The following is a 56,704-nucleotide window of genomic DNA, read 5'->3' on the forward strand; positions in this document are numbered from 1 at the left end:
GATTGCTTCACAGAGTGGAAGTGATCCAACTAAACGAAGACAGCTACAGAATCAAATACAGGAGCTCTATTTTCGGAGAAAAAAGTGTTCAATCTTAATGAGCAAAAAGTGTTCAAAACTACTTGACGGTTACATCAGCTCCCCTTCTGTTGTATACATATAATATCCATGCCCATCAAATTTCCGTTTCCCGTTAAGTAACTTTCCCACATGAATGTCATAAAGACTCATCGGATCACTCCCTTTCAGTGTTACTGATAATGACAGTATAATACATGAACTAACACGCTGGAAAAGGCATCGTAAATACACGAAAATGGTCAGCACTCCGGTCCGCCTGGCAAAGTGATCCGTCCAAAGCAGGCTCTCCGAGGAGCAAGATGCGCGCCTACCATTTGCTTGAAGCTAATCACGGACACGAATCGAGTACTTCATTTCGACACATAAACAAAAGCCTCCTGATCAATGATCAAGAGGCTGAAGTTTTACAAACCCGTATATAGGGAGATGTATAAATCAATTTCTTTTCTCAGCCAACTACTGTAATCTTGGACTTTGTAAACCTGCCATTCCTCTAGACTGCTCGGATTTTGTACACCAACGAAAGCATCACTCGGGTATTTGGGATCTACATAAATGACAATATCCTTCCTAGGAAATTCATTCACGCCTTCATCGGGGATATATGGGGGTCCTCCCCGCTTGGTAAGCCAGCGTATATAAATCTTTTGCACTCACAACAATCCCCATGCTTTCGGAGGGTTTTGTGAACGAAAAAATGTCATGTTCTCTTTGTACAACAAGTTTTTCAACGGTAATTTTTTGTTCTTCCCCAATCTGCCTCAGTTGGGTTGGGGCAACAGTCACAGCATCAATGGATGTAATCGTTGTCCCTGACCATCCAAGTGTCATGGCTATAGCAAGTGGAAGTATGAACGCTATTTTTTCAAAACAAAACACCCTCCATGCGAACTAATTAATGCCTTATGAGCAAGAGTTTTCCTTTTTGCTTTTTCCTATTCATTTCTTTGTTGTTCTTGTTCAAGTATTCGGACAATCGTGTCCAGCTTTTGGTTTCTTTCCTGATCCATTTGTTTTTTGGCGTTCATATACGCCAACACTTTAACAAGGAAATAGATCACGAAAATAAAAAGCGATAATGGAACCAGAAAAAAGATCAACTGCCAAAGCAAAGTTCCCCATTCTAAGGCAACTGAACCGAATTCCAACATAGTGATTCCTCCGCTTTCATTCGTTAGTTATATGCATTCAAGCCAAAACCCACTGAACACATTTTGCATTCAGTGGGTTACATGATGGGTGTTCGCCAGATTATTTTACTTTCACTTTAATCTCTACTTCTTCACCCTTATATTTTGCGGTAATGACAGCATTCCCCTTCTTCTTGCCTGTGACAACGCCGTCCTTCACTTTAGCGACCGAGGATTTGGAGGTGCTCCATTTCACATCGGAGCCAGATACTTTTTTGCCATTGTAAGTAACTTTGATGGTTTCCTTTTTCCCTACTTTGATGGAGATGTTGTCGTCATCGACTGACAGTTTATCGTTGGAATCTGATACGGTGATCTCAATCTTGACCTTCTCATTTTTGTACTCAGCTGTGATCGTTGCTGTCCCGGCTGCCTTTGCTGTCACAACACCGTTTTTAACCGTAGCGATAGACGACTTGGACGTACTCCATTCGGCTTTGGAACCGGTCAGCTTCGAACCGTCGTATTTCAGACTGATGGTTTCGGTATCTCCCTTATCCATGCTAATCTTGGTTTTGGTTGCTACCAGTTTGTCTTTCGACTCTTCATTTACCGTGACTTCAATTTTTACGGTTTCTCCCTTGTACTTTGCGGTAATTGTCGCGGTTCCCTTGCCCTTCGCAGTCAGTTCTCCATTGGATACGGTCACTACGGAAGACTTCGAGGTGCTCCAATCCGCTTTGGAGCCTGAAAGAGTCGAGCCATCGTATTTCAGGCGGATGGTCTGCTTATCGCCCTTGACCATCGTTACCTTTGTTTCGGTGGCGACTAGCTTATCTTTCGACTCTTCATTTACCGTGACCTGAATTTTTACGGTTTCACCTTTATATTCGGCAGTAATTGTCGCGGTTCCTTTGCCCTTGGCCGTCAACACTCCATTGGATACCGTAACTACGGACGACTTGGAGGTGCTCCAGTCCGCTTTGGAGCCCGTCAACTTTGAACCGTCGTATTTCAAGTTAATCGTTGCCGTATCTCCCTTAACCATCGTTACTTTGGTTTCGGCGGCTTCCAGCTTGTTCTTCGTATCTTCATTTACCGTGACCTGAATCTTTACGGTTTCACCTTTGTACTTGGCGGTGATCGTCGCGGTTCCTTTGGCCTTGGCAGTCAACACTCCATTGGATACGGTCACTACAGACGACTTGGAGGTGCTCCAGTCCGCTTTGGAGCCAGTCAATTTTGAACCGTCGTATTTCAAGTTAATGGTTGCCGTATCTCCCTCGACCATCGTTACTTTGGTTTCGGTCGCTACCAATTTTTCCTTCTCTTCTTTAACGGTTACGTCGATCGTAACGGTTTTTCCGCTGTATTTAGCCGTTATGGTTGCTTTTCCTTCTCCTTTTGCCGTAATCGTCCCATTCTTCACTGTCGCCACAGACGATTTGGATGTTGTCCACGTCGCTTTGGATGCTGTTAAGGAAGAGCCGCCATAAGTGAGCGTTACCTTCTTCGTATCGCCTTTTTCCAAACTTACTTTGCTAATACTCGCCTTTAACGTGCTTGACGCCTGTACGGCCGCGATCCGATCCAATTCTTGGGCTTGGGCCGTCACGGGAAACGAGATATGAAAACTACTTACTAACAGTGCTGTCAAGATGCAACTTGACACAAGCTTTCCGGTTTTACGCAGCATGATAATCCTCCTATGTATCCTCTTACTTTATTTGACGAATTGAATTGGAAAATGTCACGCAAGAATGAAAAAAATAACACGATTTCTTTGAAATTTATTTGAGGAAAAACCATTGACAATCATGGTTTTCTCGTTCCAACCTCGCTGTCAGACATAAAAAAATGCCTTCCAGACAGGCTGGAAGGCGAAAGTTGTTGCTTGGAGGAGTTTCATCGCGTCGAGTACAATACATCATACGTCGCACGTGAGCGCCTTGCTGTAGACGTATCCCCATTCCCCAGCATATCTTGCGCCCGTTTTTTCCACGTTCCGTACGCTTGCGAAACCATTCTCAATCAAAAAGCGTACTCGATATGGTCGATCTTCGTCGCCACCCCGTCCACTTTTCCCAATGGACACGTAATGGCGATGACATCGAAGCGAAAGGATGGAAACGACTCCGTCTGCCGCTGCAGATAAGCCAGGGCAAGCTCGCGCAGCTTTTGTCTCTTTTTCCAGGTGATGGACTCTTGAGCCGTCCCATATGCATCCGCAGTGCGTGTGCGCACTTCCACAAAAACAAGTGTCCGTCCATCCAAGGCTATGACATCAATCTCGCCGTGCCTGGTCCGCACGTTTCGTTCCCGAATGACATACCCTTTGTCCTGTAAATACAGACAGGCCAAATCTTCGCCTTGTTGTCCGAGGACGCGCCTGCGCATGCTCATCGCTTGTTATTTCCTCCCCTTGTCCAGGCGATAGACGAAAGCAAGCACCTCCGCCACTACCTGATAAAGCTCCGGTGGAATTTGCTGGTTCAAGTCAAGCTTGCCCAACACCTCTACCAGCGATGGGTCCTCCTGTACCGGTATCTGATGATCCTGGGCTACCTTCAGGATATTTTCCGCTACGTAGCCGGATCCCTTGGCTACAACTTTCGGAGCCTCCATCGTTCCCGCCTGGTACTTGAGCGCTACAGCCTGCTTGCGCTTGTTTTGATTGGGTGGCGTCTCCTGATTCATACGCGCAGGTCCACCCCTTTGTAGTCGCTCATCATGGCGCTCTTTGCTGCTGATGTTTTCTGATTCTGCTTGGGAACAGACTGCACGCGCATGGAGGAAAGCTGATACCCCACCTCGTGGAGCTGATCCGTAAAGCCGCCTTTCATCGCATGCGCCAACGCTTCGATGCCAGGTGTATCGTTAAAAATCTGCAAACTGATGATTTTATTGACGATATTGACGTCGATCATCGTGGTTCCCAAGGCTTGCAGGTCGAGATGGAAAAAGAGGCGGCAATTTTCGGCATCCAGCTGTCCGGCTCCTTTTTTCTTCGATTCGATCTGTACGTAGGCCGTCTCGTCCCCTTGCTCCGTTCGCAGCGGAATTTGCATCACGATCTGTGACAGGGAGTGATTCGCAGGTTGCGTTAACATAAGCTGTTGCCCCGTAACCTGCTGCAGCAATTGATCGGCTGCCTCGCGTAAAGCTGTGGGGATCGCCTGTGCATGGTTCTGCGTCAGCTGCAAAAGCATGGCCTTGACGCTCTCCATCTGCTTATGCGCCCCTGCCTCCCAGGAGCTGCCCGCAATCATTTGTCCCATCAGATCACGTTCATGTGTAATGCCCAATTGCTGAAAAAGCTGCAGAATCGGGTGATTTCTGGCGGTAGACGGCTGACTCTGCGCCAGCGCTTGCTGTGGTTGGTTGCCAGTATCCAAAACAACCTGCTGTGGAGCGGCTTTCAGCTCAGCCGTTACAGGTGTGCCTTGTCCCGGCTGAGGGATCACAGTTCCCGAAGAGGGTGCTGTCGTCGTCATTGTCGGAGCGGGCCCCTTGCCCTCTAGCGGAGATCCTGCCATCTGCTGTGTTGGGGGAGCCGCATTCGCTTGACGAGCGTCGGTGATGACCTCACGAGCAACAGGCCCTTTTCCCTGATCTCCCGCAAGCATCTGGTTGGGAGTGATTGGAGAAGAGGGCTGGCTGGATGAGGGTAATTGCGCAGTTGCAGCCGCTTGTGGTCCTGTTGCCGCTGATGCCGTCGTTGCAGGCTGCTGAACCATTGCTTGCGTGTTTTGTCCTGCTGCGTTTTGGCGGTTCCCGGAAGATTGCGATGAGGCAGACTGCTCATCGGCTTCCATTCCAACGCCCAGCAGTACAGGCATTGCCGCCAGCTTGTCCCGCAATTGACCTACCAGTTGGCGTACGTCTCCGATTGGGGGTGGCATCGTTTGACCAGTCGTTTGCCCTCCTGGCCCTGCTGGTGTCGGATTCCCCGGTATGGCGGAGCCAGTCGTACGAGCCGAGTCTCCATTCGCCTCGAGAAAACGGGCTGCCTGCTGCATAAAGCTCTGCATGGCTTGACTTACAGGACGATCGGAGAAAAAAGCCTTCAATCCTGCAACCGTCTCTGCTGTCAGCGGCAGATTACGCTTTAAGGCGGTCATGAATGCCTGGATCGTCGCATTATCCATCCCCAGCTTCCGCGCGACTCCCATAAAAGCCTGCACCGTTTCTTTGCTGACAGGCTGATTTGCGTTCAGCAAGGCCTGGACAATGGCGCGGCTCTCCTTTGATTCCGGCAAGCCGAGCGAGCGCATCAGACCTTCCAGGCTGGCGCCTCCTTTGGCGTTGCCTTCCAATGGGGTATCCAACACCTTCAAAGTGACAACATCAGAGGAGGGCTGTACCTGCAGCCATGCTTTCTGACCGGGTTCCAAATTGGCCTCCATTTTTGCCTGTACCTGGATGGGACCGATCTGGACCAACGACATTTGATTCGGGTAATGCTTGATGACCGTGCCTTTGAAAACCTGGCCTGGGACAAGCTCTATAGGCTTGGCTGCAGCTACAGGTGCGCGCTGTGTCATCGATTGCAGCAACTGCGAGGGGGAATACATCATCAATCTCCTCCTTCACGACTGTGAAACAAAGGGTGCTACGCCTGCTCCTTGACACCCGTAAACGTCATTCTGTGAATCGGCGTAGGTCCATAACGCTGAATCGCAGCCAGGTGCTCGGCTGTTCCGTACCCTGCGTTTTTGTCAAACCCGTATTCCGGATATTGGCTTGCATACTCTGTCATCATGCTGTCTCTCGTGACTTTCGCTACGATGGAAGCCGCTGCGATCGAGACGCTTTTGGCATCTCCGCCAATAATGGGAAGTTGCTCGCAAGCCAGTCCCGGCAGCCGAACAGCGTCCAGCAGACAGACATCCGGGGCAAGCCCTGCATTTTTGATGGCGAGATGCATCGCTTCTTTGGTCGCTTCCAGAATGTTGATGGCATCGATGCGTGCAGCATCCACGATTCCAATTCCGACAGCCAGCGCATCCCGCATGATCACCTCGCAAAAGGCCTCACGCGTCGCCGCTGGTACTTTTTTGGAATCGTTCAGTCCCGGCAAATAAAAATCCGACGGGAGGCAGACAGCACTCGCTACGACTGGACCTGCCAAGGGGCCTCGTCCTACCTCATCGACGCCAAACACATGGACATGTCCTTTTTCCCGCATGGCTCGCTCGTATTGCGTCATTTCCGTCCACATGGCAGCCAGCTTTTCCCGGCGGGCTACAGCGGCCTCAACCTGTCGGACGAGATCCTGGACGCCTTTGCGCGGGTCGGCTTTCATCCATTCTAGAAAATCTTTCGGTACTTCGTCCAATTTTTCGATTTTTTCCCGTATTTCCTTTATCGACAACTCCGCCAGTTCCATTCACTCATTTCTCCCTATGTAAAAAACCGCCTACCGTTCACGATAGGCAGTTTCCTCGTATATGCATGACTCATTCTGGAAAAGCGACCGGTTTGCCAATTGGTTCATCCATTTCCCAATCGATAGGCCGTTCGAGCGTCACCCGTCCCAGCTTGCCGGAGCGCAGCTCACGCAAGAAAATTTCTCCTGCCTTGTCGTAGTCGATCTCTCCGCCGGAGATGAGACAGCCGCGTTTTTTGCCAATTTCCTCCAGCATTGCGACCTTGTCTGCCGGAAGCGCCTTTAGTTTGAAGCGCTCCACGAGGCGTTCCGGATAGTAATGCATCATATAGGCAATCACGAACAGCGCTATTTCCGTAAAGTCGATCAACTCGTCCTTGATCGCGCCACTTGCGGCAAGGCGAAGCCCCACCATCTGATCTTCGAATTTTGGCCACAAAATCCCCGGCGTATCCAACAGCTCCAGCGTATCGCCCATCTTTACCCATTGCTGCGCTTTGGTTACAGCAGGACGATCCCCTGTTTGCGCTACGGCGCGCTTTGACAAACGATTGATCAGAGAGGATTTTCCGACATTGGGGATTCCGAGTATCATGATTCGGATCGCACGTGCCTGCATGCCTTTTTCCGCGCGTTTTGCCAGCATATCCGAAGCCAGCTCACGACACAGATCCGGCAGCTTGTTTACGCCTTTTCCGCTTAAAGCGTCAATCGGCAGGGTACGGATGCCGAGACCGCGAAAATAGCCCATCCATTCCTCTGTGGCTTTTTCATCTGCCAGATCGGCTTTGTTCAACAGGATCAACCGCGGTTTTTCACTGACAATCTCATCAATCATGGGATTGCGGCTGGACAGCGGGAGACGCGCATCCAGCAATTCGATCACGACGTCGATCAGCGCCAGCTTTTCCGTTACTTGACGGCGCGCTTTTGCCATATGTCCAGGAAACCATTGGATGGTCATGATGGATCACCTACCTTGAATACCCTGATTTTTATCGAGTAAACCGGGTTTGACTAATCGGCCAGAAGGTAAATTCCGCACGTCCAACTACTGAACTGACCTCGATCGGACCGATTACCCGGCTATCCTCACTGTTCAATCGGTTGTCACCCATGACAAACAGATGTCCTTGTGGTACCTCAACAGGCGGAAAATCATACGTAAAATGAAGCTCCCCCTGCTCTTTTGCCCGCTCTTCTTTTCGTTCGAGATAAGGTTCTTCGACAACCTTGCCGTTTACCATAAGCTGATCGTCTTTCACCTCGACACGATCACCGGCTACAGCGATCACCCGTTTGATGTAGTCCCGGGTTGCGTCAGCATGAAACACGACGATCTCGCCTGGTTTCGGTTCCCGCATAAAGTAGATCGCTTTGTTCACAACTAGCTTTTCATGATTATGTAAGGTAGTTTCCATCGATTCTCCCTGCACGATAAACGGAGCGAACAGGAAGGTGCGAATCAGCAGGGCGAGGAGTACCGCAATGACCAGCGCCTTGATCCATTCCCATGATTCACGTTTTTTGGCCTGGCTGACACCAGCTTCTTCATGCATGTTATACCCCTCCTCACGAAAGGCATGTATGGGCTATACACTTTCATTCATCATCGCGGCAGCGAGTGAAATCCTTCTGAAAGTAGAAAAAAAGGCCTGGCTAGCAGGCCAGTGCCTTTTTCTATGGGTGAACAAACGCTTATCGACGAATTTCCTTAATGCGAGCTGCCTTACCCACACGGTCACGCAGGTAGTACAGTTTCGCACGGCGTACTTTACCATGACGCACGATCTCGATCTTGTCGATTTTCGGCGTATGCACCGGGAACGTACGCTCAACGCCTACGCCGTAAGAAATCTTACGAACAGTAAATGTCTCGCTGATACCAGTACCACGACGGCGAATAACAACACCTTCGAACAACTGGATACGTTCGCGCTGACCCTCGATAACTTTTACGTGTACACGTACGGTGTCACCAGGTCGGAACGCAGGAATGTCCTGTTTCAATTGCTCTTTTTCCAATTCACGGATCACTTGGTTCATTTGAATTCCCTCCTTCCGATCAGACGTTCTTACTCGCCTATTCAATCGTTCAGTTCAAAAACTGAGTTACGAGTAGCGGACCGCCTTAGTCAGCGGGCAAAATTGCCACAAGAAATATAGTACCATATGGAAGTGCATTGCACAAGGCGATTCTCACGGTTTGTCCGCCATTTTTTTCTCTTCCTTGATTTCTTGCAGCCATTTTTTCATCTCTGGCGTCAATTCCAGCTTGTCCAAAAGATCAGGCCTGCGTTCATACGTGCGCCGCAGCGATTCCCGCAGACGCCACTTGTCGATATTGGCGTGGTGGCCGGACAAGAGAATATCCGGCACCTTCCAGCCGCGAAATTCCGCCGGCCTGGTGTAGTGCGGATACTCCAGCAATCCAGTGGAAAAGGAGTCCTCCACCGCAGACGTCTGATTCCCCAACGCGCCCGGCTGCAGACGCACCACACTGTCGGCAATTACCATCGCGCCCAGCTCTCCGCCAGTCAGAACGTAATCACCGATCGAGATCTCATCTGTCACAAGATGCTCGCGAATGCGTTCATCGTAGCCTTCGTAATGGCCGCAGATCAGGATCAGATGCTCTTCTTTGGCGAGTTCCTCCGCCAGCTTTTGATTGTACGGCACGCCCTGCGGACACAGGAGGATCACACGCGGCTTGCTGTCCGTCGTCACAGCTTCTACAGCACGAAAGAGCGGCTCCGGCTTCAACACCATGCCACCGCCGCCGCCATAAGGCGTATCGTCCACGGTTCCGTGCTTGCTTTCCGAGTAATTGCGGAAGTTGATCACTTCGAACTGGACGATGCCTTTTTCCTGCGCCTTGCCCAGAATGCTGCTCGACAAAACGCCGGGAAACATCTCCGGAAACAGTGTGAGGATATCAATACGCAAGATGACCCCTCCTCACAGCAAGCCTTCCATCAGATGGCAGACGACACGCTTGTTCGCAATATCGACTTCCTTGATGCAATCATCGATGTAAGGCAGCAAGACCTCTCCGCGATTGCCTTTGACCACCCAGACGTCATTGGCCCCTGTCTGGAGGACCTCAGTGATGGTCCCAAGCTCTTCTCCCTCATCCGTGACCACTTCACAGCCGATCAGTTCGTGAATGTAGAACTCATCCTCTTCCAGCTCCATCAGGTCGGATTCCGGCACCTTCAATTCGCCACCCTTGTACTTCTCGATGTCATTAATGTGACCGTATCCCTGGAAGCTGATGATCTCGAAATCCTTATGGGCACGCCGCGAAGCAACCTTGAGCTTCAATGGCTGGTCGAGCAAAGAATGAAACAGATACAGCTCGCTTCCTTTGCGAAAGCGTTCATCGGGAAAATCGCTGGTCGAGATCACACGCACTTCTCCGCGCAAGCCATGCGTGTTCACCAGCTTCCCTACTGTAAAAAAACGCTCCTGGGTCAAATGATACCCTCCTCTATAGGTGGCTGAGCAAGTTCATCAACTCCGTTGCCGGATTTCATGCACTCGCCCGTCTTTTATCAGGATTTCCGTTCCAGCCATGATATCATCCCATACGTCTCCCACCTGGATGGTGACGGGGCTTTGCACGGTCTGATAATCCAGTTCGCTGCCAATGGGCAATTTCTCTGCTTGCAGGAGCTGGTACTGGAGGTTCTCCAGCTTCTCCTGCCGTTGCCGTTCCTCGCGGGCGATTTTTTCTTGCGCCAGCGAATAGCGTTCCGCCGATTTTTTCTTCGCATCGGCAAGAATTTTCTTCGCCTGGAATTGCCATCGCTGCCATTCGTCCTTTTGCTGCTGAATCTGCCTTTGGTACTGATCGACCAAAACAGCCCTAGCCGCCTCTGTCATGATGATTTTCACCTGGACAGAGCGATAAATCGTAAGCATGCTTGCCACTTCCTTTCGACGCAAGAAAGATCGATCCGCTTTATCATCGAAAAAAAAGACTGGGAAGCTCCCAGCCTTTTCTCAGACAATCTCAACCGTGACGCGCTTGTCCGTATCGACGGAAGCAGCCATCACGACGGTGCGCAGGGCCTTGGCAATACGTCCCTGTTTGCCGATAATTTTCCCCATATCATCAGGATGTACCGACAACTCATACACGAGCGTACGCTCTTTGTCCACTGCATTCACACGAACCTCATGCGGATGATCGACGAGAGCCTTTGCGATCGTTTCGACCAGTGCTTTCATCATCAGACCTCCAGATGATCGGCTTATTTGCCGTATTTGGTTTCGTGTACTTTTGCCATTACGCCTTCTTTGGAGAGCAGGTTGCGAACTGTGTCAGTCGGAGCTGCACCGTTCAGGATCCATTGTACCGCTTTTTCGGTATCAATGTTCACTACTGCCGGTTGAGCAACCGGGTTGTAGTACCCAATCTCTTCAATGAAACGGCCATCGCGAGGGGAACGAGAATCAGCTACTACCACACGGTAGAAAGGAGCTCTCTTGGAACCCATGCGTTTCAGACGGATTTTTACTGCCATGTTGTTTCACCTCCTGTATGGATCAACGCAATACTCAATTGCGTTGGTGCTGCTATATCTGAACCATCGCGCCTCTGACCGCAGTCAGCGGCGCGAAGAGATCATGCAAGTTACTTGAATGGGGGCTTGAAATTGAACGGGAAGTTCATGCCTCCTGGATTGCCGCCCTTGCCTTTGCCCATGAACGGAAGTCCCATGCCGCCTTTTTTCTTGGACTTCTTCATCATCTTCTCAGCGGTGCCGGAGAACTGCTTCATCATTTTCTTCATATCATCGAATTGCTTGATGAACCGGTTCACTTCCTGAATGCTGGTGCCGCTTCCTGCCGCAATGCGCTTGCGTCGGCTGGCGTTGAGCAGATCAGGGTTGGCTCGCTCCGCTTTCGTCATGGATTTGGCGATCGCTTCTACGCGGGCAATTTGCTTTTCGTCCACGTTCATTTTGCCCTTCATCTTGTTCATTCCAGGCAGCATGCCGAGAATGTCCTCAAAAGGTCCCATATTGCGAAGCTGCTGCATGGAGTCAAGGAACATGTCAAAGGTGAACTCACCTTGACGCATCTGACGCTCCATGTCGCGCGCCTTCTCTTCATCGACGTTGGCTTGCGCCTTTTCGATCAGGCTGAGCACATCGCCCATGCCGAGAATCCGGGATGCCATGCGATCCGGGTGGAACGCTTCGAGCGCGTCCATTTTCTCGCCCATCGCAGCGAACTTGATCGGCTTGCCTGTGACGGCCTTGACGGAGAGTGCCGCACCGCCGCGCGTGTCGCCATCCAGCTTGGTCAGAACGACACCTGTCAGCTCCAGCTGGCTATTGAAGCTCTCTGCCACATTGACCGCATCTTGACCGGTCATGGCATCGACGACGAGCAAAATCTCATCGGGCTTGGCTACCTCGCGAACCTGTTTCAGCTCTTCCATCAGCGCTTCGTCGATGTGCAGGCGACCTGCCGTATCGATCAGGACCACGTCGAGGTTGTTTGCTTTGGCATGCTCGATAGCTTGCCGTGCAATCTCTACGGGACTAACCTGATCACCGAGTGCGAAGACGGGGATGTTCAGTTGTTCACCCAAAACCTGCAATTGCTTGATCGCTGCCGGACGGTAAATATCGCCTGCTACCATCAACGGCTTACGGTTTTGTTTGGTCAGATACTTGGCGAGCTTCCCTGTCGTAGTCGTCTTACCCGCACCCTGCAAACCTGCCATCATGATGACAGTAGGGGGACGGTGAGACATCGTCAGTTGGGCTACATTGCCGCCCATCAGCTCAACCAGCTCTTCGTTGACGATCTTGATGACCATCTGGCCAGGCGTCAGGCTTTTCATGACTTCCTGCCCGACTGCGCGTTCCTTGACGCGAGCCACGAAGTCTTTTACCACTTTAAAGTTTACGTCTGCTTCCAACAGGGCCAGGCGAACTTCACGCATCGCTTCATTGACGATCGTCTCGTCAATCTTGCCTCTGCCTCGCAGCTTGTCAAACGCGTTCTGCAGCCGATTGGCCAAGCTCTCAAACGCCATGCGAGCCCTCCTAATCCATCTCTGACAGTTGGTGGAGCAAAGTGTTCAGTTCCTCTCTTGCCGCCTTGTCCGCCAACCCCTGGACCAGCTCATTCATGCGGTTCAGCACGTTCATGCGCTGTTCATGCTTCCAAGCGAGTCGCAGCTTCTCATCGTATTCGAAAAGTTGCTTTTCAGCCCGCTTGATATGGTCATAAACGGCTTGACGGCTCACCTCATGCATTTCGGCAATTTCGCCGAGCGACAAATCATCCAGATAGTACAATTCCAGATATTCGCGCTGCTTTCCTTTCAGCAAGGGAGCGTAAAAGTCAAACAAGAGATTGACTTGATTGGTCTTCTCGAGCATCGTAACCAATCCTTTGCTATGAGGTACTCGACTCCAATCTGTAAAGACATTTTCTTTACAGCACGTAGTTTATAGTACCCAATTCCCCACCTAGTGTCAAGCATTTTTATTGACATATGAATTTCTCTTCATCGAGTCAACGGATTCAAGCTATCCTTGGGTGTTTTCCGCTTCAGTCTCTTGTTGAATCAAGCCTGCAAACAAGGCGTGGACGAACTGTTCCGGATCAAACGGCTGCAGGTCATCCATTTTCTCGCCGAGCCCTACGTACTTCACCGGAATGTTCAATTCGTTGCGAATGGCGATCACGATGCCGCCTTTTGCCGTCCCGTCCAGCTTGGTCAGCACAATTCCGGTCACGCCAGCCGATTCTCCAAACGTCTTCGCCTGGGATAGCGCATTTTGTCCCGTGGTCGCATCCAGTACGAGCAACACTTCATGCGGCGCGCCAGGAAGCTCCCGGGCGAGCACGCGGTGAACCTTCGCCAGCTCCTCCATCAGATTGACCTTGTTTTGCAGGCGGCCTGCCGTATCACACAGCAAGACATCCACATTGCGCGACTTCGCCGCCTGGACCGCGTCGTAGATCACGGCGGCGGGATCAGAGCCTTGCTGTTGCTTGATCACTTCCACACCGACGCGATCCCCCCAGACTTCCAACTGCTCAATAGCTGCAGCACGGAAGGTGTCGCCTGCTGCCAGCAGCACTTTTTTCCCTTGCTGTTTGAACATATGCGCCATCTTCCCGATGGTGGTCGTTTTGCCGACGCCGTTTACCCCTACGAACAAGATGACGTTCAGGCGCCCATCCTCTACATTCAATGCAGTGTCCGCTGCCTCGTCGTTTTTCAGCAGGGCGACCAGCTTTTCCGAAAGTATCGGCTGCAGGTCAATCGCATTCTCAATCTTGTGTTTGCGCACTTCTCCGCGAAGATCGTCGATCAGCTCCATCACCGTATTGACGCCGACATCGGAGGTGATCAGGATTTCTTCCAGCTCGTCAAAAAAGTCATCGTCAATCTTTTTATAGCGGCGGACGAGGTCCTCTACCTTTTCTACCAGCAAATCTCTGGTTTTGGCGAGTCCATCGGTAAACTTCTGGGTAACCTCTTCCGACTTTTGCACAATCGCGTCGCGAAGGCGTTTGAAAAAGCTCATCTTCATCTTCCTTTAATTGGTAAATTTGCACAGATCTTACGAAGCGGACTCGATGAACTTGCTGCTCTCCTCCAGTTTAACGGAAACCAGCTTGGAGACGCCACCCTCCTGCATCGTAATGCCGTACAGCACATCTGCGCTCTCCATCGTTCCTTTGCGGTGGGTCACGCAGATAAACTGTGTCTGGCTGCTGAATTGGTGCATGTACTCGGCGAAGCGGTTGACGTTGGCTTCGTCCAAAGCGGCTTCTACCTCGTCCAACACGCAGAAAGGAACGGGCTTGACCCGCAGTATCGCAAATAGCAACGCCATGGCGGTCAGGGCACGCTCCCCGCCGGACAGCAGGGCGAGATTTTGCAGCTTTTTGCCTGGCGGCTGGGCGACAATATCGATCCCTGTCTCCAGCAGATTCTCCGGGTTGGAGAGCAACAGATCAGCCCGGCCTCCACCGAACAATGCGACAAAAACATCGCGGAACTGCTCCTGGATGGCATCGAAGGTCTCCTTAAATCGTCTGGACATCTCCGTATCCATTTCCAAAATGACCTGATAAAGCATGTCCTTGGCTTCGTTCAAATCCGCTTCCTGCGTGCTTAAAAACTGCTGCCGCTCATACAAGCGCTCGTATTCTTCAATCGCGCCCAGATTCACCGTACCCAGAGCCGCAATCTCTTTTTTCAGGCGGTTGACGATTTGCGTCTCTTCCGCGATCTCACCGCGCGGCGGATACTTCATCTTCGCCAGATCGTAGCTCATTTCGTATTCTTCCGAGAGTTTGTTCAACAGGTGGTCCAATTCTACCTCGCTGCGGTTTACCTTGACTTCTTCCTGATGCAGCTTGTCTTCCAGGGACTTGACCGCTTTGCGGATCTCTTTGACTTCCTGCTCCAACTGCTCCTGCCGATGGAAAAGAGTAGCCCGCTCGTTGCGCCGCTCCTGGATCAGTCCTGCTACCCGGTCTTTATCCTGGCGAAGCTCGGCGATGGTCTCATCCAGCTTGCTTCCCGAGGATTCATTGGTCTCTTCCAGCTCGTCCAGCGAGGCAAGTGTGGCATTCTGCTCGTCCCATTCTTTTTGCAGGGAGATTTTCTGCTCCAGCAGCCGTTCTGTCTGCTCCTGGCGGGATTGGTACTCCTGTCTCACCTGCGCATCCAATACCTTCAGGCTGGTGATCTTCTGGTTGATCTCTTCCTTGGATTCGAGCTGCTCCTGACGCTTGGCTTCCGCTGCGGCAATCTGCTCCGTGAGTTCTTTTTCCTCTGCCACAAGCTTCGCCAGCTTTTCCTCCGTAGCCTGCTGTTTGACAAGCGCTTCCTCGCGCTCGCGCTGATAGCCGTCGATTTCCTGCTCGACCAGCTTGGCCCTCTCCCCAATGGATTTTCCTTCTGATTCCACTTGCTGCAGCAGTCCCTTGACTTCCTGCTCCTTCAAACGCAGCGCTTCTCCCTGGCTGCGAAGCGACTCCTGCTCCTGCTCCCTTAGCCGCTGTTGCTGTGCCAGTTGTTCCATAAGGCTAGTATGCCCAGAAATTGCCTGATCGATCTGCCCCATTTGCGCTTCCAGCTCTTCCACCTGGCGATTGCGCCCGAGCAAATTGGTCGTATTCTTCTTCAGCGCCCCACCCGTCATGGAACCGCCTGCGTTGACGATATCCCCTTCGAGGGTCACAACCCGATAGCGATAGCCCAAGGTGCGTGCGACCTGGTTCGCCTGCTCCAGCGTTTGGGTGACGATGACATTGCCCAGCAGCGATTCAAAAATCGGACGATACGTTGCTTCGAAGCTGACCAGCTCGCTCGCGATGCCGACGACCCCGGCTTCTTTCTCCAGGCGGCGCTTGTCCTCTGCCTGTATACTGCGTGAACGGATGACATCAAGCGGAAGGAAGGTAGCCCGTCCGGCATTGTGCTGCTTCAGGTACGCGATCGCTGCTCGTCCCGCCGCTTCATTTTCCACAACGACATTCTGCAGCGCGCCGCCGAGTGCCACTTCCACTGCGGTTTCCACCTGCTGCGGCACGACGACTAGCTCAGCCACGGCACCGTGAATCCCGGAAAAGCCGCGTTCACGAGCTTTCAGGATTTCTTTGACACCTTGCTGAAAACCCGCGAACTCCGATTGCATCTCGCGCAGCAAATCCAGACGGGACTTGGCGGATTCCCGCTTCTGCTCCAACTGGCGCAGCTCTTTGCGAGCCTGCTCGGATGCAGTCTGTCCCTCGCGCACCTGGTCCATCAGTTTCTTGTATTTCTCAAGCGTATCCTGGATCGCCTGATCGATTTCACGCAGCTGCTCTTGCAGTTCATTGCGCTTTTCTTGCCGCTGCTGTTCTTCTTGCTCCAGCCGTTCCTTTTCGACGCGTTGCCGGTCCATGCGGGCTTGGCTGGTCTGCACAAGCTGCTGCTGATGGCGAATGTCGTTGCGCAGGTTGGCCATTTCATTGAGCTTTTCAAAATAATCGCTTTTCAGCCTCTCCACATCGTCCGTCAAGGATTGGACCATGGCGTAAAACTGGTCCTCTGCCTCCTTCAGCGCGGAACGGGCGTCACTCATTTTCTGCTTGGCTTCCTCCGCACGCTTTGTTTCTTCGGCGAGTTCCATCTCCAGAGCATGCTGTTTTTCCGTGATCCGGTGCATGTGCTCCATCGTCTGCTGGCGGTTGGCACTCAGATTGCGCATCCGCTCGCGCAGAACCTCGCGCTGTCCCTCTACCTTCTCCGCCTCTTCACTGACGGTCAGCAGCACTTGCTGAAGCTCTTCAATCGACTGATCGATCTGCGACACGTGAAAACGGGCTTGCTCCAGATCGGCCTCCTGCTTCGAGGCTTGAGAAGTCTGTCCCACAAGCTGCTCTTGCAATTCCTGTACGCGCGCCGAAGCTTCCTCCCATTTTTGGTGGGCCGCTTCGATCTGCTGGACGTACAGCGCCACCTCGTGTTCGACCAGCTCGCTATGCAATTCCTGATACGTGCGGGCTGTCCTTGCCTGTTCCTGCAACGGACCGATCTGCTCGGTGATTTCACTTACGATGTCGTGAATACGGACCAGGTTCTGCTCCGTGTCCGCCAGTTTTTTCTCGGCCTCGCGCTTGCGGGTTTTGTATTTGACAATCCCAGCTGCCTCTTCAAAGATCCCTCTGCGGTCCTCGGATTTGGTGCTGAGAATCTCCTCGATCTTTCCTTGCCCGATGATCGAATACGCTTCTTTTCCCAACCCCGTATCCATGAACAGTTCCATGATGTCCTTCAAGCGGCAGGCGCGGTTGTTTATGTAATATTCACTATCCCCGGAACGATAGACCCGGCGCGTCACGGATACTTCCGAATACTCCACATCGAGCGAACGGTCTGTATTGTCCAAGGTTAAGGTAACTTCTGCAAAATTGACCGGCTTGCGTGTATCACTGCCGGCAAATATGATATCTTCCATTTTCGCCCCGCGCAGGGATTTGGCGCTCTGTTCGCCAAGCACCCAGCGAATCGAATCGGACACATTGCTTTTCCCGCTCCCGTTTGGGCCAACTACAGCCGTAACACCAGGAACGAATTCCAGCTCTGTCCGATCGGCAAAGGATTTGAACCCTGCCAATTCCAGGCGTTTCAAATACATACGGATGGTCCTCCTTCTATCGCAAAAAAGCTGGCCCCTTCTCATTGGCACGATCCTACTCGTGCAGAAGGGTTCAGGGGATCTCGAATGTTCTTCCGTGAGCATAGAGCCGCATCCCTAAAAGAAAGCCCCTGTATGAACAGGAGCTTCTTTCACGAAGAAAGCATTCTCTATCAGTTTATCATAGAGGGAGGCAACACGCAGTAGTTTCCCAGTGGTTTGTCGTGAATTATTCGGGTTTGAAGCAAAAAGCCGTACTCCCCCTTTTCAGAGATCATACGACTTTTTGCATCCCTATTTCGCGCCCAGCTTGATCAAAGCACGAGCGGCGGCTTGCTGTTCGGCTTCTTTTTTGGAGCGGCCTGTTCCAACGCCCAGTGATCGGCTATTCAGCAGAACCTCCGAGACAAATTCGCGGTTGTGAGCCGGACCTTTTTCTTCGACGATTCGGTACTGAATATCTCCCAGATTGTCTTGTTGGACAAATTCCTGCAATTGGCTCTTGAAGTCTGTAACCTGGGCGAACTCCCCCTTATCTACACGGGGATACACGTATTTTTCCATGAAGGCAAAAACAGCGTCCAATCCTTGATCCAGATACAGGGCTCCGATAAACGCCTCAAACACATCCGCCAACAGAGCCGGACGCTGCCTTCCTCCTGTAAGCTCTTCCCCTTTTCCCAGCAGAACGAGATCACCAAACTGGAGCAGTTCGGCAAACTTGACCAATGACGGTTCACAGACAATCGCTGCACGGAGTTTCGTCATTTCCCCTTCGCTCATCTTGGGGAATGTCTTGTAAAGAAACTGGGAAACAGTCAATTCAAGCACGGCATCGCCCAAAAACTCCAGCCGCTCATTATCCTGTATCCGTTTGCCACGTTGCTCGTTCACGTAGGAAGAATGGGTGAATGCCTGCCGCAAAACGCTCTCATCATGAAAACGAACGCCTATTTTTTCTTGCAGCCGTGCAAAATTCATCACCCTCACCACCAATTCAGGAGACTTCCTACTTTTTCGCTCAGTAGGACTCATTTAGGCCTCGTATCTTTTTAAGATAATGGTTGCATTGTGCCCGCCAAATCCGAATGTATTCGTCAAAGCGACTTGAACCTCGGACTTGCGTGCCTGGTTGGGAACATAATCGAGATCACATTCAGGATCAGGGTTCTCCAGGTTAATGGTTGGCGGCAGAATCTGATCGCGCAACGCAAAGGCGGAAGCAATCGTCTCAATTCCACCCGTCGCGCCCAGCAGATGGCCAGTCATCGATTTGGTCGAGCTGACGGCCAGCTTGTAGGCATGTTCACCGAAAACGGATTTGATGGCTTGTGTCTCGGCGACATCCCCCGCGTCTGTGGAGGTGCCGTGCGCGTTGATGTAATCGACCTCTTCTGGTGCGATTCCCGCATCTTGCAAGGCGTTCGTCATGCAGCGGGCGGCTCCTTCGCCTCCCGGAGACGGAGCGGTAATATGAAAAGCGTCGGCGCTCATTCCGTATCCAATCACTTCCGCGAGAATCGTGGCTCCGCGCTTTTTCGCGAATTCCAGCTCCTCGAGAATGACGACGCCTGCGCCCTCTCCCATGACAAAACCATCCCGGTCCTTGTCAAAGGGACGGCTTGCTTTTTCTGGCTCTTCATTGCGCGTGGACATGGCTTTCGCGGAGCAGAAGCCGGCAAATGCCATTGGACGAATCGTCGCCTCCGCACCGCCTGCAATCATCGCATCCGCTTGGCCAAGCTGAATCAGACGGAACGCATCGCCGATCGCATTGGTTCCTGTAGCACAAGCCGTAATCGCACTGGAGGTAGGTCCCTTCGCACCGTATTGGATCGATACCGCTCCAGACGCCATGTTGGCGATCAGCATCGGAATGAAGAAAGGACTCACTCTTCGCGGACCTTTATCCAACAATACCTTGTGCTGCTCTTCCCACGTGGTCAATCCGCCAATTCCCGACCCGATGTATACACCCACTCGTTCCGCATTTTCTGCCGTAATTTCCAGCTTGGCGTCTTCCACAGCCATCTTGGCAGCCGCGAGTCCAAACTGAACGAATCGGTCTGTACGTCGGATCTCCTTTTTATCCATATACTGTTCTGGATCAAAATCTGTCACTTCACCCGCGATCTTGGTCGGGTAATCCGATGTGTCGAAGGAGGTTACAGGCTTGATTCCCGATTTGCCCTCGATCAGATTGTTCCAGAATGTTTCCTTGTCATTCCCCACCGGAGAAATGACGCCAACGCCGGTAATCACCACTCTGCGCTTCATTACGATCACCTCTATGAAAGTCAGCCCTTGGGCTATCTTCTTTATGATTATCTATTTTCAACATGTCCGCATAAGCCCGCAGACAAAATAAATCGTTCATGAAACAGCGTCAATGAAGGAGAAGTCCCGCATGCAAACGGGACTTCCAACTGATGGATCTACTTGTGAGATTCTATGTATTTAACAACCTCACCAACAGTAGTGATCTTTTCAGCATCTTCGTCAGAAATCTCCAAATCGAACTCGTCTTCCAATTCCATCACGAGTTCTACTACATCCAGGGAGTCAGCGCCCAGATCTTCTTTGAAAGAAGCTTCCAAAGTAATTTTGGACTCATCTACACCCAGACGATCGACGATGATTTTCTTCACGCGCTCCAATGTATCTGCCATTAACCTTCACCCCCTCTCCCGTATTATAGTGGATGAGCATGTAAAAAACCAGTTTTGAGAAAGCTGGATTACATATACATGCCGCCGTCTACATGCAAGGTTTGACCTGTCATGTAATTGGCTGCGTCAGAAGCCAGGAATACCACGACATTCGCAATATCATCCGTCTGTCCGAGACGTCCCAGAGGGATTTGGCCGATAAGACCAGCCTTTACATCTTCTGGCAAGACAGCTGTCATCTCGGTGTCGATAAAGCCAGGAGCAACCGCATTGACCGTGATGCCGCGTGTCGCCAGTTCTTTCGCTGCCGTCTTGGTCAAGCCGATGACACCGGCCTTCGCCGCTACATAGTTGGCTTGGCCCGGGTTGCCCAATACTCCGACGACGGACGTGATATTAATAATCTTGCCGGAGCGCTGCTTCATCATCGGACGGGTAGCGGCCTTCAGGCAATTGAAAACACCTTTGAGATTGGTGTCGATCACCGCATCCCACTCTTCCTCTTTCATGCGCATGAGCAGGTTGTCACGCGTGATCCCTGCGTTGTTGACGAGAATGTCGAGACTGCCGAAGTGCTCCAATGCCGTCTTGAACATCTCATTGACTTCTTCGCTGTCGGACACGTTGGCACGAACCATGATTGCATCACGTCCCAATGCCTTTACCTGAGCGACGGTTTCGCTCGCCGCCCCTTCGCTTCCTGCGTAGTTGACGACGATGTTGGCGCCAGCTTCAGCCAGCTTCAGCGCGATCGCCCGGCCAATCCCGCGCGATGCCCCTGTCACCAATGCCGTTTTCCCTGTTAGCATACCTTCCCTCCGTTCAATAGCTCTGTCAAGGATTCTCCATCTTGAACCGATAAAATTGTCGTCTCAGCAGGCGCGATTTTCTTGATCAGCCCCGAGAGAACTTTTCCTGGTCCGATCTCGACAAAAGTCGTAACCCCCTGCTCCACCATCCATTGCACGGAATCTTCCCAAAGCACAGGAGCCGAAACTTGCTTGACCAAACTGTCTACAATCAAAGCCGCCTCAGATACTGGGCGTGCTGTTACGTTTGCCACAACTGGCACCTTCGCGTCCGCGACCGTGACGCCAGCCAGAACGCCATGCAGTTTGTCAGCCGCAGGACTCATCAGGCTCGAGTGGAAAGGACCGCTCACATTGAGAGGCAACACCCGTTTGGCACCGGCAGCCTTCGCCTTTTCCCCCGCTTGCTTGACGCCCTCGGCAGACCCGGAGATGACGATTTGTCCCGGCGAGTTGAGGTTTGCCAATTGTACAGGGTGACCTGCTGCCGTCACTTCCTCACAGACAGCATGCAGCTCGGCGCGATCCAGGTTTAATACCGCCGCCATCGCACCTTCTCCTGTGGGTACCGCTTCCTCCATAAATTGCCCGCGGGCACGAACGGTTTTTACCGCATCTGCAAAAGAGAGCGCGCCTGCTGCAACCAATGCCGAATATTCACCCAAGCTGTGTCCAGCCACATAATCTGGAGTAAAATCGGGACGCTGCTCCCGAAACGCAGCCAGAACCGCAATGCTCGCTGTCAAGATTGCAGGCTGTGTATTGGCTGTCAATTTCAGCTCTTCTTCTGGTCCTTGAAAGCAAAGCCCGGACAAGGAAAAACCGAGCGCTTCATCCGCCTGCTGGAAAATGGAGCGGGCCGCTTCTGACTGTTCTGACAGAGCCTGCCCCATCCCCACAAACTGCGATCCCTGTCCCGGGAACACGAACGCTACTTTTCCCATTACTCGACGCTCCCTTCTGCTGGGGTTGTGCACCATTTCAAGAGAGTCGCTCCCCAAGTCAAGCCTCCGCCAAATCCGACGAGGATCAGATTGTCGCCTTCTTTTACTCGACCTTCTGCAATCGCTTCATCCAGCGCTACCGGGATGGACGCGGAGGACATGTTGCCGTAGCGGTCAAGGTTGATCGCTACTTTTTCTTCCGACAACCCAAATCGCTGAACAGCGGAATCGATAATGCGCTTGTTCGCCTGATGAGGCACCAGCAGGTCGATTTCATCCCGTGCTACACCTGCTTTGGAGAGAACCGCTTCCGTCGCGGAATTCATCACACGAACCGCAAATTTGAATACTTCGCCGCCCGCCATGGAGAGGTAATGCAGATTGTTCTCCACAGATTCATTGGAAGCAGGGATGCGCGAACCGCCTGCTGGCAGGCAGAGCAAGGAACCGCCGGAACCATCTGCTCCGAGCTCGAACGATTGGAAGCCATAGCCGTCTTTTACCTGACCGAGAACGGCTGCTCCAGCCCCGTCGCCAAACAGGACGCATGTATTGCGATCCTTGTAGTTCGTAATTTTCGAGAGTGTTTCTACACCGACGACGAGTACGTATTTGTGCAAGCCATTGGCGATAAATTGAGTGGCTGTCGTAATGCCGTACAAAAATCCGGTACACGCCGCAGACAGGTCCATCGCTGCTGCCTTCGTCGCACCCAGTTTTTCTTGCAAGAGGCAGGCCGTGGACGGGAAGCTCATATCTGGAGTGACTGTCGCCACGATGATCATGTCCAGCTGCTCTGCGCTGATGTTTGCTTTTTCCAAAGCGCGTTTGGCCGCCTCATAGGCCAAGTCAGAGGAGGCTTGCTCGGGAGAACAGATCCGCCGCTCGCGAATTCCGGTGCGCGATACGATCCATTCATCCGAAGTATCCACCATTTTCTCCAAATCAAAATTGGACAACACCCGCTCCGGGGTATACGAACCAGTACCCAATATGCCAACAGAACGCAAACCCTTCATCTGCCTCACTCGCTTTCTTCCGTGCTTGATTTTAGTGCTTGCTGAATCACGACGTTTACATCCTTTTGGACATAACGCGCCGCAACCAAGATCGCGTTTTTGATCGCTTTTTCGCCCGAAGAACCATGCGCTTTGATCACAGGACTTCCCAATCCGAGCAACGGCGCGCCGCCGTATTCTGCGTAATCCATTCTCTTTTTAAATCGGAGCAATCCCGGCTTGAGAATGGCCGCACCTATTTTATTTATCAGGCTGGAAGTAAACTCCTGCTTCAATTCAGAAAAGATTGTGGTGGCCGCACCTTCCAGCGATTTGAGCAGCACATTGCCGACAAAGCCGTCGCAAACCAGGACGTCGCAAGCCCCATCCATGACATCCCTTGCCTCCACGTTGCCGACAAAATGCAAGTCCGCTGCTTTCAGAAGAGGATAGACGTGCTTGGTCAAATCATTGCCTTTTCCCTCTTCTGTACCTACGTTCAACAAACCGACAGTCGGGCGCTCAAAGCCGAGCACTTTTTCTGCATACAAGCTGCCCATGACCGCATACTGCAGCAGGTGTGAGGGTTTGGCGTCCATATTGGCACCCACGTCCAATGTCAGCGTCACCCTCCCTTTGCGGTTGGGAATATATGCAGCGAGTGCCGGGCGTTCAATGCCCTCCATCCGCTTGGCGTACAACAATCCTGCCGTCATCAAGGCGCCTGTGTTCCCAGCCGAGATGGCAGCATCTACTTTCCGTTCGCTCGCGAGGTTCATTGCGACGACCATCGAAGCATCCTTTTTCCTGCGAACGGCTCGCACCGGTTCTTCATCCGCCCCGATTACCTCTGAAGCATGGACGATCTCCAGGTTAGCTGGCAGCTGATCCGGCACATGACTTCGAATCGCCTGCTCATCTCCCACCAGGACTACGGTAATGTCCGGATTTTCTTTCGTGACGGCCAAGGCCCCCAAAACATTGCTGCGAGGTGCCAGGTCTCCGCCCATTGCATCTAGTGCAATTCGCAATCGTGTCCCCTCCTCTTCTGTCCTACCCTGCTGAAGTGACATCCGTCATCCCCACTACGCGGAACGTGGCGGTAAATACCAGTTCCCCTTGCACTTTCGTCTCGACCCTTACCTTGCATTCGTCACCGTCGCGGCTCCGTACAGTCGCCTTGGCCACCAGCTTTTCTCCCAGCCTGGCAGGCCGAACGAAACGGATTCTGGCGGTAGCCGTCAGCGCGACATCTGCATTGATCACCGCAACGGCGAGAGAGTTGGCTTGGGCAAATATGTAATGTCCGCGCGCTATCTGCGTTTTGGCGAAAACATGCTCTTCCTTGATTTCCAGGACGGAGATCGCCTGGGCATCCAATTGCAGGTCGATCACTTCCCCGATCACTTCATCGATCCCCAGGGATTTTACCGGGTCCAGATGTTGTTCAGCAACGGATTTAATCCGCTCCCTCAGCTCCGGAATGCCCAATTCCAAACGGTCTAACCGTATTGTTTGAATACTGACGTGAAAAAACTCCGCCAAATCCTCATCGGTGGCGAAGGGATTGTCTTGTAGATACTGAACCAATTGCGTCTGGCGATCTTTCTTCGGCAAGCGGGCGATGCTCGACACCCCCCCAATTATAATGGAGCTCTCATGATTACGAGCAGTTTTTATTACCAGGTACTAAGTCAGTATACGGGAGAATAAGTGGATTGACAAGAAATAAAACACGCATGATCGAATTCGGTCACGTACCAAACTGGTAAATACGTGGTCTATTGCGGAATCCGGAAAAAATATTGGCCGTCTATGGAAGTCTCACGCAAGACCTCCCATTCGACGGCCGTTTTACAAGCAGTTAATCTGGATTTCGACATCAATGCGATTTTTAGGAAGGATGCACGGGGCTGTACAGAAGGCTGTTGAGGAAGAGGCAAGCATATGGGGGACTGTTGTGCGGGGCTCTCATGCTAAAGCATATCAGCTGGCGGGGGGCCTTTTCTGATGCAAACCTTGACGATCTCTTTTTCTACCCATTTGAAGGCAAGCGACCGATCCGCATTGAAGTTCGCTTCTTCTGCAAATACGGTACAGAGGATATCCGCTCCCACGACATGGAAGGTGTCATCTTCATTGGCGTCTTCGCGATCAATCACACATTGGAACGGAACGTCATCTTCTCTAGTCTGATTGTTTCCATGTGCGTCAACGTACCGAATCGTCTTGCGAACGACTCCGCAGATCACTACTTTTTCAGGGCATACCTTTTCAATGGCTGCCTCTACCATCTTTTCCTCGGCGGCTGTTCCTACTCTAGCAGGCGGCACCAGCTGCGTCTTTCTTTCGATCACAACCTGACAGCAGGATTGTATATTGACTACAGGACATCCCTGCGGCGGTGGTGGCATCCTTTCGCCAAAGATGGCCAGACCGGCAATTGAGCTGAAACCATTTGCTTTAAATTGGGTAAGAATGTTTCCGGAAGCAATATCAAATTTATAAACATTGAACGTGGAATAGCCAGCCGTCCAGAATGAAGTTCCGTCGGGATCAAGATTCATAGCAAAGAAGAAGTTTTCGTCAGCAGGATTGGGTGTATCATAGGTTTGAAGGAGATTGCCTGAGGCATCCAAACGCAAAAGATTCGTCGTATTCGCGACTAGAAATTCTCCGTTCGGAAGTTGGCGTAGAGCATAAAGCGTGTTTGCTGCCGGGACATTGATATCCGCAAGCTGCATATCGGCACACACATCGTACTGCAGGATTTTAGTCCCCTCCGAAGTATAGAATATTGTGCATTGGTTGGGACCTAGGTCAATCCAGTCGGAACCACGATCTTGTGTCGCAACGACAAAATCACGGATAAAATTTCCCGCAGCATCAAATTTTTTAATATGCCTTGTACCGTCAGCCTGACCGACAAACGCTTCTCCCGCCTCGTTAAAAATTATCGACTCGGGGTCTGCATTATAATCCGATCCGAAAAGTTCCAAGAAGTTACCTTGAGTGTCGAATTTGGCAACTCTTTGTGCTTGAAACGCGGTTGCATAAAGATTGCCGGCGCTATCAAACGCCATCCCAGTCATTTCAAGACTGCCCGTAGTGGAATCAAGATTTTGAACAAATGTTCCGTCAGGACGATACCATGCTATTAACCCGTTTCCGATCCCGACGAAAACATCGCCAATTTGAAAATTTGGCAAGATCATTTCCTCCTTTTGTAATATTTCCATTCCTCGGTTTCCATACTCTCTTCAGCTGTTGTCCTTGAAAAAAATGTCCGTGTGGGCCTTTCATAACTTCAGGAAGTCTCTACCTGCACCCTTAAAGCTCATTGCGGTTCGGATAACGGGAGCTTGCTCATAAGCCATGGCAACACTCTTTTTCGATATATTGGACAGGAATGGCGTTTCCGTTCATTATATGAACAAACTATTACGCTTGAACGGGGCAAATCTATGAAGACAGGAGCATAAATTAGAGCCAAAAGTAGGTACTGACCACTGCAACCACCGTCAACCATCCAGGATTTGGAATACCCTTATTTTCACACACAAAAAAGCGAGGTGTATACGGGAGAAAAAGTGGATTGACAAGAAGGGATCATGAAATTGGGTCCAAACAACGCAAAAACGAACGATAGATGTAACGGCAATTGTACACCATACCGCTACCGACTGTTTTCAACAACCTGACAGGTTACAGAAGAGAACCTTGTTTCATAGATAACTCTAGGTAAAAGTGACTATTTTCCAAATTGTAACTCTTTTGTAATCTATTAATCTTTAGATAAAGTAAAATGCAATTTGTATCCAAAAATTGGCACAACGAGGATATTTATGAAAAGCATTTCTAAATTAGCAGTTTTATCAGCTACTCTATCTATTGCTTCGTTAACAGCTAATGCTTCCGCAAACAGTATTTCCGGAACTAGTGAAGATAATGAACCTCACTCGATAGAGAAATTATACGCTCAAAATACGCTCCAGATTTTGGGGATTGATGCAGAGACGGATTCGATAACATCTTCACACTGATAAAGACGGCAAAGAATGGGTTTATATTGATTTTACCGATAGAACAAAATTCATTGAAGATATGGAAAACTACTATGATGAGGAATTGTAGGAACCTTTATTGACGTGCAGGCCGACATCATGAGGAAACATTCACAAGTTGGGAATACGATTCCGGTTATACTGTTAGACAAAGATTTACAGGAAGGCACTTTCTCTTTTACTAGAAGTGGTGGAGAAACAATATCCTTCCCGATCTATTATGATTCCAGAAAAGGGTGGACATACGAAGAACCAGCGCTATTTGAATCAGCTCAATAACGATCTAAGGAGCCATGTAATTCGGCTCCTTTATTTCTTCGAAGAATATAAAAAAACGAGGTGATTGCTCACCTCGCTTTTAGCAGCAAAAATACATTATTTCGCTACTTTCACGCCTTTGTAGTGACCGCAGCTTGGGCAAACGCGGTGCGCGAGTTTGTACTCACTGCAATTGTCGCATTTTACCATGCCTGGAATCTCTAATTTGAAGTGCGTACGACGCATTCTTTTACGGGTTTTGGAAGTTCTCCGTTGAGGTACTGCCATCTTCCTTACACCTCCTTCAACTGACAAATGCTAAGATGCTCTATTGGGTGGATCGTATAAGCCAAAAGCTTATGCTATCCTTCAAAAATGAGAAAATCCAATCAGGTGATCGGTATCCCATCTTGAAAACGAATGAAGGGAAAAACGCTTAGTTGTTGTCCTTGAACAAATCAGCCAACCCTGCCAAACGCGGATCGATCCGTTCGTTTTTGCAGCTGCAGGGAGCTTCGTTGCGGTTTACCCCACACGTCGGACACAATCCTTTGCAATCCTCCTCACACAGTGGGAAGGTAGGCATCGCCAGCAGAAAATCCTCCTGCAGCAGCGTGTCCAACTCGATTTGATCGCCTTCGAGCGGATGAATATCGCTCTCTTCGTCCTCCTCGATCTGCGGGTCGTCTGCCATAGCAAACGTTTCGGAAAAAGGAATAGAGGCATGCTGTGTAAAAGGGGTCAGGCAACGGGCACAGACAAAATCGATGTCCGCTTTCATTTCGCCTTTTACATAATAGAGATTGCCCAGCTTTACGGCATCGCCCTCAACAGTCACGGGGGTCAGACCACGTATCTCATGGTGGCGATTCTTCAGCTCTGCCGCATCCAGCGTTACCTGAAACGGCAATGGCTCTCCCTTTCGGTGATCCAATTCAGTTATCTTGATATTCATCTTTTCTTTCACCTCAAGCACAACAAGGATGATTATAGACCTTGCCCCAATGCTTTGTCAACCATTTTCCCTTGACAGCCAGCAAATCAGCTAGGTTTGTTTCGGTTTTAATTCGTTTAAAAAGGCAACGGCTTCGTCGATGGTCTTGACGGGCACAATTCGCATGGAAGTTCCGATTCGCTCTGCTGTTTTGACAGCGTCTTTATAGTTGGAATTCGGATCGTTCGGATCATCCGGCGCAAAAAAGATCTCTGCACCAGCCGCGTCTGCAGCCACAATCTTGTGATTGATACCGCCTATCTTCCCGACTGATCCATCCAATGCGATTGTTCCAGTACCTGCGATTTGAAAGCCCTTGGTCAGATCCGTTTCCGTATTGAGCTGGTCGTAGATCTCCAGCGCCATCATCAATCCGGCAGATGGACCTCCGATTCCCTGTGCTGCGATTGTGACCTTTTTGGGGATTTCAATCGACTGCTTGCTGTCGGTTCGAACTCCGATCCCGACTGACTGCGAGTTGGGCAGTGGCTTTAAAGGTAACATCGTTTTGGCGACTTGTCCATCACGAGTGTACGTAATTTCGACCTCGTCCCCCTCTTTTTTGCCGGCGAGCTGATGCAGCAGGTCTTTGGCTTCAGGGGTTTTGACCCCATCTACTTCAGTGATCACATCGCCGATTTTGAGAGCCCCTTTTGCCGGCATTCCCTCCAGTATCCCCATTACCCAGACACCTTGGTTCTCCACATGCACATCGTAGCCGGCCAGACGAAAAGCGACTGCCTCCGCCAATTTTTGCGAATTGTCCATCACCGCTTGCTCGCGGCGAATGAAATCCTCGTTGCTCTCTCCCTGGCTTACCACCAATTGCTTGGGCATCAACTCCGCATCCTGCGAAAATTGGGCATACAGATACCATGCGATGCTCGCCTCGCCCATGCGCACTGTCGTGAGCATAAAGGAGCCCGTTTCATCCTTTTTGCCGTCTTCCACCTCGATGATCGGTCCAAGCGAGATGGCGGAGCCAGGCCGGGTGACATAATAGTTCGTCGGCACGAAGAAAGAAAGGCCCAGCAAAATCACAATCAATATGATGAGCCCATTGATCCATCTTGCCATTCTTCTACGGGATGCCTGGGATACGCTGCCCATGCGACGTTCTTCCATTATTCCTCTTCCTCCCAGTTCGCGATCATTTCCTCGATTTGTTGAACGATCTCGTTGGCTGCATGTTCGCCCCGGTCTATAATTTCTTCTACGCCGCCGTATGCAATACTACTATAGTGTCCAACATCCGGACGGATTACGAGGTCAGCAGCAAGGATCCGGTTGCGGAAAATCTCCCTTTCCATCACATCAATCGTCTGGACGATCACGTCAAAGATAGAGCCCATCTTCATCTCAGTGTCCAGTTGCGCCACATCCACCGCAATCACGATGTCTGCCCCCATCTCGCGCAAGACGGACACCGGGACACGGTCGATTACCCCTCCGTCCACCAGCAGCCGACCGTTGACTCTCTCCGGCACAAAAATGCCCGGTATCGAGATACTGGCCCGAACCGCTTGATCAATCGGTCCGTCGCGAAACACGACGCGATCCCCTGTCTCGATATCAGTAGCCACAATGGCAAGAGGAATATCCAATTCCTCGATTCTTTTGCCGTGAGTCAATAGCTGAATCAATTGCTTGATCTTATCCCCAATGATAAATCCCATACCAGGCACGGTGAGATCCACCAGGTGTTTGCGCTTTAAATTTTTGGCGAGCTTGCCCATCATATGAGGCTCGATGCCATTGGCGTAGACTGCTGCGATCAAGCTTCCCATGCTGCTGCCTGCGAGCATGTCGACTTTGATGCCATGCGCATCGAGAACCTTCAACACACCAATATGGGCGTAACCCCGGGCTCCTCCCGACCCCAATGCCAGGCCTACTATCGGCTTTCTTTTTGCCGCCACGCTCCATCCCCCCTGTAACCAACATATGTGGGGAGCCACCGATCTTTCTCTTTCTCGTCTGATCACGCAAGCCTGCGCATAGTTTTCGTGTCCGTTACGTAGACATGTACTACTGTTGCTTGTTCAGGAGGATTCCATGTCACGTCACTCTCCCGTACTAACCCTGTTACTTGCCTTCTCGACTATTGCCCTGGTCTTGATGTTGGTGGCTCATTCCCAAATCTCATTCGAAGCTGCGGTCCGCGGCCTGAAAATCTGGTGGGAAGTCGTCTTCCCTTCTACCTTGCCGTTTATCGTTCTCTCGGAGATCTTGATGGGTCTTGGTGTCGTTCACTTCTTCGGCGTCCTTCTGGAGCCTTTGATGCGCCCGTTGTTCAACGTGCCCGGCACAGGCGGTTTTGTGCTGGCAATGGGCTTCTCCTCCGGTTATCCGGTCGCCGCCAAGCTGACCACCAGCCTGCGCGAACAAGGCAGCCTGACAAAAGCGGAAGGCGAACGTCTCGTCTCCTTTACCACTACCGGAGATCCTTTATTTGTAATGGGCGCAGTCGCCATTGGATTTTTTCATAGTGAGCAGATGGGAATCATTCTGTCGCTGACTCACTATCTATCCGCCATTCTCTTGGGGATTCTGTTCCGCATGTATGCGCCTACAGCTTCGATCAGCAAGCCGCTCGATAAAACCACGAGTTCTCTGCCCTATCGAGCGCTTCAGGCGATGCACCGGGCACGTCTGCGTGATCGTCGTCCCTTCGGCAAACTCATGGGCGATGCCGTCCAATCTGCATTGAACACCCTGTTTATGATTGGTGGATTCATCATTGTCTTTTCGGTTCTCATTCAGTTGTTCCAGGCTATTGAATTGACCGCATTCATTACCAGACTTCTTGCGATCATACTCGGCCCCTTCGGTGTGCCACCCTCATTGTCTCAAGCGATCGTGTCCGGTCTGTTCGAGGTCACACTCGGAGCACAGGCAGCAAGCGATGCTCCAGCCACTGTTCCGATCGTATGGAAAGCTGCGATCGCCAGTGCCGTTCTCTCCTGGGGAGGCTTGAGCGTCCACGCACAGGTGGCAAGCATCCTCAGCGCGACCGACATCCGCGTCATGCCGTATCTGATCGCCCGCTCCCTGCACGCGTTGCTGGCTGCGATCCTCACGGTAATCCTCTGGAAACCGCTGACCTCCATGGCCTGGCTGCAGGAAAAAAGCGTGCCGGTTTTCTTGCCCAATCAATCGGAGCTGACACTGTCCAACTGGTGGGATGCTTTGGTCTACTCCGGTCTGCTGATGTTGATCGGCGGAGGACTCCTGGTGCTGGGGTCCCTCGTGGCCGGCTATCTGCAGACGCTTAAAACCCGCTGAGAACGGTTATTGACCCAATTTTTCTTTCAGGGCTTTTTCCACAACTGGCGGCACCAGGTCGCTGACACTAGCCTTGTAGCTTGCCACTTCCTTGACGATACTGGAGCTGAGGTAGGAGTACTTGTTATTCGTCATCATGAAAAAGGTTTCTACCTCTTCATCCAGTTTTTTATTAATAGAGGCAACCTGCATCTCGTACTCAAAATCAGAAACGGCACGCAAGCCGCGAACAATGACACGGGCTCCGCGCTTTTGCATGTACTCGATCAGCAACCCCTCGAAGGAATCGATCTCGACATTCTCCATCCCTGCCGTCGCCTGCCGAAGCAGCTCTACGCGCTCCTCGACGCTGAACAGGGATTTTTTCTTGGAATTGATCAGGACTGCTACGATCACCTTGTCAAAAATTCTCGCGCTGCGCGCAATGATGTCCAGATGTCCATACGTAACGGGATCAAAGCTTCCCGAGCAAACTGCGATAACCATGACCAACTACGCCTCCCTTATGTAGCCGATTCTTCGGCCTCCGTATCCTTCTCTGGCTCGTATACGTACAAGGTGACAGCCGTATCTCCATAGATAGCTGCACGATATTGGATGCAATCGCCCACCTCTTGCGGCAACGTGATCCCTACGTCATGCTCCGCCACGATCCAGGCACTGTCAGCAAGCAGATGCAATTCTTGCAGCAGCTCGATTTCTGCCGCAATCTTTTGATGTGCATAGGGCGGGTCGAGAAACACCAGATCAAAGGCTAATTCACGCTTGGCCAAAGCCCTCAGCGCACGGCTGGCGTCTATTTTGTACAATTCGGCCTGATTTTCCAATCGGCACGATGCCAGATTTTGTTGTACAACCGAATAAGCCTTTGCATCCCTTTCTACAAAGACCGCACGCTCAGCTCCTCTGCTCAAAGCCTCGATCCCGAGTCCTCCCGTGCCCGCATACAAATCCAATGCCCAGCCCCCATCGAAGTAGGGACCGATCATGTTGAATATGGATTCTTTTACCTTGTCTGTTGTCGGACGCGTCCCTTTTCCAGGAACTGCCGCCAGTCTTCGTCCTCTGTGTTCGCCTGCGATAACGCGCATATTTTCCACCTGTCAACGATTTATGTATTCTGTCTCAAGAATGATTTCATACTATCACATCAGCACTGGGCCCGTAAAATTTTCAGATGCGCAAAAAATGCTTTCCTGATGTATAGCTGTTGCAAGAAATGGAAAGGAATATGGATAGCGACGCATTGTTGTCGCTGACAACCGCGGAGAAGACTTACGTTTCCCCATAAGCTCTTCCTCCGGTTTCTCCTCTCCCATAATTGAAAGGTGTTCACTTTTGCGCACGACGTGTCTGATAGGAGCATGCCGTGCCGTCTCTGCCCTGTATGGGGCAGAAGTTGAACGCCTGCCTCATCGTCATTTAGCGATGAGGTATTTTTTTGCTATTTAGTCGACATACTACATACAGCGTAGAAAGGGAGGATTCGCACATGGCAGAAAAACAACCGTCCAAGCAAAAGCTCGAAGCTTCCAAAGCCCAATCCGAGGCAGATCGCACGGGGGCCGGGGTGGAGCGCGCACGCGAGATGCAATCTGCGGCCGACCAGTCGGACATCATAAAGCACGGACAATAAAAAAATGTAGAGGCCAGCCAGCGTCACTTCAAACGCGGCTGGCTTTTTGTTTGCGTCCTTCATTTCCCTCCCGATTCTGTCTGTTTTCTGCGGATACTAGCGGTATATACGCTTCATCAGGAGGGATTAGATGCACACGGTATGGAAGGGCTCGATCAGCTTCGGGCTGGTGAATATCCCGATTCGGATGTTTACGGCGACCGAAGAACGCGACATCCGTTTTCGCCAGCTGCACAAGGAATGCCATACTCCAATCAAGTACGCGAAAATGTGTCCGCACTGCAATACGGAAGTAGACGCTGCAGATATCGTCAGAGGCTTCGAATACGAAAAAGGGCATTTTGTCATCGTCGAAGATTCAGATCTCGAAGCCATCACGCCGGAAACACGCCGCGCGATCGAGATTCTGGACTTTGTGGATCTGAAGGAGATCGATCCCGTATACTTCGATAAAAGCTACTTCCTCTCCCCGCAGGAGACAGGCGAAAAGGCGTATTCACTGCTTCGAGCTGCTATGGAGCAAACGGGCAAGATCGCGGTTGCCCAGGTTACCATGCGAAACCGGCAAAGCCTGGCGGTGATCCGTCTATACGAACACTGCATCATGCTGGAGACGATCTATTATCCGGATGAGGTTCGATCCGTGGGCCAGGTCCCCGCTTTGCCTGAAGCAAATGTGGAGCTGGCCGAAAATGAGTTGAAAATGGCGAGCGAACTGATCAATAACATGACGACTCCATTCGATCCTGCTAAGTATACGGATGAATACCGCAGCCAATTGCAAGCTATGATCGAGAAGAAGCTGGAGGGCAAAGAAATCGCCACTTCTCCGGCAGCACCTCGTGCGAACGTCATCGATTTGATGCAAGCGCTGAAAGAAAGTCTGGCAGCGACGGGTGGAGAGGCTGCCGCACCAGTCAAAATGGCGCCAGACCCAACTCCAGAAAAGCCAAAGACAAAACCGAAAAAAGCAGGGACACGTCGAACTGCCCCGGCAGCCCCTGCGAATCCACCTGCTGCTGCGACGGGAACCACTTCGGGCACCACCAAAACCTTGCGCCGCAAAAAGAAAGCAGACTAGGTTTCCCTTTATACAGGCACAAAAAAGCCCGAGACTCTATTCTCGGGCCCTATCATGTTCTGGTTCGATATGGATGTGTACATCGTAAATCTTATGATCCCGTCTCATCCGGTCTTCAATTTCTTCGGTAATCGTATGGCTTTCGACCACGTTCAGCTCAGGATCGACGTGGACCACGACATCTACCAGAACGCTGCTTCCGTGGTACCGGGCCTTAATATCGCTGATTCTTTCCACTCCATTGATGTCGGCGATGGTAGAGCGCAAATCTTCCAGCTTGGACTCCTCGAAGCCATCTGTCAAGCGGTGGACAGTCTCTCGGAAGATTTCCCACCCCGTTTTGATGATGAGGACTCCGACGACGACTGCTGCCAAAGGGTCCAGCCATTGCAATTGAAATTGTGCGCCGGCAATCCCGATGAACGTACCGATACTCACCAGGGCATCGGAGCGATTGTCCTGCGCTGCAGCCCTCAACGCCTGGCTGTTAATTTTCTGTGCTAGTTTCAGGTTGTAGCGGTATACCCCAAACATGATCACAGAGGTAGCCAATGCCGTGTAGCCTGCAATCATCCCGGGAGCGACAGGATCGGGGTTGAACATCGAGGGAATCGCTCCTGTAATCACATCTATCCCTACGTACAGCATAATAAAGGAAGCGACAAGTGCAGCGATCGTCTCTGCCCGAAAATGCCCGTACGGATGATCCCGATCGCGCGGTTTGCGGGAAATGCGCAACCCGATCAGGACTGCTACGGAGGCAACGACGTCCGTCGTATTGTTCAAACCATCCGCCATCAGGGCAGCGGAGCCAGTCAAGATCGCAACGCCTATTTTTAATATAGAACAGAACACGTACGCAAAAATACTAATCCACGCCCCGCGTTCTCCTTGCTTTAAATTTGTATACACATCCACCCGTCATCACCTCTGGCATACTCCAACCTACTTGTGGCAAGAGCCACGTTTTCTGTAGCGACCTTCATCGTAACAGACTGGAATCATGTGGGTCTACAGAAACAGTTTTAGTCCCCTTCATGAGTATAGGGAGCAGGAAAATATGTTGCATGACAGCAATCTTTTGGCGTGAGTATCACTTTCCAGTGGCACCCTTATAGGTTACCCGTTTTTTCCCTTTGAAAAAAAGAAAATCCTTCCGACGATGTACGGGAAGGATTTTTTCTGGCTTTATCTGCCGCTCGATGAAGATATGCTTTGCAATGGAAGACCTTCTTTATAATAGAGAGAAGGAGATAGCAAAACAAAAAAGATGTGTGTGTGGGGAAAACCGCGTTCTGCAAGAATGTGGTGGATCATCGAAGCGATCTCATCATGCTTCTCCTGATCCCTTGCAAACATGTAAATTTCAACCGATAACGGGCTGTTGGTTATGGCTTCTACCTGGAGTGATTCCAGCTTCACTTTTTCTGGCGCTACTTCAGCAAGTCGCGCGAATTCTTCGCTGATGACGGGAGAAATACCGTGCAGAAAATCGGATTCAAACCCTTTAAATCGAATAAAAGGCAAGATAATTCCTTCTTTCCCAAAGCGGATTAATAAGGCAAAACAAAGGCGTTACATGTCGAGGGGCCATAGCAGAGAATGATTTCCGACGAAACGAAGGTGTGGTGGACGTACCACGATTGTCAGAATTCACTCAACCTGCTATAGCCCATTCGAAACGAAGAACATGTAGACACCTTGTCATTTCTTATTTGTAGTATACCCTCCTTAATTATACATAATCAACCAAAAAGTAAGGAAAAGTGTGCTTCTTTTGAAATTAGGCATGACCAATATAGGTGAGAAACCCCTGATTGTCAATGATACGTGGCAGGATCAGCAGCGCCCTCCTCTTCATATTTCTTGCCAAGGATGAAAAGACTATGTGAAAAAGGAATGTTGCAAGTGGAACCAATCGTACCGTTTGAACCTATTTCTACAGAACATATTCCGGAAGGCCCGAACTGGGTAGGGCAGGTCAAATGGGATGGGGTTCGCGTATTGACTTATTATGATGGTCACGAAGTTCGTCTGTTTAACCGGAAGTTCAATGAGCGGACTTTTCATTATCCGGAGCTGACCAACATCTCGGAATACTGCTCAGCCGCTTCCATCATCCTGGATGGAGAGATTATTGCATTAAGAGACGGAAAGCCTTCTTTTTATGAGGTAATGAAAAGGGACGGCATAAGGAAGCTGAGCAATATAGATGTGGCAAGAAAGAGCATTCCCGTCACTTACATGATCTTTGACATTCTGTACTTGAATCATCAATGGGTCACCTCCTCCCCCCTCGCCGAGAGACAAAAGATGTTGCGAGATGTCATACAGCTGACAGGTTATGTTCAATTGGTGGAGAACTTTGACGCAAAAGCTTTGTACGAAGTCATTAAAAACCAGGAAATGGAAGGAATTGTAATAAAGGACCTTGCCAGTACCTACTTGATTAACGGAAAAGATTCCCGCTGGCAAAAGAAAAAATATTACAGGGATATTATCGCTGTAGTAGGCGGAGTGACGCTGAGGAACAACATTGTGAATTCACTTCTGCTTGGCCTTTACGATCGGGATGACCAGCTCCGGTATATTGGGCATGCCGGGACAGGAAGACTCACCCAAAACGACTGGCGCAACCTTACAGAACGCATAAGACCGCTTGTTCAGAAAAACATGCCTTTTGTAACGAAACCGCCACGAACTGCGAATGCGCTTTGGCTTCAGCCAGAGCTCACAGTCAAGATAAAATTTGCCGAGTGGGTTGAAGGGCATTCATTAAGACAACCAAGTATACAAGGATTTGTGGATGTTCCTGCCCATCAATGTGTTTTCGAGTAAGCACAAAAAAGTTGACGCTGATTGTGCCGGCGTCAACTTTTTGCGTCAGGTCTCTTCCCTTCTGCGAATCCCTTTTCATGCTTCCATAGTTGCCCGTCTCTTTTTTCGTTCTGACGGATTATGATAAACTCCTCCAATGGTTTGAACCATTCGAAACCTGGAGCAGAGGTGCGTAATTGCCGTTGACAATAGAAAGGTACATAGTAACTGTAACCATAACCCCATTTTGGTAGCCCAAATGCTTGGGGTAGCGATCGCTAATGCGCTTAGTACAAAAGGATGGATCAAGTAAATGAAAAAAGAATGAACCGAATACCATTGCAGAATAACGGAAGCTTTAGAACCTATTTTCATAAAATAAGTCATGCATTTATAGAAAAAGATGAAGCTAAACAAGGTATACAGCATGATGCTGGGCTTCGTGGATGAGGTGTAGGTTTGTGTAGCGTTGCTCTCCATAATCAAAATCAGCCATGTGCATAACCATACAAGCAACAATTTGACAAGGCTCATATCCCTTATTTTCTGCAGAATTGTTTCCTTGTTTATGGCAATGTAAGCCCCCAGAACGAAATAAAAAATCCACACCGGAAATAGAATGACATACGGTACGCCAATGCTTGGAAGTGCTGCGATCTGCAGTGCGTGCAGGTAAATCATCAGATGCATGCCAAAACTAATGATAAAGGAAGCAGAGAGCATCACCATCGGCTTCTCCACGATCCATTTTTTTAGAAAAGGGTACATGAAGTACAGCTGAAACATGATGACTAAAAAATAGAGATGGATATAGGCGGTACCGGTGTACAATTGTTTTCCTAAAGTAGACAGGAGTGAACTTGGATCGGTTGTTGTAAAGCCATGCCGATTCGCAAAAGTAAAATAAAAGAGACTCCAAAAGAGGTATGGAATCAAAATTTTGCCAAATCTCTTTTTTATAAAGGATCCTGCCGAAAGAGACTTGTTTTTATCAGACAGTAAAATACTGAATCCTGACAAAATAATAAACATGGGCACAGCAAAACGGGAAGTCTGGTTCAAATAGTATGCCGCATCACTATATTCCACATATCCGGCTGAAACGTGTATGACGATGACCGCCATGGCACAAATCGCTCTTGTATAATCTATCTCTCTGATTCTTTGCTCCATTACAACCATCTCTTTTCACTATGCTTCTATCCCATTCCCCTCCTTTCAGTTCTACACTATCTTACCATTTTTCGGCAAGCGTTTTATAACAAGAGTGAAGATCCGGTATCCTTTCTTCAAGCAAACCATACAAGAATACCGGAATGTAACCGCTCGCCAGTACTCGCGCCGACAGCCTATGTATACGTTCCAATTTTTTTCCTTCCCGTCTTGTGCAAGTATCGATTCACGGTCTGCATCTGCAGATAACTCGTCACGAGTGCGATGACGAGCAGCACCACCACGATGATTATCACATACTGCGATAAAAACATGTACTGCTCAAAACACCACTTCCCGATCAAGGCCGTCAGGAGACACCCCAAAATCGACAGGTTGGAGGTCCATTCCATCGTCCGGTAAAATTGGTTATAGCGGGTTCCATGGGGAAGATCACTCTTCAGATTGCCTGCTCGTCTACGTTCTATCCTCCCTCTGATCCATAGAAAAAGCAGAAGCGGAACTTGGATGAAGAGAACTACACTGGTATAGCTGTAACCGACGAACCTTTCTACATCTTCCACTTGCGGAAAGGAGAGCAGGGCGGTAATGATCAGAAACAAGCCGAGAGACGGGATAAACGGCTTGTGCTGTGTTCCTCCTGCGAAGCTGCCAATCCCCGTCAATAGGGCGAGAAAGGCAACGATGACCTTGATCGCAAAGGAAGGAAACCAAATGCTGAGAAGAAAAATGTCGACCCGATCCAGGAAGTCAGTTACATGAATTTGTTGGACGAGTGCCAGGACGGGGTAACTTAGACGACTTGCAATGCTATGCCCCATTACCAGAAGGAGGCCAAGCATGATAAGACCCGTGGCAAATCCCACGATCATGACCCCGTGTTTGATTGCTGTAAAAAATAGCCGAGGCTGAATGAACATCGGAAGAAAAGCACCGAACAACAGAACGTCTCCGAACATCCCCATAGTCATGTAATTGCCGAAGAAGATTCCCTTTAGCGAAGTGCTCAGAATGGGGTCAAGTCGCTGTACATCGTACTCGTTGATAAGAAGACAGAGCATCAGAAGCGACGAGATTACATTCGCAGGAAAAAAGATCTCATTGACACGGGCTGTTACCTCCAAAGTGCGATAGGACATCATAAGCAGGATAAAAACCAGCAGAATGACTTCCAACGGTGTCTGCGGCAATAGGCTTGCCTTTACGAAATAGGACAAGCCCTTCACATCGATGACCAAGATCATCCATATATACAGCAGCAAAATCAGGTTGATGAACCCGCCTACCCATTTTCCGCATACCAGGAAAAGAATCTCGAAAAGGTTTTTCCCTGGAAAGGCATGGCCCAATTCTAATAAGACGTAGGCGATGAGGATGGCATACATGATAGGGATAATTTGGAACAACCAGGCATCTACTTTGGCTACCTGAATGATAGACTGGTAGAGACCAATCATGCCGCCTGTCATCAATACCCCGCCTACCAACCAAGCAACCTGTCGATGGTTAATCACTTGCCTTTGAAGCATTCTGCCCACCTCCTCCTAGCTCTGTTTCACCCACATTTTCATTTGAGGTGAGAAATAGTCATTGATGTAATTGATCGGCATTAGTTGAACGTTAGGAAACAGGGAAGCTATCAGGATCAGGAACGTCAACAAATAGAGCAAGCCCACGATCCTACTCTGCGATGGTTCCCACCGTTTTCTTTTCCGGAGATACCGGAAAAACATGAAGAGCAGCACACATCCAAATATAATTCGAAAGACCTTATCCATCATAATCCCTCTTTCATCAAGCTGTTTGTGGTTTGTCCGATGTTGGTGACTTGGACGTTGCTGTGAATTTGAAAGGTGATATGAGGAAGCTCTTCGTTCCATCTCTTCTTATACTTGTCCTCCCATAACTTCGGGTATCTCTTCGCAAAGACTAGTCCCAAACCAATCGGGTCTACCCGATGTTTCCTACTCTCCTTCAATAGGAAGTCCACCTTTTTCGTGATCTCTTCTGAAAGCCTTCTTTCCACCTTTCGGAAGGCACTTTGGTCATTAAAATCAAGCGGCGCCATGGTTTCAGGCATGAACACCGAAGCGTATAGGTGAATATCGAAATGGATTCGCCCATGTTTGATCAGTGGCTTAACTACTGCATGGCCCTTGAGAACCATTGCGCTGATGAACCCCTTATCCCCGAGTTCAACAACGAGGGAAAAAGGATTGAAGTAGTTTTGAAACCAGCGGATTCCGACAGCCTCAGAACGCTTATAGGTTTTGATCAGCTTGTCACCTCGAAAGAAAGCGATTCCCATTCCTTCGATCTCTTTCGAATCGCCTTTGGGCTGCGTATTTACCGGATCGAATACAGGCAAGAACGTATCGAGTCCGGGAGTAATGTTCATTTGAGCCATATCCTTGATCGAAACCGGAATCGTAACTGCTTTTACCAGTTCTCGAATCGATTCGCCGGAAAAACGTTCCAATTGGGGGTGTGCATTCAGCAGATCGATCGCTTTTCCTTTCGTCATCACCACATACGATGTCAGTCGGTTCTCTGGATACCTTGAAATGATATCGAACGGTTTGCTAAACCCGGATCTTGCGACTTCGCTCCCGATGACGACGACTCTATAGTGAGCGAAATACAGGATGCGCGACATGCGAGTTTGCAGAATGGCCCGGGCTTCATGCAAGGTTTTCCCTACAGCAGAATCGACATAGTAGCTTTTATTTCCACTTGTTCCTCCTCCACCGCCGGAGAGAGAGCCCATACTGCCAACAAGCGGAATTTGTACACCAAGGCGATACTTGCCGTCCTCTTCCTTGTCCACTGACATCGCGATGACGATGGCAATATCATTGACTTCCCGCCGATCCCAACATCCGCTGAGCAAAATGCTGACAATAGAGACAATCAGACAAAACCGTGTTAGTCCCTTCCGATTTCTTCTGTTATTCATCATGACGCTCTCTTTCTTTCGCTTCCTTATTCTGCGATTGTTCTTCGGCACGCTGATATTTTTTCAGAAATTCTTCACCGATCCTTCGTGCCTGCTCGACCCCGAGAAAGGAGGGGCGATCCTTCAAATCCGCCCACGGAGCTCGGATTAGCACATCTTTCAGATCACCGACTGACATCGGAGCCACGGGAGAGAGATAGGGTATGCCAAAGGAACGGAGGCTGGCCATATGTCCTACGATGATCAGCAGTCCAACCAATATGCCATAAATCCCGAGCAGTGATGCGGCAAACATCAACGGGAAACGAAGCAATCGTATGGAGATGGCTGCGTTAAAATGAGGAACAGTAAAGGAAGCAATCCCGGTAATCGACACGACGATGACCATAGGAGCCGAAACGATCCCTGCCTGAACGGCTGCCTGGCCGACTACCAACGCCCCCAAAATACTGACTGCCTGTCCCACGGTCTTGGGGAGACGAATACCTGCCTCGCGCAATGCCTCGAAGGCGATCTCCATGATCAAGGCCTCTACAATGGCGGGAAATGGAATCGCTTCACGCGCTGCTGCAATGCTCAGCAGCAGCGAAGTGGGAAGCATGTGTTGATGGTACGTCGTAACCGCGACATACAACGCGGGCGTCACAAGGGAAATGAGTAAAAACAGATAACGCAGCCAGCGGACCACCGTCGCCATTTGAAAACGTTCGTAATAGTCTTCGCTTGCCTGCAACATCATCCAAAAGGTAGTCGGGACGAGCAGTACCATCGGGCTCCCGTCTACAAAAATGGCGACACGCCCCTCCAACAGCGCGGCGGACACCGTATCGGGCCGTTCGGTATACATCACTTGCGGAAACGGAGAATATTCATTGTCCTGAATTAACGATTCGATATAGCCGCTCTCCAGTACGGCATCGATTTCGATCCGACTGATGCGATGGGTTACTTCATCTACCAACTCTGAATTTGCGACTCCATCCAGGAAAGCAACGACGACGTTGGTGTTTGATTTTCGCCCGACGACCAAGGACTTCATTTTCAATCGAGGAGTCTTTAACTTTCGCCGCACCATGGAGGTATTCGTCCGAATATTTTCGATGAAGCCTTCGCGCGGACCACGAACGACAGCCTCGCCCTCCGGTTCATTGACCGAACGTGTATCCGCACCGCGAATCCCAAGCGTGAGCGCTTCCCGATTTCCTTCTACGATGATGCCCGTATCCCCAGACAACACCGCTTGAAGCAGCCCTTTATAGTCTTTGACTCTGGAAATTTGCGAGACCGGGAGCAACGCCTCTTCAATGACTCCGATCTGATCGCTTCCATCCTCAAGAACCATCAGGGCTTTTAAAGCATCATTTACATCATTTGTACTGATCAAACCGTCGACAAAGATGGCGATGGCATGCACGCTGTTTTTTAACTGAAATTTTCGTAAAACAAAATCAGAGCTGTCGGAAAACATACGCTCCAAAAAGCTAGTATTGTCATCCAGCTCAAGCGAGATCGGCACCCCTTCCAGTTCAATCAGATCACATACTTCAAGAGATCTGTCCGTTAAGGGGTTCTTTTGCTGTTCCGTCCAATTACCCATCTTTTCACCAACCAGCCAAAATCTACCTGTATTATGCTTGTTCGACTGGAATAATATGCATCACCCCTTCCTGCATACCTGGATTGACTCAGAGGGCAACGTAAGAAAAAGCTGTTTTTTGAAAAAGAAGGTGTCATATGAGCCTTGTCGTACCGCAGTACGAGTTGCAGTTAAATGGGCATACGGTTGCGATCAGCAGCCCGGACAAGCCGCTTTGGCCCAAAGCTGGTGTAACCAAGCTCGATTACATTCGGTATCTGCTGCAGGTTGCCCGGCCGATGCTGGCCTATACCCGTGATCGGCTGCTTACCGTCATCCGCTATCCCCATGGAGTCGGTGACAAGCATTTTTATCAAAAAAATACACCTGAATACGCACCCGACTGGATTGTCACACATGAGTGGGAGAACACCCGCTACACGCTGTGCAATGACGAAGCAACTTTAATCTGGATGGCAAATCAGGCCACACTGGAGTTTCATGTTTCCTTTCATCTGGCGACCGATGAAATCCCAACAGAACTGGTGTTCGATCTCGATCCTTCTACTCCGGATTTTTCTGTCGTGATTGAGTCTGCCCTGCTGCTCAAGGAACTGCTGGATGAACTCGGCTTGCCGTCCTGTGTGAAAACCTCAGGGGCCAGCGGACTGCAAATTTACATACCGATTGAACGTCGGTATACGTTTGAACAAACGCGGAAAGTGGGCCATTTCATTGCTTCTTATCTGGTGGAGAAGCATCCTGCCATGCTGACAATTGAACGGCTCGTCAAAAATCGCGGCACCAAGCTCTATATTGACTATCTGCAGCACTGGCGGGGGAAAACGCTGACCGCCCCGTATTCAACCCGGGCCAGGGAACAGGCAACCGTATCTACCCCCTTGCGCTGGGAGGAAGTGCCGACTGCACATCCGACCCACTTTACGGTTCACAACGTACCCCAACGCCTAGCGCAAGTGGGAGATCTGTTTGCGGAAATTTCTGCACCGGCCCGTCAAGTTTCCCTTGATCCAATCCTCGCTTTTTTGCGGGATTGAAAGTCTTGCCAACCAGGGTCAATCTGTTGGAAACCTTCCTTCTATCTGTGCTATACTGTCCACAGATGTTTTTCAGGTCGAGGAGGAAAAATGATGATTGATCCGGTAGCTATTGCAATCGGCCCCATCAAGATCCACTGGTATGGAATCATAATGGGGCTTGCCTTTTTGCTTGGAACGTATCTTGCCCGTCACAATGCCAAGAAGTCGGGCATCGATGCAGACCATGTCTTGAATATGGTCGTAATGATTATTCCTGCAGCCATTATTTGCGCCCGCGCATACTATGTCATATTTGAATGGGATCAGTACAAGGACAATCTGCTCAGCATCTTTTACGTATGGGAAGGCGGTTTGGCGATACACGGCGGGTTGATTGGCGGGGTTCTGGCAGGGGCTTGGTATGTCCGCAAACACAATCTGCCATTCTTGCGCATTGGCGATGCGATGATTCCCAGCGTGATTTTGGGTCAAGCGATCGGACGTTGGGGGAATTTCATCAATCGTGAGGCACATGGGGATGTAGCCAGCGAACAGTTCATGTCTCATTTCCCGGCCTTTATTCGCGACCAGATGTACATCCATGGACAGTACTACCATCCGACTTTTTTATACGAATCCATGTGGAATCTGCTCGTATTTGCCATTCTGCTGCTGATGCTCTACTTTTGGAAGAAATTTGACGGCCAGGTGCTGTTCAGCTACATGATCCTGTATTCGATCGGCCGCTTCTTTATTGAAGGAATGCGTACAGACAGTCTGCTCATCGCTGACACTTTGCGAGTAGCCCAGCTTATCAGCTTGCTTCTGATCGCAATCGGTATCATCCTGCTGATCGTGTTTGGATGGAAGAGCAGGCAAGCCAAACACACCCATAACTCTGTCGAATAGGTACTTGCTTACAAATCCGCTTTTCCTCAAGGAAAGGCGGATTTCCTTTTGCTGTTGCAGCCTGTATGCCACGCGTCGATGTCTAATCACTGCCTTGTCTGAATACTTGTAATGGAGGGAATACTGATCCATAGACCTTAGTACGAGAAAGGAGTGATCGAGAATGACAGAGGATGCTTTGCTAGAAGGATTTCTCAATCGCAAGGTGCGCGTTCAGTTTGCTCCAGGCATGCTTGGACCCGAATCCAATCCCTATACAGAAGGCAAACTCTATGATTACAGCCCCAGTGGTCTTTTACTGGAAAAGCCGGATGGCTCTCTGGATTTCGTCCCCACATCAGCGATACGGCTGGTCGAAATCCGCCCGCGAGCCGGATGGTGGGAACGTTTCACTGGTACTGAATAGCGTGAAAGAAAAAGACACCTGCAGCAATCAAAGATCCTGAAGGTGTCTTTCGTATGAAAAGCGTTTATCTTTTGTTTTACAGGAAGACGTCAAGAACAACGTAGCAAGCTGCTGCCAGCAATCCTGTGATGGGAAGCGTAATGACCCACGTCACGACGATTCGTCCGGCTACTCCCCACTTCACTGCGGAGACCTTTTGCGAAGCCCCTACCCCGAGAATCGACGAGGTGATTACGTGGGTGGTACTTACCGGCAATTTCAAAGCAGTAAAGATCGTAATAATCAATGCGGACGACAAGTCAGCTGAGAAACCGCTGATCGGCTTGATCTTCATGATCTTGCCGCCAAGTGTTTTGATGATGCGCCAGCCGCCAAATGCGGTTCCCAAAGCCATGGCGATGGCCGCGGCAAATTTCACCCAAAGCGGGATGGCGAATTCTCCTGGCTCCTGAACCAAAAATCCTCCGGAAAGCAGTGCGAGGGTAATCACACCCATCGTTTTTTGCGCGTCGTTGGCTCCATGGCTGAATGCTTGCCATGAGGCTGACAGCACCTGCATAAAGCGGAAATTGCGGTTGGTTTTATGATACGCCGTGTTTGCGACAATAAATGAGACGATCTTGATGACGATAAAACCGACAACGAAAGCAACGACCGGCGAAATAATCAAAGCTCGTACAATGTCAAAGAAGCCGGCAGCATTAATCGAATCAAAGCCTGCTGCGCCTACCGCCGCCCCGGCGACACCGCCGATAATCGCGTGTGAAGAAGAACTCGGAATCCCGAAATACCAGGTGATGATATTCCAGAGAATAGCGGCAATCAATGCTGCCAGGACCACGACCAATCCGTTCTCCAGCTTGAACGGGTCGGTGATGCTCCCCCCGATCGTCTTTGCCACTCCCGTATAGGTCAGAGCGCCAATCAAGTTAAAAGATGAAGCCAAGATGATCGCTGTACGCGGGCTTAGCGCACGAGTCGAGACAGAGGTTGCAATCGCATTGGCTGTATCGTGGAAGCCGTTGATAAAATCAAAGCTAAGCGCCATGACGACAACGAGAATGAGCAAAATCATGTCTGGCGAGAGGTCAAGCATTCTTTAACACAATCCCTTCTACCAGGTTGGAAACATCCTCGGCAAAGTCAGCACAGTCCTCAAGCTTGTCGTAGATCTCTTTCAGCTTTATCGCCTCGATCGGATCAGCATTCGGGGCATTCAGCAGATCAGAAACCATTTTTCGGTAGTTGGAATCCGATTCATGCTCCAAATCCTTGATCTCGCGAGCGATTTTGGATACCACCTGATGATCGAGCTTGCGCAAGGTCCGAATCAGCTCAATCAGTTTCGCCGAACATTTCACCAAAATATTCGCCTGTGCCAGAACACGGGGATCTGGCTGTTGAACTTGATAGAGATACATCCGATCCGCTACGCCATCGATATAATCGATCATCGAGTCCATGGTATGAGCAAGCTGATGAATATCTTCACGCTCAAGCGGAGTGATAAACGTGGAGTTCAATGCGTTCATGATTTGCCGAACGATCTCATCTCCTTCTTTTTCGACAGCTTTAATTGCCTTTACCTTTGTTTCGACGTCCTGATAGTTCCCTACCATTTCGTAAAACAGATGAGTTCCTTTGTGCACCGTGGCAATCTGCTGTTCAAACAGATCGAAGAAGATGTGCTTTTTTGATTTTAACATACGTCTCCTACTCACTCCTTTGAAAAAATCGCACCTAGACGATTATATCGAACATCCTTGTGAACGTAAATTTAAAAACAAGGTGAAATATGTATTTTTTTATTTAAGGTATTGTTAAGTTTTTGTAAATCCCCTTTACATTCTTCGACAAATATCGTAATCAATCGACGTTTCGACATAGTTTCCCATTCATTTCTCCCTCTTTCTTTTCTGCTTTCCGTCGTATATACTTACCACAAAAAAACTTCTATCGAAAAGAGGGAATTTTCCAGATGGTTTGGTTCCAATCCATCCTCTCACGCTATGACCCGACGATCTGGATTCGCGTCATCGGGACAATCCTTACCACGTTCGCTGGTTTCATGCTTCGTCCCTTCCTTGCCTTTTATCTCTATGACAAAATGGATGGCAATCTGTTGGTCGCCGCCCTCGTCACGAGCCTTCATCCCTTGACTGGCATTCTCTCCAATCTGTTTGCCGGCAGCCTGTCGGACAAATACGGTCGCAAACCATTAATGGTTGCAGCGCTGCTGATCGAATCTGTCTCCATGGCGGGATATATCTGGGCTGAGTCTCTCTTCGCATTTGCTGCTCTGACTATTCTGAACGGCATTGGAGCGTCCCTGTTCTGGCCTGCCGCTAGTGCTCAAGTCACTGATGTCGTACCAGAGGAAAAGCGCAGCGAGGTCTTTGCCCTGTTACATACGGCACTGAATCTGGGAGCAGCTGCTGGACCTCTGATCGGCGTGGCGATCTACAAAGTGAATCCCGGCATCGCTTTCGGTTTCTGCTCATTCATGTTGCTGATTTACTGTATGCTGATTATTTGGAAAGTACCTGAAACTTTGCCTAAGGAGAAGCGCCATCCGGAGCAAAGAACAGAAAAAAGGGCTGAAGCTGCTCCGCGCATGAAAATCAGTGAGCATCCGACGCTGATCTGGATGACACTCGCTGCGATCCCCATCTCTTTGTTGTATTCCCAGGTGGAGATCATCCTGCCGCAGCATCTGAGAACCCAATTCGACGACTTCCTGACGGTGTTCGCCACCCTGATGACCATCAACGGCGCCCTCGTCGTCTGCTGTCAACTTGCCATTGCTAATTATGCGGATCGTTTTCCCGCTCACAAGGTCATTCTCATTGCGTATGGCTTTCTTGCCTGTGTCGGCTTCGGATACGGCTGGGCCCCCAACTTGGTCTTGCTGATCATCGTTGAAGTTCTGTTTACCATCGGTGAGATGCTGTACGGACCACAGATCCAAAAATCCATCTCCTTGCTCGCCCCAGAGGCTTACCGCGGCCGCTATTTTTCCTTGTTCGGTCTCAACTACGGGGTGACGGGGACATTGGGGCCTTCTGTCGGCGCTGTCGCGTTTCGCAATATCGGCGGTGCGTACTGGTTTTCCCTCATCGGTGTCCTGCTCATCATTGCCGGAGTGTTCCAATTCGGCAACGTAAAAAAAGCCCTGACAGGCCCCGCAAAAGTCGACAGGGCAAAGACAAGACAGCAAGAAACCCCTATATAGACCTGATTCTCCAAAAGCCTGTTGCTTGCTGTAAAGCGAAGCCGCAGGCTTTTCTCCTCTCTTTTGGTCAAGCCTTCTCGAAATATCCCCAGCATAAGAAACCCGCGCATCATGCATGGGATTTACTGGGTAGGGGAAAATGAGAATACTTACCAAGTAGGGGAGGGAGTTGTGATGCCCCGCATCGAAGCTGTTGCGACTGTCGTGCCGCCTCACGTTGTTAACCAGGAAGAGTCGAAGGCATTGGCACGTCATTTCTTTCAAGATGCCTTTCCGGATATTGATCGCTTGCTGGGGGTATTTGCTCAAAGCCAGATCCGCAAACGACATTTTTGCATGCCCCTGGACTGGTTTTCCCAAGACCAGACATTCACCGTGAAAAACCGCTTGTACGTCGAGCATGCGGAGGAGCTGGCCCGGAAAGCTTCCTTGCTCTGTCTGGAAAAAGCCGGATTAACCCCTGACTCCATCGATTGCCTGATGTTCGTCTCCAGCACTGGAATCGCTACCCCGAGCCTCGATTCCCGACTGGTCAACGGACTGGGACTGCGTCCGGACATTACCCGTGTCCCCTTGTGGGGCTTGGGCTGCGCTGGCGGGGCTATGGGACTGTCGCGAGCGTGCGAATATGCACGCGCTTACCCGCAGCGGCGCATCCTCCTTGTAAGCGTAGAACTATGCGGGCTGACCTTTATTCGCCAGGATATGTCCAAAAGCAATCTCGTCGCTACCTGTCTGTTCGGAGACGGAGCGGCAGCGGTTTTGGTCGAAGGTGACGCAGTCGAGCGCAAATCGTCATCCCCTCCCCTGCACTTCTGTGCTTCCCGCACCACAACCTGGCCCGACACGCTGGATGTGATGGGCTGGGAAGTGACGGAACCAGGGCTGAAGGTCGTTTTTTCCCGTGACATCCCCACTCTGATTCGGCAATCCATGCGAGAAAACGTGGAACACTTCCTCGATCCGCATGAGACAAGCCTTCATGATTTGGACCATTATATTTTTCATCCAGGCGGTGCCAAGGTGCTGACGGCTTATCAGCAATCCCTGGGCCTTTCTCCTGAGGAGACGAGGTTGTCGGAGGAAGTTTTGCATGACTTCGGCAACATGTCCTCCCCTACCGTACTGTTCGTTTTGGAAAAAAGCATGGAGCGGCGATGGAATGCCGGAGAAAAAGGGCTGGTGGCCGCTCTTGGCCCCGGTTTCAGCTCTGAGCTTCTCTTGCTGGAAGCGAGGTAGAAAAACATGTCCTTTTTTTGGCTGGTCATGGGAGTCGTGCTGCTGCAGCGCATAGGAGAGCTGGTGCTGGCCAACCGGAATGCCAGGCTGATACGCTCCCTCGGAGGGTATGAAATCGGCTCAAGCCATTACAAATACATCGTTCTCCTCCATCTCTTCTTCTTTCTGTGTCTCATCTGGGAGGTAGTGAGAGGGCATCATGTCTCGCTCCTTCCCGACTGGTGGATCTTCCCCTTTTCCTTGTTCGTGCTTGCTCAGATATTGCGCTATTGGTGTATCGTCAGTCTGGGGCGGCACTGGAATACGCGCATCCTCATCTTGCCGGGATCGAAACCCGTCAGACGAGGTCCGTACCGCTTTTTTCGCCACCCCAACTATCTGGTCGTCGGCATCGAGCTTCTTGCATTGCCCCTTACCTTCCAGGCTTACGCGACGGCGATCCTGTTCACGCTGTTCAATGCCTGGCTGCTGCTTAAAGTCCGCATCCCCATCGAGCAGCAAGCCGTTTACACGCGACGGGATTCATAAACAAAAAACTCGACCCAGATTTCATGGCGTCGAGATTTTTTTGTTCCTATCATGTTTATTTTCCCTTCAGAGCGGGTACAGGAGGAAAGACCCATATTCTATTCCTTGAGGTGGATAACCGTGAATCACTCAACTATGCATGAACCTCTGGAAGCGCGTCGGATGATTGTCCGGGAATTTATTGACCTGATCAACACCACTCCAGATGAAGAAGGGCAAGCTACTGTGCAAAAGTTCTTGCGGTACTTGCAAAGCCTGTTGCGAATCAAACAAGTGGTGCCACCTGTCGTGGAGATCATGACCGTCGTCAAGCATACCAAGCCCAAGCTGTACCATACGGCAAGGAGAACTGTGCTGAAGACCAGCAATCTGTATATGCTCTTCCAGGTCGACATGAGTCTTTCTCTCGCTCAGGAGCGGCTGGACAAGTACATGCACTAATGTGTTTATTTTTTTAACCGCTCGGGATTGAGCACATCTAACTCAGGCAGGACAAAACGTCCATCTTTGCGAATCAATACATCGTCAAACCAGATTTCTCCTCCGCCCCATTCCGGACGTTGGATGGAGACCATATCCCAGTGTACAGATGAGTGATTGCCGTTGTACGCCGTATCATAGCATTGGCCTGGCGTAAAATGGAAGCTTCCGTCTATTTTTTCGTCAAACAAGATGTCTTTCATCGGGGTGGTGATGTATGGATTCACCCCGATCGCAAACTCTCCGATATAACGTGCCCCTTCATCGGTATCCAGGATCTGATTGAGACGTTCTGAATCATTTGCTGTGGCTTCGACAATTTTGCCGTCTTTGAAAGTGAGACAGACCTTTTCAAACGTGAAGCCATGATATGGTGTAGGGGCGTTATGGGTGATTGTACCGTTGACCGAATCCCTCACCGGTGCTGTATACACCTCACCATCGGGAATATTGCGCAATCCTGAGCACTTGACTGCAGGAATATCCTTGATTGAAAAGGAAAGATCCGTGCCGGGACCCGTGATTCTGACTCGATCGGTCCTGTTCATGAGCGCGACCAGGCTATCCATCGCTGCATCCATCTTGGCATAATCCATCGTGCATACTTGAAAATAAAAATCCTCAAATGCTGCTGTAGACATGTTGGCGAGCTGGGCCATCGAGGCATTTGGATAGCGAAGTACCACCCATTTTGTTTTGGGAACGCGAATGTCCATCACCGGACGCTCGTACAACCGCGAATACATGCCCAGCCGATCCCCCGGCACATCAGCCATCTCATTGATATTGCTAGCTGCCCTGATGCCGATGTAGCCGTCCATTTTCTCCATGAATTGCTTCTCATTCTCCGCCATGACTGCCAATTGTTGCTCATTGCAGTTCATCGCAATTTCTCTGCTGATTACAGGGTCGATCAGTTGCACATAGGGATTTCCTTTAGCCTTGTATATCTCACTGACCAATGCCCGAACCAAGTCCGGCACTTCTCCCTTTGCATTGATCAAGATGTTCTCTCCTGGCTGGACCCGTACCGAGTAGTTAACCAGCAAATGGGCCAACTTCTCCAATCGAGGATCTTTCATGTTTGCACTCTCCTTTTTCAATTTTCTGATTCCTCTTGTATTTTTAACGATAAACTCATATATGTCAATAAAATATTTTTTAACGATTGATCAGACCAGCCCTGTTCAGGCTGGCCTTTCGCTTATTCTTCCTCTGTAAGCTCTGCTTGGTCGATTGTCCCCATGTTGTAGACATCACCGATCTGTTCTTGTACAATCGCTACTCCTTCTTCTTCTTGCCGAGCATTCTTTGCTCCTGCGTCGTTCTCATTTTGCGGATTTTGGCGTTTTGCCATCTGACTGCCTCCCTTCAAGATCTCTGCTCTAGTTTGTACGGAGGCTTGCTGTTTCACGCATGAAAAAACGCCTTGCTCACGAGGAGCAACGCGCCTTTTCGCTTTCATGCTTATTTATCGGAATCAGTGTTGGGGGCTGTCCAAGTCCAGCCGGTGCGGCTTCCGGAATTTTGGTAAGCATCGTTTTTGATCACGACAGCTTCCGAATCTTCCAGTGGAGCAGCTACCCAACCATGTGCTACTGCTGGTTGATCTTGTTTTTTCACCAGTACGAACTCATCTTCCTTCGGCATGGTGATCCAGCCGTGTTGGGCGATGTTTTCTGCAGCAGCAGGGCTTACTACGTAATATTCATCTTCCTTCGGCATCAGGACCCAGCCATTTTGAGTGAGGTTCTCAGCTTGAGCAGGTGTCAGAAACAGGAATTCATCTTCTTTTGGTGCTGTTACCCAGCCATTCGGAGCTACTGCTGGATCGTTGGCTTTTGGAGAATAGATGAAGTACTGATCTTCTTGTGGCATGGAAATCCAGCCGCCCTGTACGGTTGCAGGAGCTTCAGGTGCTGTTGTTGCTGGCTGTTGCGCTTCTGCAGCCTCTTCTTCCACTGCAGCTGGCGCTTCTGTTGCTTCTTCTTGGACTGCAGCTTGTGTTTCTGTTTGCGTCGCAGTTGTCGCGGCTTCTTCGGCACAGGCGGATTGAGCGAACAGTGCCGCTCCCAAGACAAATGTTCCCATCATCAGTGTGTTACTCTTTTTCATCATGTACACTCCTGTCTCGTAATACCACCTTGCCAACCACGTTTCCCCCGCGATGCTTCAAGCAGCATTTCCTACAGACATTGCCTCATTTTTTCAAGACAATTGGTGAATTGTTCGAGTTCTTCGTCCGTCAGTTTTTCAGTCAGATTGGCCACCAACAGCCTTCTTCTGGCCAAAAGCCCTTCTATGACCGGAATCGCTTTCGGTGCGAGAGTTACCCAGACAACTCGGCGATCCTCCTCATCACGGACGCGATCAACAAGATTTGCCTTCACCAATCGATTGAGCGCAATGGTAGTTGCACTGTTCGACTGCTTCAATATGTTCGCCAGATCTGACACGGTACTTCTTTTCACTTGATGAAGCACACGCATCAAAATGAACTGTTTGGGACTGATCTCTACTTCTTCTACCAGCCACTGACTTATAAAAAAGCGGGCCATTTCAGAAAATACGCGATCCAGTTCCTCAAGTTTACTGGCGCGGGACATATCGTTCACATCATCACCTATTTTCAGATTTACCTACACTATTTATAAAAATATTATAATTTGTGTAGATAAAGAGCAAGCATAATCTTCCACAGCATTCTGAAAATGGGGGGTATGTACATGATTTAACAAAGTGTTTATTACTTAATATTTTTATAGTAAAACTATTTCCAAGATCATATTACAATAATGTGGAAAGAATGACAAGGGCGCGAAATTGTCTATTTTGTGACACTCAAAATCCACCTTGTCACCCGCCCGCTTTTCATTTCCCATGAATTGCTTTCTTCTCGCTTCCGAAAGCATGTATAATAGAAGGGCAGCGCAAGAACCCTGCATGCTGTTGTCCGGCGCAAGCCGCACCCGAAATTACATACATAGGAGATCAATTGGATGGAACAGACCCCACAAGAGACAAAATGGAGATCGGAACTTTTGGATTGGCTCAAATCATTTGTCCTGATTGGTGCCATCACAGCCTTGATCTACATCTTTATCATGGCTCCCTACGTTGTACAAGGACGCTCCATGGAGAGTACGCTGCATGACCGTGAGCGAGTGATCGTCAACAAAGCGATTTATTATCTGCAAGACCCGCACCCAGGCGACATCGTGATTATTCATCCAGATGCCAGTGGCGACAACTGGATCAAGCGCGTCATCGCGGTTGCAGGCGACAAGGTAGAAGCAAAAAATGATCAGTTGTACATCAACGGCCAGCCATTGGATGAGCCTTACCTCGCAGAGAACAAACAGAAAGCTGCTGCGGCAGGGGTTACTTTGACAGATGATTTCGGCCCCATAACAGTCGAACCAGGAAGCGTGTTCGTCATGGGTGACAACCGCAATAACAGCATGGACAGCCGCATGATTGGGCCTGTCAGGCTGGATCATGTAGTCGGTCGTGCAGAAGTGGTCTATTGGCCATTGTCCAGTATTCGCATTCCGAGATAATACGTGCTCCTTCCGCTCTTCACGCCAGGAGGTCTGACTGGAAGGTAAAATCACATAAGACTTTTACCTTCCCAGCCTCCTTTGCTCATCCAAACGCGCCAGCTGCTCCTCGATTTTCTCCAGCAAAAATTCGCAATCATCGATTTCATACTGGTTTTGATCCCTCTTGTGCCACTTCAAGCAAAACAAGACATGTTTCTTCCATTCTTCCAATTCTTCGTACGTACAGCTTGTCATTTTCTCAACTGCTTGTTCACGGTGCATCCTATCACCTTCCCGCTTCCATTCGCAGTGCGCAAAAAGGGCTGCCGAGACTCCTCGACAGCCTGAAGCCGCGCAATAGCAGCTATTTTTTGCTCTGATTTAAAAGTCTCAAGACGAGCTGCTCTCTTGAAAATACTCTTCCAACGTGATCCCCCGCGACATGATTTCCTCCGCCGTCTCTACTCCAACATAGCGCAGGTGCCACGGTTCATAGGCATAGCCGGTAATGTCCTCCTTGCCCTTCGGATACCGGATGATAAAGCCGAAAGCCGCGCATTTTTCCGCGAGCCACATGCCCTCCGGCGTATCCGCAAAGGTCTGTTCCAGGCGGGTTGCCTGATCCAGGCCGGATACATCCATCGCCAAACCCGTTTGGTGCTCACTTTTCCCTGGAACCGCGCTAAAGGCAGCCGCATGTGCCTCCCCTTGCGTTCTCACATACGTTTCATAGAGTGATTTTTGTGTTTTATACGAGCGGTAGCCCGATACCGCATACAGTTCAATCCCGTCTTGCTTCGCCTGGGCGAACAGCGCTTCCAGCGCTCTTGCCGCCGGTTCCCGCAGCAGGCGCTTTTCCACTTTATCCTTAAAGGGAAACGGCACATTCGGCTCTGTCAGATCCGATGGCACATAATCCGAAGGTAGGGCACGCTGTTTGTTGACGATGACATACAGCTCCTCTGGATTCGTCACTGTCGGGATCCCTTCCACTGTCTGGATCGTCTCTTCCATGCTTGGCTTGTGGGCTGCACTGCTGCCTTGGCCATGCCCCGTCGACGGCTCCTCTGCTGGTGTTTCTGTCCCGCTGCTATCCCCAGTTGAAGCTGGTTGGGAGACCTGCTCCTTTTTGCTAGACAAAAAATCCAGCGACGGCGCTTCACATCCGCTCATGAGTGTCGCCATGCATACCGCTGTTGCCATTGCCAAGCCTGAAACCTTCTTGTTCACTGTAATTCCCCCTGTTTTTGCAGGTCCTTATGTAGATTGTTAGTTTTATCATGCCACGCCGGTAAAAAAAATGGTCAACTGCCGTAGCCACACCATGATTACGGCAGGATGACCAAATTGCTGACCACGGGCCGTTCTCGTCCGCCCGATGGCTTGTTCAACAGCTTTCCATTGTAGTAAAAAGCACTGGAGCCGCCCCCATCCAGGTTGTAGGCGTCTACTACGTGAAATTCCTGCAGTTTTTTCTGTGCTTCCTCCAGTGTTACCCCTTTGCTCCAGCCCTCTCTTCGTCCGTCAATGACGATGACGAGCAAATCCCCATTGTCAAAATGACCGATCAGAGTGCGCGGTTGACGGCTGTTCGCCCATTGGCGCGGAATCGGCAGGCGCTTGCCGTTCTCCAGCAGTCTCGGCAAAAAGCTGGCACCCTGCAGGATGCCCTGCTGTGTGATTTGCTCCTGCGTGGTGATTTTGGTTCCAACCAGATGCCCTTTCTTATTGAAGCCGACGAAGCTGAGGTTCTGGTCATTGGAGAAGGTGCGGATCTTCCCATCGACTACCGTGATTCCAAGCGGCACCAGATAGCCGTCGTTGTCCGTCCGAAAACCTCCCGCATTGACCGCAAGCACAGCATTCATCCGTTTCCCGGCCTTGCTGGTGGTCTCCCCTTTGCTTTTCACCGAATTGTTCGCCAGCACCATTTTCAAGGCATTCGGGTCCTTCAGCCTCACTTTTGCCATGTAGCCGCGATAGCCCGCCTCGGTCAGCGAGTACACCTTCACAGTAGAATTGGCGCCAAAGTGTTGACCGATCGGTTTGCCCAACATATTCGACAATATCGTATCCAATACATCTTCAGACTGTTTGGTCTGCGAGATGCTGGCTGCAAGCAGTGTATCAAGTTTCTGATTTTGCTGCTCGTAGTCCTGCTTCTCCTTCTCCGCAGCTTCGCGGATTGCCTGGAGAGCAAGCTCGGTTCCTGCCAGCTTTTCCTTCGTTTCATCGAGCTTTTCCTGCAGCATCGAGACCTGCTCGTGCGGCTGTTGGACAGGCAGAGCCAATCCCTC

60 protein-coding genes and 1 pseudogene (1 of these 61 cut by a window edge) are annotated in these 56,704 nt (G+C 50.3%); 13 read left to right on the forward strand and 48 right to left on the reverse strand.

The genetic code is table 11. From position 1 onward, the window contains the following. Positions 1-98 (forward strand): annotated as a pseudogene (locus EDM58_RS26245) (ATP-binding protein); the annotation flags it as partial. Between the two features lie 918 nt (positions 99-1,016). Here the strand turns inward: EDM58_RS26245 and EDM58_RS17450 are convergent. From EDM58_RS17450 to EDM58_RS17600, 31 genes are all read right to left on the reverse strand, one after another. Continuing rightward, positions 1,017-1,232: a DUF4083 family protein gene (locus tag EDM58_RS17450; protein ID WP_122914458.1), complete on the reverse strand. Its 216-nt coding sequence runs from the start codon at positions 1,230-1,232 to the stop codon at positions 1,017-1,019. Between the two features lie 100 nt (positions 1,233-1,332). After that, positions 1,333-2,907 carry an Ig-like domain-containing protein gene (locus EDM58_RS17455; protein WP_122914459.1) on the reverse strand — a complete coding sequence of 525 codons (1,575 nt, stop codon included), beginning with the start codon at positions 2,905-2,907 and terminating at the stop codon, positions 1,333-1,335. Positions 2,908-3,242: 335 nt separating this feature from the next. Further along, a complete protein-coding gene (locus tag EDM58_RS17460) occupies positions 3,243-3,614 on the reverse strand; it encodes a YraN family protein (RefSeq protein ID WP_122914460.1) in 372 nt (123 codons plus the stop codon). Between the two features lie 6 nt (positions 3,615-3,620). Then, a complete protein-coding gene (locus EDM58_RS17465) occupies positions 3,621-3,908 on the reverse strand; it encodes an EscU/YscU/HrcU family type III secretion system export apparatus switch protein (protein ID WP_023557197.1) in 288 nt (95 codons plus the stop codon). Then, positions 3,905-5,788, reverse strand: coding sequence for a hypothetical protein (locus EDM58_RS17470; protein ID WP_246000832.1), 1,884 nt, complete (start codon positions 5,786-5,788; stop codon positions 3,905-3,907). Before EDM58_RS17470 ends, EDM58_RS17465 begins: the two co-directional genes overlap by 4 nt. A gap of 35 nt (positions 5,789-5,823) precedes the next feature. Next, positions 5,824-6,600, reverse strand: coding sequence for a ribonuclease HII (locus EDM58_RS17475; RefSeq protein ID WP_122914461.1), 777 nt, complete (start codon positions 6,598-6,600; stop codon positions 5,824-5,826). A 70-nt stretch (positions 6,601-6,670) separates the two neighbouring features. Further along, a complete protein-coding gene (gene ylqF / locus EDM58_RS17480; protein WP_122914462.1) occupies positions 6,671-7,564 on the reverse strand; it encodes a ribosome biogenesis GTPase YlqF in 894 nt (297 codons plus the stop codon). Between the two features lie 31 nt (positions 7,565-7,595). Next, entirely contained in the window at positions 7,596-8,159 is a 564-nt protein-coding gene (gene lepB / locus EDM58_RS17485; protein WP_122914463.1) for a signal peptidase I, read from the reverse strand. Between the two features lie 139 nt (positions 8,160-8,298). Next, positions 8,299-8,646, reverse strand: coding sequence for a 50S ribosomal protein L19 (gene rplS, locus EDM58_RS17490; RefSeq protein WP_023557202.1), 348 nt, complete (start codon positions 8,644-8,646; stop codon positions 8,299-8,301). 153 nt (positions 8,647-8,799) lie between these two features. Next, on the reverse strand, positions 8,800-9,546 hold the full coding sequence (gene trmD / locus EDM58_RS17495; protein WP_122914464.1) for a tRNA (guanosine(37)-N1)-methyltransferase TrmD: 747 nt from the start codon (positions 9,544-9,546) through the stop codon (positions 8,800-8,802). Between the two features lie 12 nt (positions 9,547-9,558). After that, positions 9,559-10,077, reverse strand: coding sequence for a ribosome maturation factor RimM (rimM, locus tag EDM58_RS17500; RefSeq protein WP_122914465.1), 519 nt, complete (start codon positions 10,075-10,077; stop codon positions 9,559-9,561). 36 nt (positions 10,078-10,113) lie between these two features. Then, positions 10,114-10,524 carry a YlqD family protein gene (locus EDM58_RS17505; RefSeq protein WP_122914466.1) on the reverse strand — a complete coding sequence of 137 codons (411 nt, stop codon included), beginning with the start codon at positions 10,522-10,524 and terminating at the stop codon, positions 10,114-10,116. Between the two features lie 81 nt (positions 10,525-10,605). Continuing rightward, positions 10,606-10,833, reverse strand: coding sequence for a KH domain-containing protein (locus EDM58_RS17510; protein WP_023557206.1), 228 nt, complete (start codon positions 10,831-10,833; stop codon positions 10,606-10,608). A 23-nt stretch (positions 10,834-10,856) separates the two neighbouring features. Next, positions 10,857-11,129, reverse strand: a complete 273-nt coding sequence (gene rpsP, locus EDM58_RS17515; protein WP_023557207.1) for a 30S ribosomal protein S16 — start codon at positions 11,127-11,129, stop codon at positions 10,857-10,859. A gap of 110 nt (positions 11,130-11,239) precedes the next feature. Further along, positions 11,240-12,655, reverse strand: coding sequence for a signal recognition particle protein (ffh, locus tag EDM58_RS17520; RefSeq protein ID WP_023557208.1), 1,416 nt, complete (start codon positions 12,653-12,655; stop codon positions 11,240-11,242). 10 nt (positions 12,656-12,665) lie between these two features. Beyond that, entirely contained in the window at positions 12,666-13,004 is a 339-nt protein-coding gene (locus EDM58_RS17525) for a putative DNA-binding protein (protein ID WP_122914467.1), read from the reverse strand. Positions 13,005-13,154: 150 nt separating this feature from the next. Then, positions 13,155-14,162, reverse strand: a complete 1,008-nt coding sequence (gene ftsY, locus EDM58_RS17530) for a signal recognition particle-docking protein FtsY (protein WP_122914468.1) — start codon at positions 14,160-14,162, stop codon at positions 13,155-13,157. A gap of 36 nt (positions 14,163-14,198) precedes the next feature. Next, on the reverse strand, positions 14,199-17,771 hold the full coding sequence (gene smc / locus EDM58_RS17535; RefSeq protein ID WP_122914469.1) for a chromosome segregation protein SMC: 3,573 nt from the start codon (positions 17,769-17,771) through the stop codon (positions 14,199-14,201). Between the two features lie 294 nt (positions 17,772-18,065). After that, positions 18,066-18,752 carry a ribonuclease III gene (gene rnc, locus EDM58_RS17540; protein ID WP_246000834.1) on the reverse strand — a complete coding sequence of 229 codons (687 nt, stop codon included), beginning with the start codon at positions 18,750-18,752 and terminating at the stop codon, positions 18,066-18,068. A gap of 54 nt (positions 18,753-18,806) precedes the next feature. Then, on the reverse strand, positions 18,807-20,048 hold the full coding sequence (gene fabF, locus EDM58_RS17545; protein WP_122914471.1) for a beta-ketoacyl-ACP synthase II: 1,242 nt from the start codon (positions 20,046-20,048) through the stop codon (positions 18,807-18,809). A 158-nt stretch (positions 20,049-20,206) separates the two neighbouring features. Beyond that, the gene (acpP, locus tag EDM58_RS17550) at positions 20,207-20,440 is read right to left on the reverse strand and encodes an acyl carrier protein (RefSeq protein ID WP_023557214.1); all 234 of its coding nucleotides are present in this window, start codon (positions 20,438-20,440) and stop codon (positions 20,207-20,209) included. A gap of 68 nt (positions 20,441-20,508) precedes the next feature. Next, positions 20,509-21,249, reverse strand: coding sequence for a 3-oxoacyl-[acyl-carrier-protein] reductase (fabG, locus tag EDM58_RS17555; protein WP_122914472.1), 741 nt, complete (start codon positions 21,247-21,249; stop codon positions 20,509-20,511). Then, a complete protein-coding gene (fabD, locus tag EDM58_RS17560) occupies positions 21,243-22,193 on the reverse strand; it encodes an ACP S-malonyltransferase (RefSeq protein ID WP_122914473.1) in 951 nt (316 codons plus the stop codon). Before fabD ends, fabG begins: the two co-directional genes overlap by 7 nt. Beyond that, positions 22,193-23,212: a beta-ketoacyl-ACP synthase III gene (locus EDM58_RS17565; protein ID WP_122914519.1), complete on the reverse strand. Its 1,020-nt coding sequence runs from the start codon at positions 23,210-23,212 to the stop codon at positions 22,193-22,195. Before EDM58_RS17565 ends, fabD begins: the two co-directional genes overlap by 1 nt. Positions 23,213-23,217: 5 nt before the next feature. Beyond that, positions 23,218-24,222, reverse strand: a complete 1,005-nt coding sequence (gene plsX / locus EDM58_RS17570; RefSeq protein WP_122914474.1) for a phosphate acyltransferase PlsX — start codon at positions 24,220-24,222, stop codon at positions 23,218-23,220. A gap of 22 nt (positions 24,223-24,244) precedes the next feature. Then, the gene (gene fapR / locus EDM58_RS17575; protein ID WP_122914475.1) at positions 24,245-24,826 is read right to left on the reverse strand and encodes a transcription factor FapR; all 582 of its coding nucleotides are present in this window, start codon (positions 24,824-24,826) and stop codon (positions 24,245-24,247) included. Positions 24,827-25,167: 341 nt separating this feature from the next. After that, positions 25,168-26,400, reverse strand: coding sequence for an NHL repeat-containing protein (locus EDM58_RS17580; protein ID WP_148039340.1), 1,233 nt, complete (start codon positions 26,398-26,400; stop codon positions 25,168-25,170). A 1,230-nt stretch (positions 26,401-27,630) separates the two neighbouring features. Next, positions 27,631-27,801, reverse strand: a complete 171-nt coding sequence (gene rpmF, locus EDM58_RS17585) for a 50S ribosomal protein L32 (protein ID WP_084567985.1) — start codon at positions 27,799-27,801, stop codon at positions 27,631-27,633. A gap of 148 nt (positions 27,802-27,949) precedes the next feature. Further along, entirely contained in the window at positions 27,950-28,468 is a 519-nt protein-coding gene (locus EDM58_RS17590) for a YceD family protein (RefSeq protein WP_122914477.1), read from the reverse strand. Positions 28,469-28,558: 90 nt separating this feature from the next. Further along, the gene (locus tag EDM58_RS17595) at positions 28,559-29,617 is read right to left on the reverse strand and encodes a SepM family pheromone-processing serine protease (protein ID WP_122914520.1); all 1,059 of its coding nucleotides are present in this window, start codon (positions 29,615-29,617) and stop codon (positions 28,559-28,561) included. A gap of 14 nt (positions 29,618-29,631) precedes the next feature. Beyond that, the gene (locus EDM58_RS17600) at positions 29,632-30,426 is read right to left on the reverse strand and encodes a patatin-like phospholipase family protein (RefSeq protein ID WP_122914478.1); all 795 of its coding nucleotides are present in this window, start codon (positions 30,424-30,426) and stop codon (positions 29,632-29,634) included. A 136-nt stretch (positions 30,427-30,562) separates the two neighbouring features. On the opposite strand from EDM58_RS17600, the gene ylbJ reads away from it, so the two are divergent. Next, positions 30,563-31,792, forward strand: a complete 1,230-nt coding sequence (ylbJ, locus tag EDM58_RS17605; protein WP_122914479.1) for a sporulation integral membrane protein YlbJ — start codon at positions 30,563-30,565, stop codon at positions 31,790-31,792. Between the two features lie 6 nt (positions 31,793-31,798). On the opposite strand, the gene coaD is transcribed toward ylbJ, so the two are convergent. Both coaD and rsmD read right to left on the reverse strand, forming a co-directional pair. After that, positions 31,799-32,278 carry a pantetheine-phosphate adenylyltransferase gene (coaD, locus tag EDM58_RS17610; protein WP_023557226.1) on the reverse strand — a complete coding sequence of 160 codons (480 nt, stop codon included), beginning with the start codon at positions 32,276-32,278 and terminating at the stop codon, positions 31,799-31,801. A 17-nt stretch (positions 32,279-32,295) separates the two neighbouring features. Further along, entirely contained in the window at positions 32,296-32,883 is a 588-nt protein-coding gene (rsmD, locus tag EDM58_RS17615; protein ID WP_023557227.1) for a 16S rRNA (guanine(966)-N(2))-methyltransferase RsmD, read from the reverse strand. Positions 32,884-33,284: 401 nt separating this feature from the next. On the opposite strand from rsmD, the gene EDM58_RS25785 reads away from it, so the two are divergent. Both EDM58_RS25785 and ku read left to right on the forward strand, forming a co-directional pair. Continuing rightward, on the forward strand, positions 33,285-33,428 hold the full coding sequence (locus EDM58_RS25785) for a hypothetical protein (protein ID WP_023557228.1): 144 nt from the start codon (positions 33,285-33,287) through the stop codon (positions 33,426-33,428). Between the two features lie 130 nt (positions 33,429-33,558). After that, positions 33,559-34,509 carry a non-homologous end joining protein Ku gene (ku, locus tag EDM58_RS17620; protein ID WP_122914480.1) on the forward strand — a complete coding sequence of 317 codons (951 nt, stop codon included), beginning with the start codon at positions 33,559-33,561 and terminating at the stop codon, positions 34,507-34,509. A 36-nt stretch (positions 34,510-34,545) separates the two neighbouring features. On the opposite strand, the gene EDM58_RS17625 is transcribed toward ku, so the two are convergent. Continuing rightward, positions 34,546-35,427, reverse strand: a complete 882-nt coding sequence (locus EDM58_RS17625; protein ID WP_122914481.1) for a cation diffusion facilitator family transporter — start codon at positions 35,425-35,427, stop codon at positions 34,546-34,548. 270 nt (positions 35,428-35,697) lie between these two features. Continuing rightward, entirely contained in the window at positions 35,698-36,036 is a 339-nt protein-coding gene (locus EDM58_RS17630; RefSeq protein WP_122914482.1) for a DUF1904 family protein, read from the reverse strand. Between the two features lie 372 nt (positions 36,037-36,408). Here EDM58_RS17630 and EDM58_RS17635 point away from each other — a divergent pair, with 372 nt between their 5' ends. Continuing rightward, a complete protein-coding gene (locus tag EDM58_RS17635; protein ID WP_425455627.1) occupies positions 36,409-37,347 on the forward strand; it encodes an ATP-dependent DNA ligase in 939 nt (312 codons plus the stop codon). Positions 37,348-37,422: 75 nt separating this feature from the next. On the opposite strand, the gene EDM58_RS17640 is transcribed toward EDM58_RS17635, so the two are convergent. The 4 genes from EDM58_RS17640 to EDM58_RS17660 all read right to left on the reverse strand — a co-directional run bounded on the left by EDM58_RS17640 (position 37,423) and on the right by EDM58_RS17660 (position 43,052). Beyond that, a complete protein-coding gene (locus EDM58_RS17640) occupies positions 37,423-38,499 on the reverse strand; it encodes an acyltransferase (protein WP_183187543.1) in 1,077 nt (358 codons plus the stop codon). Positions 38,500-38,675: 176 nt separating this feature from the next. Next, the gene (locus tag EDM58_RS17645) at positions 38,676-40,028 is read right to left on the reverse strand and encodes a GerAB/ArcD/ProY family transporter (RefSeq protein ID WP_122914484.1); all 1,353 of its coding nucleotides are present in this window, start codon (positions 40,026-40,028) and stop codon (positions 38,676-38,678) included. A 248-nt stretch (positions 40,029-40,276) separates the two neighbouring features. Next, on the reverse strand, positions 40,277-41,455 hold the full coding sequence (locus tag EDM58_RS17655; RefSeq protein ID WP_122914486.1) for a Ger(x)C family spore germination protein: 1,179 nt from the start codon (positions 41,453-41,455) through the stop codon (positions 40,277-40,279). After that, positions 41,448-43,052 (reverse strand): spore germination protein, encoded by a 1,605-nt coding sequence (locus tag EDM58_RS17660; RefSeq protein ID WP_122914487.1) that lies wholly within the window; start codon positions 43,050-43,052, stop codon positions 41,448-41,450. Before EDM58_RS17660 ends, EDM58_RS17655 begins: the two co-directional genes overlap by 8 nt. Positions 43,053-43,189: 137 nt before the next feature. Between EDM58_RS17660 and ligD the strand changes: the two genes are divergently transcribed. The 3 genes from ligD to EDM58_RS17675 all read left to right on the forward strand — a co-directional run bounded on the left by ligD (position 43,190) and on the right by EDM58_RS17675 (position 45,386). Then, a complete protein-coding gene (gene ligD / locus EDM58_RS17665) occupies positions 43,190-44,089 on the forward strand; it encodes a non-homologous end-joining DNA ligase (RefSeq protein WP_122914488.1) in 900 nt (299 codons plus the stop codon). 93 nt (positions 44,090-44,182) lie between these two features. After that, complete coding sequence (gene lgt / locus EDM58_RS17670) at positions 44,183-44,980, forward strand: prolipoprotein diacylglyceryl transferase (protein WP_122914489.1); 798 nt, start codon at positions 44,183-44,185, stop codon at positions 44,978-44,980. A 163-nt stretch (positions 44,981-45,143) separates the two neighbouring features. Continuing rightward, complete coding sequence (locus EDM58_RS17675) at positions 45,144-45,386, forward strand: hypothetical protein (protein ID WP_122914490.1); 243 nt, start codon at positions 45,144-45,146, stop codon at positions 45,384-45,386. 76 nt (positions 45,387-45,462) lie between these two features. On the opposite strand, the gene EDM58_RS17680 is transcribed toward EDM58_RS17675, so the two are convergent. Together EDM58_RS17680 and EDM58_RS17685 are read right to left on the reverse strand one after the other, a co-directional pair. Beyond that, the gene (locus tag EDM58_RS17680; protein WP_122914491.1) at positions 45,463-46,482 is read right to left on the reverse strand and encodes an inorganic phosphate transporter; all 1,020 of its coding nucleotides are present in this window, start codon (positions 46,480-46,482) and stop codon (positions 45,463-45,465) included. Beyond that, a complete protein-coding gene (locus tag EDM58_RS17685) occupies positions 46,475-47,092 on the reverse strand; it encodes a DUF47 domain-containing protein (protein ID WP_023557244.1) in 618 nt (205 codons plus the stop codon). Before EDM58_RS17685 ends, EDM58_RS17680 begins: the two co-directional genes overlap by 8 nt. A 272-nt stretch (positions 47,093-47,364) precedes the next feature. Here EDM58_RS17685 and EDM58_RS17690 point away from each other — a divergent pair, with 272 nt between their 5' ends. From EDM58_RS17690 to EDM58_RS17705, 4 genes are all read left to right on the forward strand, one after another. Continuing rightward, positions 47,365-48,618 (forward strand): MDR family MFS transporter, encoded by a 1,254-nt coding sequence (locus EDM58_RS17690; RefSeq protein WP_122914492.1) that lies wholly within the window; start codon positions 47,365-47,367, stop codon positions 48,616-48,618. Between the two features lie 174 nt (positions 48,619-48,792). Beyond that, positions 48,793-49,857, forward strand: a complete 1,065-nt coding sequence (locus tag EDM58_RS17695; RefSeq protein WP_122914493.1) for a type III polyketide synthase — start codon at positions 48,793-48,795, stop codon at positions 49,855-49,857. A gap of 6 nt (positions 49,858-49,863) precedes the next feature. Then, positions 49,864-50,385, forward strand: a complete 522-nt coding sequence (locus EDM58_RS17700; RefSeq protein WP_122914494.1) for an isoprenylcysteine carboxyl methyltransferase family protein — start codon at positions 49,864-49,866, stop codon at positions 50,383-50,385. 120 nt (positions 50,386-50,505) lie between these two features. Beyond that, positions 50,506-50,826 carry a hypothetical protein gene (locus EDM58_RS17705; RefSeq protein WP_122914495.1) on the forward strand — a complete coding sequence of 107 codons (321 nt, stop codon included), beginning with the start codon at positions 50,506-50,508 and terminating at the stop codon, positions 50,824-50,826. Between the two features lie 5 nt (positions 50,827-50,831). Here the strand turns inward: EDM58_RS17705 and EDM58_RS17710 are convergent, their stop codons facing one another. The 4 genes from EDM58_RS17710 to EDM58_RS17725 form a co-directional block, all read right to left on the reverse strand. Then, the gene (locus EDM58_RS17710) at positions 50,832-51,947 is read right to left on the reverse strand and encodes an aminopeptidase (RefSeq protein ID WP_122914496.1); all 1,116 of its coding nucleotides are present in this window, start codon (positions 51,945-51,947) and stop codon (positions 50,832-50,834) included. Between the two features lie 122 nt (positions 51,948-52,069). After that, positions 52,070-52,222 carry a DUF4025 domain-containing protein gene (locus EDM58_RS25790; protein ID WP_183187544.1) on the reverse strand — a complete coding sequence of 51 codons (153 nt, stop codon included), beginning with the start codon at positions 52,220-52,222 and terminating at the stop codon, positions 52,070-52,072. A gap of 110 nt (positions 52,223-52,332) precedes the next feature. Beyond that, entirely contained in the window at positions 52,333-52,983 is a 651-nt protein-coding gene (locus tag EDM58_RS17720) for a hypothetical protein (RefSeq protein ID WP_148039343.1), read from the reverse strand. 68 nt (positions 52,984-53,051) lie between these two features. Next, positions 53,052-53,480 carry a MarR family winged helix-turn-helix transcriptional regulator gene (locus EDM58_RS17725; protein WP_122914499.1) on the reverse strand — a complete coding sequence of 143 codons (429 nt, stop codon included), beginning with the start codon at positions 53,478-53,480 and terminating at the stop codon, positions 53,052-53,054. A 384-nt stretch (positions 53,481-53,864) separates the two neighbouring features. Here EDM58_RS17725 and lepB (EDM58_RS17730) point away from each other — a divergent pair, with 384 nt between their 5' ends. Further along, entirely contained in the window at positions 53,865-54,425 is a 561-nt protein-coding gene (lepB, locus tag EDM58_RS17730; protein ID WP_122914500.1) for a signal peptidase I, read from the forward strand. 63 nt (positions 54,426-54,488) lie between these two features. On the opposite strand, the gene EDM58_RS17735 is transcribed toward lepB (EDM58_RS17730), so the two are convergent. The 3 genes from EDM58_RS17735 to EDM58_RS17745 all read right to left on the reverse strand — a co-directional run. After that, positions 54,489-54,689, reverse strand: a complete 201-nt coding sequence (locus EDM58_RS17735) for a hypothetical protein (protein WP_122914501.1) — start codon at positions 54,687-54,689, stop codon at positions 54,489-54,491. 108 nt (positions 54,690-54,797) lie between these two features. After that, positions 54,798-55,637 carry a M15 family metallopeptidase gene (locus EDM58_RS17740; RefSeq protein ID WP_183187545.1) on the reverse strand — a complete coding sequence of 280 codons (840 nt, stop codon included), beginning with the start codon at positions 55,635-55,637 and terminating at the stop codon, positions 54,798-54,800. A gap of 98 nt (positions 55,638-55,735) precedes the next feature. Further along, positions 55,736-56,704: the 3' portion of a phosphodiester glycosidase family protein gene (locus tag EDM58_RS17745; protein ID WP_122914502.1), read on the reverse strand. It continues 111 nt past the right edge of the window; the window shows 969 of its 1,080 coding nt (coding positions 112-1,080); its start codon lies off the right edge, out of view — the gene reads right to left on this strand; its stop codon occupies positions 55,736-55,738.

Source organism: Brevibacillus panacihumi (genome assembly GCF_003710985.1).
In the GTDB taxonomy this organism is placed as follows: domain Bacteria; phylum Bacillota; class Bacilli; order Brevibacillales; family Brevibacillaceae; genus Brevibacillus; species Brevibacillus panacihumi.

Excerpts from the sequence above, each read along its gene's own strand:
- EDM58_RS17680 (WP_122914491.1), bottom strand. The coding sequence starts at position 46,482 with ATGCTTGACCTCTCGCCAGACATGATTTTGCTCATTCTCGTTGTCGTC.
- EDM58_RS17645 (WP_122914484.1), bottom strand. The coding sequence starts at position 40,028 with ATGCTTCAAAGGCAAGTGATTAACCATCGACAGGTTGCTTGGTTGGTA.
- rpmF (WP_084567985.1), bottom strand. The coding sequence starts at position 27,801 with ATGGCAGTACCTCAACGGAGAACTTCCAAAACCCGTAAAAGAATGCGT.
- ligD (WP_122914488.1), top strand. The coding sequence starts at position 43,190 with ATGAGCCTTGTCGTACCGCAGTACGAGTTGCAGTTAAATGGGCATACG.
- EDM58_RS17690 (WP_122914492.1), top strand. The coding sequence starts at position 47,365 with ATGGTTTGGTTCCAATCCATCCTCTCACGCTATGACCCGACGATCTGG.
- rnc (WP_246000834.1), bottom strand. The coding sequence starts at position 18,752 with ATGAATTTTGCACGGCTGCAAGAAAAAATAGGCGTTCGTTTTCATGAT.
- EDM58_RS17565 (WP_122914519.1), bottom strand. The coding sequence starts at position 23,212 with ATGAAGGGTTTGCGTTCTGTTGGCATATTGGGTACTGGTTCGTATACC.
- ftsY (WP_122914468.1), bottom strand. The coding sequence starts at position 14,162 with ATGAGCTTTTTCAAACGCCTTCGCGACGCGATTGTGCAAAAGTCGGAA.
- EDM58_RS17660 (WP_122914487.1), bottom strand. The coding sequence starts at position 43,052 with ATGGGTAATTGGACGGAACAGCAAAAGAACCCCTTAACGGACAGATCT.
- EDM58_RS17710 (WP_122914496.1), bottom strand. The coding sequence starts at position 51,947 with ATGAAAGATCCTCGATTGGAGAAGTTGGCCCATTTGCTGGTTAACTAC.
- ffh (WP_023557208.1), bottom strand. The coding sequence starts at position 12,655 with ATGGCGTTTGAGAGCTTGGCCAATCGGCTGCAGAACGCGTTTGACAAG.
- EDM58_RS17525 (WP_122914467.1), bottom strand. The coding sequence starts at position 13,004 with ATGCTCGAGAAGACCAATCAAGTCAATCTCTTGTTTGACTTTTACGCT.
- fabG (WP_122914472.1), bottom strand. The coding sequence starts at position 21,249 with ATGCTAACAGGGAAAACGGCATTGGTGACAGGGGCATCGCGCGGGATT.
- EDM58_RS17510 (WP_023557206.1), bottom strand. The coding sequence starts at position 10,833 with ATGAAAGCACTGGTCGAAACGATCGCAAAGGCTCTCGTCGATCATCCG.
- EDM58_RS17695 (WP_122914493.1), top strand. The coding sequence starts at position 48,793 with ATGCCCCGCATCGAAGCTGTTGCGACTGTCGTGCCGCCTCACGTTGTT.
- rpsP (WP_023557207.1), bottom strand. The coding sequence starts at position 11,129 with ATGGCAGTAAAAATCCGTCTGAAACGCATGGGTTCCAAGAGAGCTCCT.
- ylqF (WP_122914462.1), bottom strand. The coding sequence starts at position 7,564 with ATGACCATCCAATGGTTTCCTGGACATATGGCAAAAGCGCGCCGTCAA.
- EDM58_RS17700 (WP_122914494.1), top strand. The coding sequence starts at position 49,864 with ATGTCCTTTTTTTGGCTGGTCATGGGAGTCGTGCTGCTGCAGCGCATA.
- ylbJ (WP_122914479.1), top strand. The coding sequence starts at position 30,563 with ATGTCACGTCACTCTCCCGTACTAACCCTGTTACTTGCCTTCTCGACT.
- EDM58_RS17720 (WP_148039343.1), bottom strand. The coding sequence starts at position 52,983 with ATGATGAAAAAGAGTAACACACTGATGATGGGAACATTTGTCTTGGGA.
- rsmD (WP_023557227.1), bottom strand. The coding sequence starts at position 32,883 with ATGCGCGTTATCGCAGGCGAACACAGAGGACGAAGACTGGCGGCAGTT.
- lepB (WP_122914500.1), top strand. The coding sequence starts at position 53,865 with ATGGAACAGACCCCACAAGAGACAAAATGGAGATCGGAACTTTTGGAT.
- lgt (WP_122914489.1), top strand. The coding sequence starts at position 44,183 with ATGATTGATCCGGTAGCTATTGCAATCGGCCCCATCAAGATCCACTGG.
- EDM58_RS17450 (WP_122914458.1), bottom strand. The coding sequence starts at position 1,232 with ATGTTGGAATTCGGTTCAGTTGCCTTAGAATGGGGAACTTTGCTTTGG.
- EDM58_RS17590 (WP_122914477.1), bottom strand. The coding sequence starts at position 28,468 with ATGAATATCAAGATAACTGAATTGGATCACCGAAAGGGAGAGCCATTG.
- lepB (WP_122914463.1), bottom strand. The coding sequence starts at position 8,159 with ATGCATGAAGAAGCTGGTGTCAGCCAGGCCAAAAAACGTGAATCATGG.
- EDM58_RS17635 (WP_425455627.1), top strand. The coding sequence starts at position 36,409 with ATGTTGCAAGTGGAACCAATCGTACCGTTTGAACCTATTTCTACAGAA.
- EDM58_RS17595 (WP_122914520.1), bottom strand. The coding sequence starts at position 29,617 with ATGGGCAGCGTATCCCAGGCATCCCGTAGAAGAATGGCAAGATGGATC.
- EDM58_RS17470 (WP_246000832.1), bottom strand. The coding sequence starts at position 5,788 with ATGATGTATTCCCCCTCGCAGTTGCTGCAATCGATGACACAGCGCGCA.
- fabD (WP_122914473.1), bottom strand. The coding sequence starts at position 22,193 with ATGGGAAAAGTAGCGTTCGTGTTCCCGGGACAGGGATCGCAGTTTGTG.
- EDM58_RS17460 (WP_122914460.1), bottom strand. The coding sequence starts at position 3,614 with ATGAGCATGCGCAGGCGCGTCCTCGGACAACAAGGCGAAGATTTGGCC.
- ku (WP_122914480.1), top strand. The coding sequence starts at position 33,559 with ATGCACACGGTATGGAAGGGCTCGATCAGCTTCGGGCTGGTGAATATC.
- EDM58_RS17465 (WP_023557197.1), bottom strand. The coding sequence starts at position 3,908 with ATGAATCAGGAGACGCCACCCAATCAAAACAAGCGCAAGCAGGCTGTA.
- EDM58_RS17675 (WP_122914490.1), top strand. The coding sequence starts at position 45,144 with ATGACAGAGGATGCTTTGCTAGAAGGATTTCTCAATCGCAAGGTGCGC.
- EDM58_RS25790 (WP_183187544.1), bottom strand. The coding sequence starts at position 52,222 with ATGGCAAAACGCCAAAATCCGCAAAATGAGAACGACGCAGGAGCAAAG.
- EDM58_RS17735 (WP_122914501.1), bottom strand. The coding sequence starts at position 54,689 with ATGCACCGTGAACAAGCAGTTGAGAAAATGACAAGCTGTACGTACGAA.
- smc (WP_122914469.1), bottom strand. The coding sequence starts at position 17,771 with ATGTATTTGAAACGCCTGGAATTGGCAGGGTTCAAATCCTTTGCCGAT.
- EDM58_RS17685 (WP_023557244.1), bottom strand. The coding sequence starts at position 47,092 with ATGTTAAAATCAAAAAAGCACATCTTCTTCGATCTGTTTGAACAGCAG.
- EDM58_RS17455 (WP_122914459.1), bottom strand. The coding sequence starts at position 2,907 with ATGCTGCGTAAAACCGGAAAGCTTGTGTCAAGTTGCATCTTGACAGCA.
- EDM58_RS25785 (WP_023557228.1), top strand. The coding sequence starts at position 33,285 with ATGGCAGAAAAACAACCGTCCAAGCAAAAGCTCGAAGCTTCCAAAGCC.
- EDM58_RS17505 (WP_122914466.1), bottom strand. The coding sequence starts at position 10,524 with ATGCTTACGATTTATCGCTCTGTCCAGGTGAAAATCATCATGACAGAG.
- rplS (WP_023557202.1), bottom strand. The coding sequence starts at position 8,646 with ATGAACCAAGTGATCCGTGAATTGGAAAAAGAGCAATTGAAACAGGAC.
- fabF (WP_122914471.1), bottom strand. The coding sequence starts at position 20,048 with ATGAAGCGCAGAGTGGTGATTACCGGCGTTGGCGTCATTTCTCCGGTG.
- coaD (WP_023557226.1), bottom strand. The coding sequence starts at position 32,278 with ATGGTTATCGCAGTTTGCTCGGGAAGCTTTGATCCCGTTACGTATGGA.
- EDM58_RS17640 (WP_183187543.1), bottom strand. The coding sequence starts at position 38,499 with ATGGAGCAAAGAATCAGAGAGATAGATTATACAAGAGCGATTTGTGCC.
- EDM58_RS17655 (WP_122914486.1), bottom strand. The coding sequence starts at position 41,455 with ATGAATAACAGAAGAAATCGGAAGGGACTAACACGGTTTTGTCTGATT.
- EDM58_RS17475 (WP_122914461.1), bottom strand. The coding sequence starts at position 6,600 with ATGGAACTGGCGGAGTTGTCGATAAAGGAAATACGGGAAAAAATCGAA.
- acpP (WP_023557214.1), bottom strand. The coding sequence starts at position 20,440 with ATGGCAGATACATTGGAGCGCGTGAAGAAAATCATCGTCGATCGTCTG.